General features: G+C 47.4%; 45 protein-coding genes and 3 pseudogenes (2 of these 48 running past the window's edge). 12 read left to right on the plus strand and 36 right to left on the minus strand.

The window, feature by feature from the left end:
• The 3 genes and pseudogenes from QUB04_RS04645 to QUB04_RS04655 all read right to left on the minus strand — a co-directional run.
• On the minus strand, positions 1-760 hold the start of the coding sequence (locus tag QUB04_RS04645) for a TIR domain-containing protein (RefSeq protein WP_333281634.1). The gene continues 3,968 nt to the left of window position 1, outside the view; only the first 760 of its 4,728 coding nucleotides appear in the window; its start codon is at positions 758-760; the stop codon falls past the left edge of the window.
• 285 nt (positions 761-1,045) lie between these two features.
• A complete protein-coding gene (locus QUB04_RS04650; RefSeq protein WP_333281637.1) occupies positions 1,046-5,719 on the minus strand; it encodes a TIR domain-containing protein in 4,674 nt (1,557 codons plus the stop codon).
• A gap of 1,029 nt (positions 5,720-6,748) precedes the next feature.
• Positions 6,749-7,365, minus strand: a pseudogene (locus QUB04_RS04655) (transposase); the annotation flags it as partial.
• 1,264 nt (positions 7,366-8,629) lie between these two features.
• Between QUB04_RS04655 and QUB04_RS04660 the strand changes: the two are divergent.
• The 3 genes and pseudogenes from QUB04_RS04660 to QUB04_RS04670 all read left to right on the plus strand — a co-directional run bounded on the left by QUB04_RS04660 (position 8,630) and on the right by QUB04_RS04670 (position 14,289).
• Positions 8,630-10,120, plus strand: coding sequence for a DUF4231 domain-containing protein (locus tag QUB04_RS04660; protein WP_333281640.1), 1,491 nt, complete (start codon positions 8,630-8,632; stop codon positions 10,118-10,120).
• A gap of 247 nt (positions 10,121-10,367) precedes the next feature.
• Positions 10,368-12,692, plus strand: coding sequence for a DUF4231 domain-containing protein (locus QUB04_RS04665; protein WP_333281643.1), 2,325 nt, complete (start codon positions 10,368-10,370; stop codon positions 12,690-12,692).
• Positions 12,693-12,830: 138 nt separating this feature from the next.
• Positions 12,831-14,289, plus strand: a pseudogene (locus tag QUB04_RS04670) (IS5 family transposase).
• A gap of 35 nt (positions 14,290-14,324) precedes the next feature.
• On the opposite strand, the gene QUB04_RS04675 reads toward QUB04_RS04670, so the two are convergent.
• The 17 genes and pseudogenes from QUB04_RS04675 to QUB04_RS04755 all read right to left on the minus strand — a co-directional run bounded on the left by QUB04_RS04675 (position 14,325) and on the right by QUB04_RS04755 (position 29,958).
• Complete coding sequence (locus QUB04_RS04675; protein WP_333281646.1) at positions 14,325-14,495, minus strand: hypothetical protein; 171 nt, start codon at positions 14,493-14,495, stop codon at positions 14,325-14,327.
• A gap of 797 nt (positions 14,496-15,292) precedes the next feature.
• Positions 15,293-15,958 (minus strand): Na(+)/H(+) antiporter subunit B, encoded by a 666-nt coding sequence (locus QUB04_RS04680; protein WP_333281649.1) that lies wholly within the window; start codon positions 15,956-15,958, stop codon positions 15,293-15,295.
• Entirely contained in the window at positions 15,958-16,545 is a 588-nt protein-coding gene (locus QUB04_RS04685; protein WP_333281651.1) for a DUF4040 domain-containing protein, read from the minus strand. The genes QUB04_RS04680 and QUB04_RS04685 overlap by 1 nt, the downstream gene beginning before the upstream one ends.
• Positions 16,535-16,822, minus strand: coding sequence for a monovalent cation/H(+) antiporter subunit G (locus QUB04_RS04690; protein ID WP_333281654.1), 288 nt, complete (start codon positions 16,820-16,822; stop codon positions 16,535-16,537). The genes QUB04_RS04685 and QUB04_RS04690 overlap by 11 nt, the downstream gene beginning before the upstream one ends.
• The gene (locus QUB04_RS04695) at positions 16,819-17,049 is read right to left on the minus strand and encodes a hypothetical protein (protein ID WP_333052300.1); all 231 of its coding nucleotides are present in this window, start codon (positions 17,047-17,049) and stop codon (positions 16,819-16,821) included. Before QUB04_RS04695 ends, QUB04_RS04690 begins: the two co-directional genes overlap by 4 nt.
• Positions 17,050-17,508: 459 nt before the next feature.
• A complete protein-coding gene (locus QUB04_RS04700; protein ID WP_333281657.1) occupies positions 17,509-17,892 on the minus strand; it encodes a Na+/H+ antiporter subunit E in 384 nt (127 codons plus the stop codon).
• Positions 17,889-19,319, minus strand: coding sequence for a cation:proton antiporter (locus tag QUB04_RS04705; protein WP_333281660.1), 1,431 nt, complete (start codon positions 19,317-19,319; stop codon positions 17,889-17,891). The genes QUB04_RS04700 and QUB04_RS04705 overlap by 4 nt, the downstream gene beginning before the upstream one ends.
• On the minus strand, positions 19,316-19,654 hold the full coding sequence (locus QUB04_RS04710) for an NADH-quinone oxidoreductase subunit K (RefSeq protein ID WP_333052085.1): 339 nt from the start codon (positions 19,652-19,654) through the stop codon (positions 19,316-19,318). Before QUB04_RS04710 ends, QUB04_RS04705 begins: the two co-directional genes overlap by 4 nt.
• Before the next feature lie 494 nt (positions 19,655-20,148).
• Positions 20,149-21,414 (minus strand): ABC transporter permease, encoded by a 1,266-nt coding sequence (locus QUB04_RS04715; RefSeq protein WP_333281664.1) that lies wholly within the window; start codon positions 21,412-21,414, stop codon positions 20,149-20,151.
• Positions 21,415-21,448: 34 nt separating this feature from the next.
• Positions 21,449-21,719: pseudogene (locus QUB04_RS04720) on the minus strand (transposase family protein); the annotation flags it as partial.
• 118 nt (positions 21,720-21,837) lie between these two features.
• Positions 21,838-22,383 (minus strand): transposase family protein, encoded by a 546-nt coding sequence (locus QUB04_RS04725; protein WP_333281667.1) that lies wholly within the window; start codon positions 22,381-22,383, stop codon positions 21,838-21,840.
• A 177-nt stretch (positions 22,384-22,560) separates the two neighbouring features.
• Positions 22,561-22,893, minus strand: a complete 333-nt coding sequence (locus QUB04_RS04730) for a P-II family nitrogen regulator (protein WP_333206844.1) — start codon at positions 22,891-22,893, stop codon at positions 22,561-22,563.
• 98 nt (positions 22,894-22,991) lie between these two features.
• Entirely contained in the window at positions 22,992-24,128 is a 1,137-nt protein-coding gene (locus QUB04_RS04735; protein ID WP_333281670.1) for a sodium-dependent bicarbonate transport family permease, read from the minus strand.
• 407 nt (positions 24,129-24,535) lie between these two features.
• Positions 24,536-26,353 (minus strand): efflux RND transporter periplasmic adaptor subunit, encoded by a 1,818-nt coding sequence (locus QUB04_RS04740; protein WP_333281673.1) that lies wholly within the window; start codon positions 26,351-26,353, stop codon positions 24,536-24,538.
• Between the two features lie 84 nt (positions 26,354-26,437).
• The gene (locus QUB04_RS04745; protein ID WP_333281676.1) at positions 26,438-27,064 is read right to left on the minus strand and encodes a Uma2 family endonuclease; all 627 of its coding nucleotides are present in this window, start codon (positions 27,062-27,064) and stop codon (positions 26,438-26,440) included.
• A gap of 96 nt (positions 27,065-27,160) precedes the next feature.
• A complete protein-coding gene (locus tag QUB04_RS04750; protein ID WP_333281794.1) occupies positions 27,161-28,429 on the minus strand; it encodes a pitrilysin family protein in 1,269 nt (422 codons plus the stop codon).
• Positions 28,430-28,692: 263 nt separating this feature from the next.
• Positions 28,693-29,958 (minus strand): pitrilysin family protein, encoded by a 1,266-nt coding sequence (locus QUB04_RS04755; RefSeq protein WP_333281679.1) that lies wholly within the window; start codon positions 29,956-29,958, stop codon positions 28,693-28,695.
• Between the two features lie 421 nt (positions 29,959-30,379).
• On the opposite strand from QUB04_RS04755, the gene QUB04_RS04760 reads away from it, so the two are divergent.
• Positions 30,380-31,408: a hemerythrin domain-containing protein gene (locus QUB04_RS04760; RefSeq protein ID WP_333281682.1), complete on the plus strand. Its 1,029-nt coding sequence runs from the start codon at positions 30,380-30,382 to the stop codon at positions 31,406-31,408.
• A gap of 404 nt (positions 31,409-31,812) precedes the next feature.
• Here the strand turns inward: QUB04_RS04760 and QUB04_RS04765 are convergent, their stop codons facing one another.
• From QUB04_RS04765 to QUB04_RS04780, 4 genes are all read right to left on the minus strand, one after another.
• On the minus strand, positions 31,813-32,673 hold the full coding sequence (locus QUB04_RS04765) for an SDR family oxidoreductase (protein WP_333281685.1): 861 nt from the start codon (positions 32,671-32,673) through the stop codon (positions 31,813-31,815).
• A gap of 198 nt (positions 32,674-32,871) precedes the next feature.
• The gene (locus tag QUB04_RS04770) at positions 32,872-35,499 is read right to left on the minus strand and encodes an SdrD B-like domain-containing protein (protein ID WP_333281689.1); all 2,628 of its coding nucleotides are present in this window, start codon (positions 35,497-35,499) and stop codon (positions 32,872-32,874) included.
• A gap of 178 nt (positions 35,500-35,677) precedes the next feature.
• A complete protein-coding gene (locus QUB04_RS04775; protein WP_333281691.1) occupies positions 35,678-35,968 on the minus strand; it encodes a hypothetical protein in 291 nt (96 codons plus the stop codon).
• Positions 35,969-36,314: 346 nt separating this feature from the next.
• Complete coding sequence (locus tag QUB04_RS04780) at positions 36,315-38,243, minus strand: SdrD B-like domain-containing protein (protein WP_333281695.1); 1,929 nt, start codon at positions 38,241-38,243, stop codon at positions 36,315-36,317.
• A 283-nt stretch (positions 38,244-38,526) separates the two neighbouring features.
• Between QUB04_RS04780 and QUB04_RS04785 the strand changes: the two genes are divergently transcribed.
• Positions 38,527-39,207 carry a peptidoglycan-binding protein gene (locus tag QUB04_RS04785; protein WP_333281697.1) on the plus strand — a complete coding sequence of 227 codons (681 nt, stop codon included), beginning with the start codon at positions 38,527-38,529 and terminating at the stop codon, positions 39,205-39,207.
• Between the two features lie 832 nt (positions 39,208-40,039).
• Here the strand turns inward: QUB04_RS04785 and QUB04_RS04790 are convergent.
• The gene (locus QUB04_RS04790) at positions 40,040-41,917 is read right to left on the minus strand and encodes a DUF1565 domain-containing protein (protein ID WP_333281699.1); all 1,878 of its coding nucleotides are present in this window, start codon (positions 41,915-41,917) and stop codon (positions 40,040-40,042) included.
• Between the two features lie 195 nt (positions 41,918-42,112).
• Here QUB04_RS04790 and QUB04_RS04795 point away from each other — a divergent pair, with 195 nt between their 5' ends.
• The 3 genes from QUB04_RS04795 to thiS all read left to right on the plus strand — a co-directional run bounded on the left by QUB04_RS04795 (position 42,113) and on the right by thiS (position 44,858).
• Positions 42,113-43,318 (plus strand): transposase, encoded by a 1,206-nt coding sequence (locus QUB04_RS04795; RefSeq protein ID WP_333281701.1) that lies wholly within the window; start codon positions 42,113-42,115, stop codon positions 43,316-43,318.
• Positions 43,319-43,465: 147 nt separating this feature from the next.
• Positions 43,466-44,548 carry a thiamine phosphate synthase gene (locus QUB04_RS04800; RefSeq protein WP_333281704.1) on the plus strand — a complete coding sequence of 361 codons (1,083 nt, stop codon included), beginning with the start codon at positions 43,466-43,468 and terminating at the stop codon, positions 44,546-44,548.
• 97 nt (positions 44,549-44,645) lie between these two features.
• On the plus strand, positions 44,646-44,858 hold the full coding sequence (gene thiS / locus QUB04_RS04805; protein WP_333281707.1) for a sulfur carrier protein ThiS: 213 nt from the start codon (positions 44,646-44,648) through the stop codon (positions 44,856-44,858).
• Between the two features lie 7 nt (positions 44,859-44,865).
• Here thiS and QUB04_RS04810 read toward each other — a convergent pair whose 3' ends face one another.
• The 7 genes from QUB04_RS04810 to QUB04_RS04840 all read right to left on the minus strand — a co-directional run bounded on the left by QUB04_RS04810 (position 44,866) and on the right by QUB04_RS04840 (position 49,736).
• A complete protein-coding gene (locus QUB04_RS04810; protein WP_333281710.1) occupies positions 44,866-45,381 on the minus strand; it encodes a hypothetical protein in 516 nt (171 codons plus the stop codon).
• Entirely contained in the window at positions 45,378-46,394 is a 1,017-nt protein-coding gene (locus tag QUB04_RS04815) for an AAA family ATPase (protein ID WP_333281712.1), read from the minus strand. The genes QUB04_RS04810 and QUB04_RS04815 overlap by 4 nt, the downstream gene beginning before the upstream one ends.
• A 143-nt stretch (positions 46,395-46,537) precedes the next feature.
• Complete coding sequence (rpmA, locus tag QUB04_RS04820; RefSeq protein ID WP_190738131.1) at positions 46,538-46,837, minus strand: 50S ribosomal protein L27; 300 nt, start codon at positions 46,835-46,837, stop codon at positions 46,538-46,540.
• Between the two features lie 27 nt (positions 46,838-46,864).
• Positions 46,865-47,257, minus strand: coding sequence for a 50S ribosomal protein L21 (gene rplU / locus QUB04_RS04825; protein WP_333036112.1), 393 nt, complete (start codon positions 47,255-47,257; stop codon positions 46,865-46,867).
• A 379-nt stretch (positions 47,258-47,636) separates the two neighbouring features.
• On the minus strand, positions 47,637-47,852 hold the full coding sequence (locus tag QUB04_RS04830; RefSeq protein WP_333105299.1) for a hypothetical protein: 216 nt from the start codon (positions 47,850-47,852) through the stop codon (positions 47,637-47,639).
• Between the two features lie 331 nt (positions 47,853-48,183).
• Positions 48,184-48,687, minus strand: coding sequence for a DUF3122 domain-containing protein (locus tag QUB04_RS04835; protein WP_333281714.1), 504 nt, complete (start codon positions 48,685-48,687; stop codon positions 48,184-48,186).
• A gap of 110 nt (positions 48,688-48,797) precedes the next feature.
• The gene (locus QUB04_RS04840; protein ID WP_333281716.1) at positions 48,798-49,736 is read right to left on the minus strand and encodes a hypothetical protein; all 939 of its coding nucleotides are present in this window, start codon (positions 49,734-49,736) and stop codon (positions 48,798-48,800) included.
• A gap of 523 nt (positions 49,737-50,259) precedes the next feature.
• Here QUB04_RS04840 and QUB04_RS04845 point away from each other — a divergent pair.
• On the plus strand, positions 50,260-51,786 hold the full coding sequence (locus QUB04_RS04845; RefSeq protein ID WP_333281719.1) for an NB-ARC domain-containing protein: 1,527 nt from the start codon (positions 50,260-50,262) through the stop codon (positions 51,784-51,786).
• 16 nt (positions 51,787-51,802) lie between these two features.
• On the opposite strand, the gene QUB04_RS04850 is transcribed toward QUB04_RS04845, so the two are convergent.
• Together QUB04_RS04850 and glpK are read right to left on the minus strand one after the other, a co-directional pair.
• On the minus strand, positions 51,803-52,174 hold the full coding sequence (locus tag QUB04_RS04850; protein ID WP_333281722.1) for a c-type cytochrome: 372 nt from the start codon (positions 52,172-52,174) through the stop codon (positions 51,803-51,805).
• Between the two features lie 75 nt (positions 52,175-52,249).
• The gene (glpK, locus tag QUB04_RS04855) at positions 52,250-53,737 is read right to left on the minus strand and encodes a glycerol kinase GlpK (protein WP_333281725.1); all 1,488 of its coding nucleotides are present in this window, start codon (positions 53,735-53,737) and stop codon (positions 52,250-52,252) included.
• Between the two features lie 100 nt (positions 53,738-53,837).
• On the opposite strand from glpK, the gene QUB04_RS04860 reads away from it, so the two are divergent.
• Positions 53,838-54,422 (plus strand): endonuclease dU, encoded by a 585-nt coding sequence (locus tag QUB04_RS04860; protein ID WP_333281728.1) that lies wholly within the window; start codon positions 53,838-53,840, stop codon positions 54,420-54,422.
• 197 nt (positions 54,423-54,619) lie between these two features.
• Here QUB04_RS04860 and QUB04_RS04865 read toward each other — a convergent pair whose 3' ends face one another.
• Complete coding sequence (locus tag QUB04_RS04865) at positions 54,620-55,852, minus strand: hypothetical protein (protein WP_333281731.1); 1,233 nt, start codon at positions 55,850-55,852, stop codon at positions 54,620-54,622.
• 283 nt (positions 55,853-56,135) lie between these two features.
• Positions 56,136-56,318 (minus strand): hypothetical protein, encoded by a 183-nt coding sequence (locus QUB04_RS04870; RefSeq protein ID WP_333281734.1) that lies wholly within the window; start codon positions 56,316-56,318, stop codon positions 56,136-56,138.
• A gap of 594 nt (positions 56,319-56,912) precedes the next feature.
• Here QUB04_RS04870 and apcA point away from each other — a divergent pair.
• Together apcA and apcB are read left to right on the plus strand one after the other, a co-directional pair.
• A complete protein-coding gene (gene apcA, locus QUB04_RS04875) occupies positions 56,913-57,398 on the plus strand; it encodes an allophycocyanin subunit alpha (RefSeq protein ID WP_333036136.1) in 486 nt (161 codons plus the stop codon).
• Positions 57,399-57,574: 176 nt separating this feature from the next.
• Positions 57,575-57,671 carry the beginning of an allophycocyanin subunit beta gene (apcB, locus tag QUB04_RS04880; RefSeq protein ID WP_006634930.1) on the plus strand. 389 nt of this gene lie beyond the right edge of the window, so only the first 97 of its 486 coding nucleotides appear in the window; it begins with the start codon at positions 57,575-57,577; the stop codon falls past the right edge of the window.

The raw sequence follows: 57,671 nt of genomic DNA on the forward strand, positions 1-57,671 counted from the left end.
GAATTTTCTCCATTGTTTCCCGATCCCGCTCGGAATAAGAGATAAACACCTGAGTCATCAAGTTATTGCCATTCTTGATGCTTTCAGTAATGTATTCGCAATGCAAGTCCGTCGGAACGCAAGGCGGCTGCTGCTCGTTAAAATGAATTTTTAACCAAGCTTCTGCTTGCTTTTTCTCGTCGCCTACTAACAGCCAGCGATGTTGTTTTTGCTGCCGTTCCCACTCTAAGGCTTTGGTTAACAATTGCGTATGCTTTTCTACATACTCGGCGTGGCGGTTTAATAATTCAAGTAATCCGGTTAAAGATTTATCGAAGTCATCAATTCCTTCGCGAAAATACACCCAGTTGATTTTGCCTATAGCCTGGTGCATATTGTTAAAACTCGAATGCAATCCTTTGGCTTTGTAGGCTTCCCACTCCTCGTCGGTTCCCAGGGGTTTTCGCTGCTGCCAAATCTCTCGATCGATCTGTTCGACGTGCAGTAAGGGAATTATCCGTTTGTTGCGCCGAATTGCCAGTTCGATTTCCTTGCCGCAATAAGGCGAGTTGATCGAATGCGGTGCGATGATAAATAAGAAGTTGTTTGCTTTTTCGATGCCGTCGTCAATTTGATTTTGGAAATCTACTCCCAGGGGAATATCGTTTTGGTCGAACCAAATATTCAACCCTTGTTCTTTCAATCGCTCGTATAACTTTCTGCCGAAACCTAGACTATCTGCTCGTCCGTAAGAGATAAAAGCGTCAAAATTTGTTTTCATGAGGAAGGGATAGGTAAATGGGGGCGTGGATGAATACAGTTATAAGTTCAAGATTTCGGCATGGCTCTGTGCCCCCTTGAGGGTGAGTTTTGTAAGGCATCTTTCAAGTGAATTAAAGCGTTTTGGTAGACTGGGCTAGACAACAGCTTCATCCAAGGAAATTCAGGTTGCTTCTTGACCTGGTTGGTGAGAACTTTTTTGACTTCATCCAACAGTCAACAGTTATCAGTTATCAGTCAACTCAATTCACTGTTGACTGATAACTGATAACTGTTCCCCATCTCCTCATCCCAACAAATTAGCGATCTCCTTCTCCGTAAACGGATTCTCACCCTTTTTCAGCTTATCAATCCAGCCTTGCCGCTGTTTTTTGCCCTCTGCCCAATCCGTGACCTTGATATACGCTTGAAAATCTGCGATCGCCCCTGCCGTATCCCCCGTCAGCGCCCGGGCCAGCCCACGACTATCTCGAACCTCGACATTGCCCGGTGCAAGTGCCACCGCCGTATCGCACGCCGAGATCACGGTCTTTGCCCCTTTGTGCAGCGCACCGTACCAACACAGCGTATTCCAAGACTCTTGAGATATCTTCCAGGTTGCGTCGAACTGCTTTGCTTTCAAGAAGGCATCCACTGCTTTCTGAACTTCACCCTCTTGGACTAGGTTTTCCCCTTTTTTGATCGAACCTTCAGCAGCCAACTGTTTAACCTTGTCCTCTGGTGGCACCTCAATGCTGGGCGATAATTTCTGGGCCTCTTGGAACGTCGCGATGGCTAGGCCCACATCGCCTTGCCACGCCATCGCTCGACCTCGATTGACTAAAAACTGGGCGTTTTCCGCATCGTTCCAGGCCAGCCTTTGACAGGTTTCCCCCGCCTCTTTCGCCACGGAGATCATTTCCGCATCCCCACCAAGCTGCGTTTCCGGCGCGACTAAAACGGGATGTAAAATTACTCGGTTGCACGCCATCTTCAGCCAATCTTGCCAAGTGCCAACGCGCCAGAGACGAAGCGTGCGATCGGTACTGCCGCTGATAATGGTTTTACCGTCCGGGCTAAACGCAACTGAAGTGACTGAACCCGCATGTCCCTTGAGAAAGTGACCGATGGGTTGACCGTTCGTGTCCCACAGGCGAATGGTCTTATCGTAACTACCACTGGCAATGGTTTTACCATCCGGGCTAAATTTCACCGAGTAGATTGAATTGGTGTGTCCTTTGAAGGGTTGACCGATGGGATTGCCTAAAGTATCCCACAGGCGAATTGTATTGTCGCGACTACCACTGGCAATGGTTTTGCCATCCGGGCTCCAGGCCGCCGAGTAGACCGCATCCTTATGCCCTTTGAAGGGTTGACCGATGGGATTGCCTGAAGTATCCCACAAGCGAAGTTTCCCGTTATAGCCACCGCTGACGATCGTTTTGCCGTCCGGGCTAAATGCCACTGACATGACCCAATTTGTATGTCCCTCAAAGGGTTGACCGATGGGATTGCCCAAGCGATCCCACAGGCGAATTGTCTTGTCATTGCTACCACTGACAATGGTTTTACCATCGGGGCTCCAGGCCACTGCCCCGACCGGGCCTTGATGTCCTTTAAAGGGTTGACCGATAGGATTGCCTGAAGTATCCCATAGGCGGAGCGTCTTGTCCGCGCTACCACTGACAATGGTTTTGCCGTCTGGACTCCATGCCACTGAATAGACCGTACCTTGATGTCCTTTAAAGGGCTGACCGATGGGATTGCCATCCGTATCCCACAGGCGAATTGTCTTGTCATAGCTACCACTGACAATGGTTTTGCCATCGGGGCTAAATGCGGCTGAGTAGACTCCATATTCGTGCCCGGTGAAGGGTTGACCGATGAGGTAGCCGTATCTATCCCACAGACGAATCATCCCCTTATCGTCGCTACTGAAAATGGTTTTGCCATCAGGGCTCAATGCCACGGACGAGACTGCACCCACGTGCCCGATGAGGGGATGACCCAGGAGAGGATTCCCCCGGAGATCCCAAACAGAAATGGTTCCATCCGAGCCCCCACTGACGATGCTTCTACCCGTGGGACTAAATACGACTGACCCAATCGGCGCACCCTCCTGCCCTTTGAAGGGTTGAGTGATGAGTTTCCCCGATGTGTCCCACAAACGAATCCGCCCGTCATTGCTGCCACTGCCAATGGTTTTACCATCGGGGCTCCAGGCCACTGACGCGACCTCATCCTCATGCCCCGTCCAAGGTTGACCAATGAGTTGACCCTGACGAGTCCACAAACGAACCGTTTTGTCCTTGCCGCCACTGACGATGGTTTTTCCATCGGGACTTAATGCGATCGATCGAATCCCACCCTTATGCCCTTTGAAGGGTTTACCGACGGGCTTGACATTCGTGTCCCACAGACGAATCGTCCCGTCCTCGCCGCTACTGACGATCGTTTTACCATCGGGGCTAAATCGGATTGACCAGACATCGCCTTGATGCCCTTTTAAGCGTTGGCCCATGAGCTTACCAGAGATGTCCCATAAGCGAATCGTCCCGTCTACATCGCCACTGACGATCGTTTTGCCGTCTCGGCTCCAGGCCACGGAATTGAGGGGGGCTATAAGCCCATTGGGCAACGGGTCGAGCTGTTGATGGGTGGGATAGCCAGAAGAGGTATTCCACAGGCGAATCCTCCCGTCTTTACCCGCACTCGCGAGGGTTTTGCCGTCTGGACTCAACGCTAATGAGTTGACTGCCTGTGTGCTTGCTGTCAGGAGATTGCGCTCTCTGGCATCTCCGGCGGCATCGCGCAAGCTAGACTGCACCAGGGCAAACGTCTCCGGGCCAACCTCTGACGATGCAGATTCGCTTTCACCTGTGGCTTTAATCGCCAGAATGAGTGCCTCTAGGGGATCGGCATGAAGCAAAGTCTGCACGCGGCCAGCATTTTCCTCTAACTTGGCAATTGCAGTTTGCTTTTTCGCCTCTATTGTCCCACCTATTGCGGCAATAGTGGCAAGTGTCATGATCGAGAGCGCACCCACGACGGCTCCCCTTAATAGCATCTTATTTTGGCGCTTGTACTTGCTACTTTCGGCTATATATGCCTTTTGTAACTCGGTCGCGACCGGCTGTTTCTTTTGTGCTTGAATGTCTTTCAACCAAACTTCGGCGATCGCCAATTCACTCCCGCGCAATAGTAGATCTTTCGTCTGATTTTTTTGCTGCCACTCCAAAGCCCGCTGAGACCATTTCGTATGATTCTGTAAGTGTTCTCTGTCTGTATCCAGGGTTCTGACCAATTGATTAAAATTGGCATTGAAATCCCCCTCGTTTTGATTGAAATCTATCCACTGGACTTTGGCTAACTCCGGATGCAATTCTGCTGAATTGACCGAGCGATGCAGCAGCGTCACAAACCGCTTGTTCAACTTCGCTGCATACTCCACTTCCATCGCGCAATAGGGTGAATTTATCGCTTGCGGGGAAAGAATAAATAAGAAATTATCTGACGATTGGATGCCCTGCTCTATTTCTCGCGCAAAATCCGAGCCCGAGGCAATACTTTCTTGGTCGAACCAGGTCGTTTTTCCCTGTAGTTGCAGTTCGTTATTGAGCTTTCTGGCTAAATCCGAATCGGCGCGAGAATAAGAAATAAAAACATCGAGGGACTCCAAGGGCGGTTGCCGCAAACTTTCCGCAATGAATTCTTCAATTAATGGTGTCGGGCGATGCTGCGTCCGTTTCTGCCCTACCTTCAACCACGCCTCTGCACTTCGCAAGTTATAACCTCGCAGCAGAATACTCGGATTCTTATGTTGTCGCTCCCACTTCAAGGCTTGAGTTAGGAACACTTTATGCTCGTTATAATAAACTTCATCCTGATGTATAATCTTCAGCAATTGACTTTCATCGAGTACGTAATCGTCTTCTTTTACGTTGTCGGTGAGGTCGATATACTGCACGCCCTGCAATGCCTTGGGTATCGACTCGGCTGCCGTTTCTCGAACTAAAACGGGGATAATTCGCTTGTGCAGCGATACGGCATAGTCTATTTCTTTCCGCACGTACTCGGATTCTACAGAGTCGGGCGAGAGCAGATAGACCAAATTATCGGTTTGTTCGATGCCGCGATCGATCGCACTCTGAAAATCTTCTCCGGTTTGAATATCGGTTGTATTCGTCCAAACGGTCAAGCTTTCTCGCCTCAGACTGTTGCGAATTTTCTCCATTGTTTCCCGATCGCGCTCGGAATAAGAGATAAACACCTGAGTCATCAAGTTATTGCCATTCTTGATGCTTTCAGTAATGTATTCGCAATGCAAGTCCGTCGGAAGGCAAGGCGGCTGTTCCGAGTTAAAATGAATTTTTAACCAAGCTTCTGCTTGCTTTTTCTCGTCGCCCACTAACAGCCATCTATTTTGTTTTTGCTGCCGTTCCCACTCTAAGGCTTTGGTTAAAAATTGCGTATGTTTTTCTACATACTCGGCGTGGCGGTTTAGTAATTCAAGTAAGCCGGTGAAAGATTTATCGAAGTCATCAATTCCCTCGCGAAAATACACCCAGTTGATTTTGCCTATAGCCTGGTGCATATTGTTAAAACTCGAATGCAATCCTTTGGCTTTGTAGGCTTCCCACTCCTCGTCGGTTCCCAGGGGTTTTCGCTGCTGCCAAATCTCTCGATCGATCTGTTCGACGTGCAGTAAGGGAATTATCCGTTTGTTGCGCCGAATCGCCAGTTCGATTTCTTTGCCGCAATAAGGCGAGTTGATCGAATGCGGTGCGATGATAAATAAGAAGTTGTTCGCTTTCTCGATGCCGTCGTCTATTTGATTTTGGAAATCGACTCCCAGGGGAATATCGTTTTGGTCGAACCAAATATTCAATCCTTGTTCTCGCAGGCTCTCGTATAATTTTCTACCGAAAGCTAGACTATCTGCTCGTCCGTAAGAGATAAAAGCGTCAAAAATTGTTTTCATGAGGAAGGGATAGGTAAATGCGGAATAGGAAATCGGGAAATTTCCATCATGGAATTAAAACATTTTAGAGAGCGCGAATGGTAGACAGCCACACCGCACAACCTCACGCGATCGGATTGGAGGGGACTAGAACAAAATCAGGCACTGCTGAATCAAAGTATGATTTTTCCTGTAAGGGTAATTCTAAGTGCTTACCCCGTCAGCGGTGAGGCAACCAGGGGGGATTGAGCCTACAAATTTCATACCCTATTCAGCAAGGCCTGTTTACGATATCTTGACAATCTAGATATCGTGGGTTGACTTTCCCTATCTCTATCATGGCTTGGGGCCACTGTCTCTGTCAGTCGGAAAAGTCGGATCTTAAAGTCGGAAAAGTCGGATCTTTCCCATAAGTACATAATTTATGGCGCTGCTGAATAAAGGTATGAATTCAAGATTTCGGCATTGCTATCAGCCCGCTTGAGGGTGAGTTTTGTAAGGATCTGGTGAGTTTTAGTTGATAGTAAAAATAAAACTTCCCGTGGGAAAGGGCCGAAAGCCTGTGTGAGCCAGAGGCTCGCACTACCGTTTCCACCAGCAATTGAGAACAGCCAATTTATTCGTCTACTAGAGAGTTGCTGACGACAATATTGATGCCCTATGGCTTTTTGATTAAGTGCGATCCACAAACACACCATACCATAGATAGATGACAAAGCAATCATTATTTAGAACCCGGGCAAGCGTCAATCAGTGGGAAAAGTAAACACTGTATGGCTTCACGGGGCGACAACCCCGTCAAATTCCGGATCTTCCCAAAAATCGGTGTAGCAGATGGCACACTGGCGGTAAACTGCCAGTAAAAATTGCTAAAGCCCCGGCTCTGGTGAGTTTTAGCGGATAATAAAAATAAAACTTCCCGTGGGAAAGGCCCGAAAGCCGGAGTGAGGCAGAGGGTGACACTACCGTTTTCACCAGAAATCCTGAAAAGCCTTTTGTAACATCAAGCGAAAATTTGATTCATACCCTGAATCCACAACGCCACATTTTCTATGTATTCTCGACTATAAAATCACGGCTAAGGCTCGCCCAAATCTGCTCACGGACAACTAAAGTGAATAGATTCCTTTCGGCTTCATACCAATTGCTAATTATCTTTTTATAGCCCATTAACTCTCATTTAATAAAGGGGGGAAGTGACCAAAATATGTGAGTCTCGATCGCGTGGGTGTCTCTCACCATGAAACGACAAATTCCACATACTTGTTTGAGCGCTCTATGAAAGGTTTCCAAGCCACAATGAACCTCGTGAATTGTCATAAATTCACTTCGGGTTGTCTCTTTGAGCTTTTCCCGATCTAGCAGATATAAAATATAATGTCTAGAGTCTGCTTTTTTAAAGTCTTTCCTCAACAGCTTTATAAATCCAAATTCTTTTAGATGAGACTAATCCTTCCTCGGTCATCTCTAAAAAAAATGCTTACTTGGAAATACTTGGGCTGCTCATTTGAGACAATGACAATTCTGTTTTTTTCAATGCCGAATATAAAACCCAGACCGAATATAAAACCCAGTTTCTGGTTGATTATAAACTTTAAATTTTCTCCTCCTGAATACCAACTATCTCCCGTTACTATTGTTGGTTTCACTCCCCCTTCTCTAATTTTACTCACTATCTAAAATATTTTTTTTCTGGCGGTGTCGAGGTTTTAGTTATTTTTCTGACTGTCCGATACCCATTAGTAGATGTTCCCTCGTTCCCTCGTTCCCTGTTCCCTCGTTCCCTGTTCCCTCGTTCCCTGTTCCCTCGTTCCCTCGTTCCCTCTTTGATCAATGCACTACTTGGTTATATTATCAATGCGTAAGTCCTAGATTCAACAAATTTGTGGGTCGAAATTAGAATTGAGTGATGCACCATGCGACAGTGTTCCCCTCTAGAGTTGGGCTGCCTTTAACCAGCAAAACTTCAGAACGCTCTTCTGTCACTCTCTTGCAGAGCAATCTCTAGAAGCTTTATCAGTCAATCAATACCAGCTATCCTATTACAAAAACTTGGTTGTTGTATTTGTTATTCTCAAAAAATATTGCGCTCGCTTCCTATACAAAAGCTCTAGAATTGAGAAATGACAAAAGTTTCCCGGCGTTGCGGATTCACGGTATGAATCAACTTTCCGCTTGATGTTACAAAAGGCTTTTCAGGATTTCTGGTGAAAACGGTAGTGGGAGCCTCTGCCTCACTCCGGCTTTCGGGCATTTCCCACGGGAAGTTTTATTTTTATTACCCGCTAAAACTCACCAGAGCCGGGGCTTTAGCAATCCTTACTGGCAGTTTACCGCCCGTGTGCCATGTGCTACACTGATTTTTGGGAAGATCCGGAATCTGACGGGGTTGTCACCCCGTGAACCCATACAGTGTTTACTTTTCCCACTGATTCACGCTTGCCCTGATGATAAATAATGATTGCTTTGTCATCTATCTATGGTAGGATGTGTTTGTCCCATAAAACTTACTCAAGAAGCTATAGGGCATCAATATTGTCGTCAGCAACTCTATACAACTCTATAGTAGACGAATAAATTGGCTGTTCTCAATTGGTGGTGGAAACGGTAGTGGGAGCCTCTGGCTCACACAGCCTTTCAGGCCTTTCCCACGGGAAGTTTTATTTTTACTATCACCTAAAACTCACCAGAGCCTTACAACACTCACCCTCAAGCGGGCTTATAGCAATGCCAAAATCTTGAATTCATGCCTGTATTCAGCAACGCCAGTTTTCCGAGAGTGACAGAAGAAGGATAGTTCATAGGATTCCAGTCGTTGGTCATCAGTCGAACTAACCAAGCGCTTGCGCTATCGAACTTCTGCCTCGTGAAATAAAGGGGGTGAACAACTAGGATTTCGCAGCCACGATGCGGATCTAAACAATATAGTGCATGCAAACAGAAGTCCACATGGCGAAAAAGACCTCGTATTACGACTACCTGCGCCAAGAAATGACCGATATGGTCGAGCAACTGGAGCTACCCGATCTTTGCAAACAGTCGCTCAAAAGTCGCTGGCTCGATCAAGTGGTTTGGGCGGATAAGAAAGCCGAAGAATGCCGTCGCTGGCACTATCGCTTGCGCCTGACGGCGATCGTCGGTGGTGTACTGTTGCCTGCGGTAGTTGGAATTAACTTTCAACTGGGCAATCAACTGGGCAAAGATAATGAATACTTTCGCTTTTGGTTTCCTTACGTCCCGTTTGTCTTGAGCCAAATTATCGCAGTCAGTGCGGCAGCGGAAGAATTTATGCGCTTTGGCGATCGCTGGCGCGAGTACCGACAACTAGCCGAAGAGCTCAAAGCAGAAGGCTGGGAATACCTGCAATTGACCGGCCCCTATCGCTACAAAACCCACCAAGAAGACGATAGTCCGCCTCCCCTGTCGCGCAGTCGGATGTCCGAAGTCAGCGTCGAAGACTGGAAAGCCCTCAAACCCCAGACTGAGAACAAGGAATCTACAACCCACCAAGATGTCTATACCCTGTTTGCAGGTCGGGTCGAAAGCTTGATTAAGAATGACGTACAAAACTATATCACGGCGTTGCAGCAAAAACAGGCTAAGGAGCAAGAGCAAATCAAGCACATCCTGAAAACCGTCGAGAAGGTTTCCACCGATAAAACCTTGTTTGCAAAGCCCACTCCTCCCCCTCAACAGCCGCCTTACGGGGCTGCCAACCCGCCTCACAATGGCTTTGGAGCAATGGGAATGCCAGCGCAACATCCGGCGTTCAATGCTCCAGGGCAACCCTCGATCCCACCAGTCCCCCCTCAGAATACCCCGATGGCGCAAACCGCGTTCGCCCAACCACCCGCCGCCTTTGCACCCCCACCCGCACCGAGTGCCCCAATGCCTCAGCCGACTGTGGCCCAGCCTCCTGCCGCGTTTGCGCCTCCATCGGCACCTATGCAAATGGCTTTTGCCCAGCCTCCTGCCGCCTTTGCAGCAGCCCCCTCTGCTAGCGCTCCAGTGCAGCAAACCGCGCTCGCCGACCTGAATGCTCGCATCCTCGCCTCCACCCTCAAACTGCGGGGAATCTCTACGGCCGACGGCCCTGATGGTGGCAACAACGCCTGCGCCTGGACGGTCAACAAAGTCATTCAGGATGCAAGCCTCACCCCACTTGGCGCCAATCCCAATTACGTTCCCGCAGTCCTGGATGCGCTCAAACAAGGGCGAGGAGAACTGGTGCCGAGAGAATCGGCGAAAGCGGGCGATTTGGTGGTTGCGGATGGAGAAGCACACATTGGGATTGGACTGACCGATGGTTGCAGTCGAGTCCTCTCCAACTCATCCTCTAGAGCTTGCTTTGTGTGGGAAAGCGATACGGATTTTGACGGCTCCTACGGTGGAAAGAGTACCATTTACCGCCTGAAAAGTTAAAAGTTGAAAGTTGAAAGTTGGGGCGCACGGCCGTGCGCCCCTACGTTGAGAGTTAATCATGCTGACTGGATTGAGTATCCCAAATCCGGGACCGAATGCCTCCTCCAAGAATTAAGCTCTTGCCAGTCGGTCTCTAGCTATTATTTTCTGAGGAGCCTGTCGATCAACCTAAAAGATGGGTCGCATATGGGGATTTGACCTAACCTCAGATGTACCCCAGCCCTCTACCCTCTAACAGGACATCCCGATGGCTAAGAAAAAGACCTACGAACAATACCTGCGCGAAGAGTTGGCAAGCTTAGTCGAACAGTTGAACCTCCCCAACCTCTACAAACAGTCGCTCAAACAGCGCTGGATCGATCAGGTAGTGTGGGCGGACAAAAAAGCGGATCAGTGTCGCCGGATGCACTACCGATTGCGTCTGACGACGATTATTAGCGGGGTGGTGCTGCCTGCTCTGGTGGGGATTAATATGCAACTGTCTAAAGATAATGAATACTTTCGCGATTGGTTTCCTTACGTCCCCTTTTTCGTAAGTCAGGTGATTGCCGTCAGTGCGGCGCTAGATGAGTTTCATCGCTATGGCGATCGCTGGCGAGATTATCGCAAAATGGCAGAAGACCTCAAGGCTGAAGGCTGGCAGTACGTGCAATTGAGTGGTTCCTACGACAACCTGGTCGACCATATCGACGGCTATGCGACCTTTGCCAGCCGGGTCGAAAGTATCATCAAGAACGACGTACAAAACTACATCGCGACGTTGCAGCAGCAGCAAGCCAAAGAAAACGAGCAAATCAAGCAAATTCTTAAGACAGCCAACACTGTCGCCACCGATAAAACCCTGTTCGATCGACCCGAACCCGTCCGGCCCCCCCAACAGCAACAGCAACAGCAACAGCTTTGGGGGAATCCGGCTCCCGCCTTTCCTGCCCCTGGGGCTGCGGGCATTCTCCAAGTTCGCCAGAATACCGAATTCAAGCTCAGTCCCCAACATTCATCATTGTTGCCCGATAACTATAAGATTTTTGTCGGTGGCGGCAACAGCTTTGGCTTGATGTCGTATGCTCAAGCTGAGAACAATCACCTGCAAGTGGCGATCGATCGCGGACTCGGCCCTGAAAACCGCAACGTCTGGTTTGTCAGCGCACCGGATGTCGCGATCGTCGGCAATACCGGGTCTAGTGCCGCCAATCTCATGGGGACCCCTGCTGCGCCAGCACCGATGATGGCAGCAACGGCCGCCGCTCCAAGCCAGATGATGGCGACCTCTGCTGCTCCAGCACCGATGATGGGTGCAACGGCCCCCGCCCCAAGTCCGATGATGAGCGCTCCTCCCCCCGCGCCCACTGCTCCCCTGGCTCCCCCCGCCCCAGCGGCAAGCAACGGGGCAAGCAACGGGGCAATTCAACTGCCCGTTCCCTTTTTCTCCCAACGAGACAATCTGCAGGAAGCCGACCGAACTTGCAATACCTCCAGTTGTGCGATGGTGGCTAAGTTCCTGGGTGCAAACATTTCCGGGGATGACGACTACTTCCAGTACGTGATTAAGTATGGCGATACCACCGACCATACCGCCCAAACTCAGGCCCTGGCAGAACTGAAAATTCAATCGACCTGGAATACCGCTCTCGATTTTGACGATCTGGATAAATCGCTAGCCAGTGGACTGCCTGCTGTCATTGGTATTCTGCATCGCGGGCCGCAGTCCGGGCCTACAGGTGGCGGGCATATGATTGTGGCGATCGGTCGCAACGCAGACGGCGATTACATTATCAACGATCCGTACGGCAACTTGTTGGACCAATACACAACTAAAGAGGGCGGCGGATTGATCTATTCTCGCCAGGAATTGAGCCGTCGCTGGACAGTAGAGGGTCCGAAAACCGGCTGGGGACGGCTGTTTTACGGCAATAACCCACCGGGTACATCCGCCCAAAACGCGCCCGCTCAAACTGCAAATGCTCAAACTGCACCTGCCCAAACGGCTCAAACTCTCTTCGCCTCTGGTACGGCTACGGCGGCGAGTCCGACGGCAAGCGCCCAATATATGACGGGCGAGCAACTGATTCAGATTGCCGGATCGAATGCACCGAGCGATCGCCTGCGCCAACTGGCTTCCAGCGTCAACGACGTTCTCAATCACTATCAGATTAATACGCCCCTGCGGATCTGCCATTTCATCGCTCAGGTGGCTCACGAGTCGGACTGTTTCAATGCGATGGAAGAATATGCTTCTGGTGAAGACTACGAGGGACGGGACGATTTGGGCAACACCCAACCGGGCGACGGCGTACGCTTTAAGGGACGGGGGTTAATGCAACTGACCGGAAGAGCGAACTATGCGGATTTTTCTAAGGCAATGAATCAGGATTTTATCGCTCAACCCCAACTCGTCGGACAGATTCCGTTTGCCATTTGGGTCGCAGGCTGGTACTGGGATACCCGACACCTCAACGAGTATGCCGATCGAGACGACCTCGAAGGAGTCACCCTCCGCGTGAATGGGGGTTACAACGGCCTCGAAGATCGCCGGGACTATTTGCAAAAAGCGAAGTCGGTGCTGCGTGCCTAACTGGCATCAGTAAGTAGGGCTTGCTGAATAAGCCTAAAACCCTTACCTCAAAAGACTTTGACTCGCGTTCGGCGTTGACAACGTGTAAGACTATGAGCTAAAATTAGTCAAAAGCCATGCACAGCAGCACTTTCGTTCATGTACCGAAAAGTTGACTAGGGCCCCAACCCCACCTTCCAACTTTGACCTTCACGGACAGGGGCAATTATCAGAGAATAATCGTTGGGTAATCATGGCAAAAATAATTCCGTGGTCAGAATTTGAAGATGAATATGCCGAAAATTTTACAGTATCTACAGGAGCGCCTGCCAAATCATTTAGGATGGCATTGGGGGCATTAATAATTAAAGAAAGGCCTTGATCCAGCGACAAAGAAACGCTAGAACAAATAAGAGAAAACCCATACCTACAATACTTTATAGGGATGACAACCTATAGTGATGCTGCACCATTTGATTCATCCATGTTTGTTCATTTTAGGGAGAGAATAGGAGTCAACCTAGTCAATAAAATTAACGAAAAAATGGTCAAAGAGCAGACCGAAGTGCCAGGAGTTATCGTCGAAAAAGAGTCATCAGAAATAAGTGAACCCAAAAATCAAGGAAAATTAATATTAGATGCAACCTGTACGCCAGCCGACCTTAAATATCCGACCGACTTAGGACTATTAAATCAAGCAAGAGAACATACTGAAAAAATCATAGATGCTCTACACAATCAAATTAAGTCACCCGTAAAAAAAACCGAGAACTTATCGAAACCGAGCCAGAAAAGAATACCTAACCATAGCCGGCACAGCGAAAACCACGACAAAAAGAAAGAAGAAAAGCAATTAAAAAACAACTGCAATACATCCCAATAAATTTGGCGAATATAGAGGGAATGGGTGAGCTACAGTTACTGACTAAATCTCATTATAAAATGCTGTTAGTAGTGGCAGAAGTCTACCGTCAACAGTTGTCAATGTATGAAAAGAAAGAACATAGTATTCCCGACAGTTGGGGTAAGTTTAAAGCAACCACATATCCGCCCCATCGTCAGAGGGAAAGCCGGGAAATCCGTTGAAATTGGGGCAAAACTGTCAGCCAGTTGTCGAAATGGGTACGTATTTTTAGACCGAATTAGTTGGGATAACTTCAACGAATCAGGAGACCTTAAAAGACAAGTAGAAGCATTTAAACAATTCACCGGATTTTACCCTGAATCAATTCATGTAGATCGGATATATCGAACACAAGAAAATAGAGCTTGGTGCAAAGAACTCGGCATAAGAATGAGCGGTGTCCGTCTAGGAAGACCTCCCAAAAATCTGAGCAAATCACTGAAAAAACAAGCTCAATCAGACGAGAGAATTCGTAACTTAATTGAAGGGAAATTTGGAGAAGCTAAAAGAAGATTTAGCCTCGGTAGAGTGATGGCTAAACTTGATAATACTTCTGAAACAAGCATCGCAATAACTTTTCTGGTGATGAATCTTTCTGCCCTGCTACGGCAGGCTTTTTGGCTTTTTTTCGGTCTATTTCATAACAAAAACCTTTTTTCAGGTTTTTTAGCTTCAATCATTGGTAAAAGCTATGTTTCGCCCGAACACAATTGACAAAACTTATATTGCCGAGGAGAACTCGAATTCACTCATCTTTCTAAATGCTGTTTTCTCACTTTTTCAGCAAGCCCTAAATATACAACCTTATTCTGTTTGACAGTACCTTTAATCCAACCAATTACCAGTGACAGCCAAATATCATCTATAACCCATTTATCCTCTGATAAAAATCTCGCTCTCTTTTTTTCTTCTACTTTCAAATTTAATGGGTATCGCTAGTTTTGTCGCTATGCTTTCCAATGTGACTTCTTTAATCGATTGCACTACTTGAATCAATAAAATTGTCAATAAGTAATTAGAACGTGTCAGCTTTTCTGACAAATGGGCATGATATAATTCTGGTATCATTTAATTGTTTTTGGGTAATACCAATTCACTATGAAGATACACTAAATGAGGCTGATGTCTTTCTGGTTGGAACTATATCCTTAGCGTTATATTAAATGCAGCTTCATAGTGAATTGGTATAAGAAGCTTTCTTACCCTATCTTTTTTGAGGCGATTTGTCTAGGATTGCCTCAGAGTCTGTTTTTCAGGCAACCTGTCACCCCGTCAGGATTTTCGATGATACTGTTTACTTTCTCAGCTTTGACAGCGAGAGAGTTGCACGTCAAACTTTTGAGCTTTTGAATTCATCGCCAGCAATTAACTTTTATTCATCGATGGTATTTGGGGATGAAAAGCGTCCGATCAAATCCAGCATTTTAAATTGTCTGAATCTGGCATTGCTGGCAGATTTGGATTTTTTAACCGCTGATGCACGCAGATAAACGCAGATGAGTACACAGGAATTACTTATCAAAAGCAAAGAAACCGGGTTTTTGACCTCGCAAAAAAACCCGGTTTCTGACTACTCGTGGGTCAGCCTTATAAACGTAAAATATCGTTTACGGTTGTTGCGGAATGATTAAACCGCAGAGAACACAGAGGACACAGAGTCAGAGAAGGAGAGTGATGAATGATTTCGATGTCAATGGATTTGAGATCGGAACATTTGTCATAGCAATCCGCGATAGCGAATAAACACCAACAGCACCGCCCACGATCCTAATGCGACTTTGACTGCAACCAGGATATTGAGCAAGGGGAGAATGCCACCGCTCAAAAGTGTGCCTAACTCTCCGTGCGGTAACTCATATCCTGACAGAGTGATAACGGACAATACAATGAAAACAAGTACCGAAACTTTCTCCAAAGTCGCGGCGTGCCAGCGCTGGTAGATTTCTTGCATCCACTGCGGTGATGAGGTAATCGCCACCAAGCCGATCGCAGTTCCCCCCGCTACACCCGCCGCAAAACCACCGCCTGGACTTAAATGCCCGCGAATTGCTAGTTCGACACCCACCAAGGCGGCAATCGTCGCTCCCAATCGCGCCAAAATAATCGATGGTTGATCGGTAAACTGATATATGGCGCAGGACGGCTGTTCATTTGCTAGCATAAAACTTGCACCCAAGATGGCGATCGTAAATACCACAACTTCAAAGATCGTGTCGTACAGCCGATTTCGCAAAATGATACCGGAAACCGCATTGGATACTCCACTATCTTGAACAACCAATTCGACGATCGAACTTTGCTGCGATAACTCCATTGTTGGATTGGCGATTAGCAGCATTTTGATAAACAGCGCTATCCCTGATAAAAAGTAAACCCACTTCATCAATGTTTGTCCTCTGCGTCTGGTGTATTTACATAGGTTAGGGTTGTCCCCGGTGATGAAAGTTCGGTTTGCATGATGTCGTAGACACGCCGAACTCTGATTGCGGTGTTATAAAGTTGCGCTTCGCCCCTGTGTTCTAGTTGGTTTTCTGGGGAACAAGCTGCATGAACTTCTTTTTCCATCAGCGCCCGCTGCAATGCCTGTGCACTCGCATAGGGAACGAGTTCCAGGCGCATATGGCGTTTCTCAAAAACTGTGCGGATGTCATCTATCAGTTGCTTAAAATGACCTGCGGTTTTGTCGTTTGGTATAGCATCGCCCTCTGTCCCATCTTCAATTACACCCAGACGCAGCACGAAGGAGGAACGCACCGTCACTGCATAAAGTGTAATCGCGAGTAGAGTACCCATCAAGGCTTCGGTCAAGCCCACATCCCCCGCGCCTAAAATTGTATACACCAAGGCGGCGATCGCTCCCAATACCCCCCGCAGCAGCAATGCGTGGTATGGATTGACCTGAAATACCACCATACCAGCAGCTAAGGGCAGCAGAGCGACGAGGACATAAATGTAGCTATTATCGTTCATAGTTAGTCCCTGTTTTGGAACAATAGGCCAACACATATCCCAGCATTGTGTTCCAGGTTGCTAAGCAAATGATCGCCAGAATCAGCAGGGGCCATTTACTGGGTATTTTCAGCAGCAATCCGACGACGATCGCGATCGAACCCAGCGTATCTGCTACCGAAAGACTGTGCAGTTTATATAAAACCGATCGCTTCCCAAGTAGGTAAGAAGTACCCCAAAACCAGAAAAAAATCCCTATACCGATGCAGGTATAGCTCAATACATCTATTACGATCATGCTTCACTGATACGTTTGATTATTTGTGCCAACAACATCAATCCAGCATTACCCACACTGAGGATAATCGCCGCCACCACACCGATCATCCAATCATCGCGCCAGACGGATATGACGAGAGCGATGATTGCCGCCTTGGTCGAAATACTGGCAAAAGCCAACATTGTCTGCCAGATATCATGATCTTTCCATACCTCGTACATGGGTATGAGCAGAGCCAAAATCATGGCAATTAGAATCAAGTTGTTCAAGTTGTTCAATTGTGTGCACTCCTGCTTTTTTCTTACTTAATATCGGGGCGGGCTCGCGTGCCCAACCCCCTACACCCCACAAGAAACTCTTGAGAATAGTGCAACTTAATAGACCTCTGCCATCATTGTGGAACAGGCATCCTGCCTGTTCTTGACGGGCTGTTTCGCGGGTGGGGGCGGGTTTATTTAACCTGTCTGCAATCTTTAAAGCTATTGGTGAACCCGCCCCTAAAGATTCTTGAGAATGATCCAATATCGAGCGTGTAAATAAACTCGGGTATGTCACAAAATGTAAAGTATCGTAACCCCTGCGATAGAGCACTTTTACTAACTGCGGACATACTTACGTATTTTATCGCCTATCTACTTATTTATTTCTCCCTTCTCTGCGTTCTCTGCGTTCTCTGCGGTTAAATAATTCCGAAAAAACTTCAGCTAATTACTCGAAGTCCGCCGCACCCTGTGTACTTCGTAAAAACCCTCTTCGTGATATTTCACGACAATCGTCTTAGGAGTAAAAGTGATCAGGAAGACATCTAAGAATATCAGCAAGGGCGATCGATGGTTTGGCACTTTTTCCATGATCACATCTTCGTGTCTGTGGGGACGGAGGATGAGTTCAAAAGCTTCTATATAAGCTATCGGAATCGCCATCAAGATTTTACCGAACACCCCCAACCATTCTCTCAAAGGTTCCGGGGGTGAGTAGCTGCGCGGCAACAGGAAAGCAATGATGAAGCCGATCGCAATATTTGCCAAACTAAAATCGGCAGTGAGTAGAAACCAGATCGTCAGTCTTAATATTAGCTGTCCAATCATGTTGAGAATGCCATCCAGAATAGTAGGAGCGAAATCAAGCTCATAAAACCGACCAAATGATCGAATTGTTCAAGCATACGTGGCAGTTTGATTGCCGTGCGTTGAAAAATTAGAAAATAGGCTAACCAACCAACACCGATGACGGCGATCGCCTTAAGCATATTTTCCAGCGTATAAGCCTGAACATCAAAAGCATTGGCTGCAATCAGCCCACCTAGCAACAGCAACACCGCAGGCCAAAAACCGGGTTTTGATTTTGCTTCTCCACCACGGGGCAGAAAGATGAATTTAGCAAATAGGATAGCCGTTCCTACTGCTGCCACATTCATGGCGATCGCATAAGCGGGTGTCAAATTCTTCAAAGTCAACATCTTTGCCCCAAAGCCAACCAAAAAGGGAAAGCCTGAGATCGAAAGGCTAGCCACCACTAACGCAATCCAGAGCGTAGTATTAATCTGCTTTTGTCGCAATTCCTTAAAGTCGCGGCTGGGTAAAGAACCCGCAATCAGGAATAGCGCCGATTTGACCAAGCCGTGGGCGAGGGCATAAAAGCCTGCCACTTCCGGGGCTACGAGAATCCAACCTAACTGCGAAACCGTGCTGAACGCCAGCATCCGCTTGGTATCCTTTTCAAAGATGCCATAGAACACGCCCATCAACGCCGCCCCGACTCCGAAAATCTGGACGATGGGTGCCACCTCCTCCACCATCAGCGCACAGCGCACGAGGGGATATACCCCCGCTTTGACCACAATCCCTGACAGCAAAGCCGACACAGGCGTTTCGGCTTCCGAGTGAGTTAACGGTAGCCATAACCCCGATACAAACACACCTCCCTTAACCAAGAGTCCCATAAAGATCAGAGCTGTCGCCTCTGGGGGTGCTGCACCCAAGCCGGCAAAACTAAACGAATTACTTGCCTTATAAACCAGCACGGCACCGACTAGATAAAACAGCATGGCCGTGTTGCTAATAAATAGATAGCGCAAAGCCACCCAAATCGATCGATCGGTGCGAGGATAGGCAATCAACAGAAACGCCGCAATCCCGCTGACTTCTAACCCCACATATAAACTGATAAAGTCACTAGAGGCAAAGGCCGCATTCAGGCTGCCGTGTACCATCAGAATCTGTGCATAAAAAAATGCCGTCTTCTCTGTGGGCCAACAGTAGATAATCACCGCTGCCGTGACTAAGGCATTGGTTAAGATGAAATACCCGCTCAAGCGATCGACTAACAACGTGACACTGAAATTATCCAGTAACTCCAGCGTCACCGCTGACGGCATAACAAAAAGCTGGAACGCATAGGCAGCGGACGCGATCGCTCCGAATATTGCGAGATACTTGTCAAACTTCGGAATCAAATAAATAGTAAACCCGACAAAAAACGGGAGTCCAATCCAGGCTAGCGTCAGGGTATTCATGGGGTATTATTCATCTCGATTTCGTTACTTTCTAATGTCGGATTATCTCGTGCCAGCTTCATCACACTGACCAGCATTAAAGCCTGAATCGAAAAGCCGATCACGATCGCCGTTAAGATCACCGCCTGGGGAACCGGATCGGCGTAAGCGACAACATTTTTCCCCTTTGAAATAATTGGTGTCAGCAAGCCTTCTCGCGATGCCACCACCACGTAATAGGCGATAACCCCTGTACTCATGACATCCATACAGACGATTTTCATGAGCAGGTTCTTTTTAAAGATGATACCAAAAAATCCGCAAAATACTGTTGCCAATACCAATGCTTCTAACATGGAAATTGCTTGTTGGATAAGGGGTTTTTGTTATTATATTTGAATTAGCGTATATTATTTCTAATTGGACTTAGAAATTTTCTAGCCCGTAAACTACCTGAAACGCAGTCTAGGTAAGGGAAAGAGTTTGTTGACTGTTGACTGTTGGCTGTTGACTGTTGACTGTTGGCTGTTGGCTGTTGACTGTTGGCTGTTAACTGTCAGTCGAAAAACTGAATGATGGTTGAGTGTTGACTGTTGACTCGATTTTACGCCCGACGATCAAGCGCGGATTTGATATCAGAGCTGAAGCCCTTGTCAATTATCTACTGGGCTCAATTCAAGATCAAACCGTTTACCTGTCCCCGTTTGCAGCCATTTTTGACCTGATTTTTGTCGAAATCCCGTTAGCGAATCTGTGGCCGACAACGAAGTCCGATCGTCCATCAAACCCGGTTTCTGACTACTCGTGGGTTCACGACTGTTCAATTTAACGGGGGCGAACGTCATTAAGTTCAATCATTCCGCAAAGCTGCGATCGGATCTAAGCGAGCGGCATTCCGAGCCGGCAATACTCCCGCCAATAAGCCTACAGTAAAAGACAGCCCAAAACCCGCTGCGATCGACCATACAGAAACCACAAACGGAAATTTGAACGCTGTCGAGGCCCCAAAGGCGATCGCAACTCCCAACCCAATACCCGCCGTTCCCCCCACCGTGGAAACTAAAATAGATTCCGCCATAAATTGAATGAGAATTGCTGCATTAGTAGCGCCTACCGCTTTGCGAATCCCAATTTCCTTAGTGCGTTCCACCACAGACACCAACATAATATTAGCAATACCGATGCCGCCAACCACCAAAGAAATTCCGGCGATCGCACCCACCATAACCGTAAATAAACCTATCACATTGCTGAAAGTATTAACTATCTCAGCTTGATTTACAACTCGAAAATCATCCGGTTGTGGCGGATAAATATTGTGGCGCAAGCGCATGATATTTTCAACTTGAAATTGAGCATCCGCCAAATCCGATTCGTCGGCAGTTTCCAACCAAAAACCCGATATTGCAATCCCCGCTAAAGAATTTCTCCCCACAATTCGCGAAGACATATTTTTGAGAGGAATATACACTCGATCGTCCTGATCGGTTCCCCCTACAGACCCCTTGCTTTCCATCACCCCAATGACCTTGTAGCGGTTTCCCTGAATGCGAATATCAGAGGATAGCGCATTAACTCCGGCTCCAAAAAGTTCGTCCCGCACCTTAGAACCGAGGACAACTACAGGCTCAGCAGCATTCAATTCATCCTCGTTAAAAAACCGTCCTTCTTGGGGTTGAATGTTCTTCACATCGGGATAATTTAAATCCGTTCCCAAAATCGAAGTAAATGAATTTTGTCCGCCGTAAACCACTTGCACTTGGCGCTGCAAATAAGCCGAAATCGCCTTAACTGCGGGAGCTTGTTTGCCGATCGCCCTAGCGTCATCCCAAGTAAGAGTAGTAGCAGAACCGCTTCCCTGACTGACACCACCCGATCGCGAAGCGCCGGATAAAACCAACAGCACATTTGTACCCAAAGCCTTTAACTGTTCTTCAGTTGATTTTTGTACTCCCTGTCCCACCGAAGTAATAGCAATTACCGAAGATATCCCAATAATTACGCCCAGCATAGTTAAACTGGTACGCAACTTATTATTCCACAGCGCCTCTGTCGCCATCAACGCGATTTGAACATTAGAGATTTTGTTGGTACCGGGGCGAGTCTGTAATTTCATATTAGACCTATTGCAAAAAAAATCTATGTTATAATTAAAGCTTTTGAATTTTAGACCTGAGAGCTAACTCATAATTGTAAAGTGCTGACAACAAATTACAAGGGAAACCATAACGGCGGCGACGATTTCGATAACGACTTGACAAAATGCAAGAAAACTTTTAGACTCCTATTAACTTGTTCAATCACTATTCGCTCCTGGGCTAAAGCTCGATTGTAGTCTTTTTCTAAAAGAGAAAGATTCGCATTTTTAGGTTTCTTTTTAGGAGTCGAGCTATTAAAGTTATCATCTTTTATCCCTTGATATAGCAATCCTAAATCATTTGCATAATTATTGTAGGGGCAATCCGACCCCTACTCCCCGTGGTTGCCCGATAGATAGGGGGTAGGCACTCTTAGCACTACCCCTACAAATTTATCTGAATCATTTAGGATTGCTATAGCCACTATCTTGTAAACTATCGGTTGAGGGATGGAAATGAACATTGCTTTTTTTAAACAAGCTGAAATCGTGGCAAGGCCCCGGTCCAAAATTTAGGCAAATAATCTGTTTACTTTCTTGATTAATGACCACTTGCATTTTTAGGTTGTGTTTTTTTTTATTTAGTGAATAGTATTTTTTCTGTTTGTTTTTGGGCGCTCGATAGCTGTTTCTGTGACATCCATTACCACAACTTTGCTGACGCCCAAAACCTATGAACAATGCTTTTTCCCCAGGAATACCAAACTTTCCCGTTTTTATTAAAGTTGATTCAATGTTAGTTACAATTCGGCAAATCGTTGATCCGGATACTCCCCAATTTGTCTTCCTATGAAAATAGATTCGATATTCTCGCCAATATTCCAAGGTCACTAAAACTTGTTCTTCAAGAGTTAAGGCGCTTCGGCGTCCTCGTTTATATTGAGGATTTTCATTCCCGGAATTGTTCTGAAGTGTTAACCATTTCTTTAAACGTTTGAATCTGGACACCAAATCTCCGTTTAAATTGCTCCGGTTTCAAATTTTGATAAAGCGGCAATGACCATACCACCAATCAGAAAGCCGAGCGTTGGGGACTGCAACTGAGACCCAAGTCCCGCAGGCAAGAAATACGGCTACTAAAAACCGGGGTCATGCCCCGGCTTTTGAGGTCTGTGTCGTCTCGATTCAACAGCCGTCTGGTCCACAGAAACTGTGTCCGTACAGTACCTCGGCGTCACAGATATAGATCATGCCCGCAAAATCGAGGAAAAACTTGACTGCGACCTGATCCGCAATATTCTCGGCCATATCCCGATCCGGGGTGAGCACCTCGAATTTTATATTCGCCGTGATGTCAGAAACGCTAGGTTGTCCCGACGAGCGCACGTTGCGACTGCCTTTACCGCCGGTTTCCAGAACCGTATAACCCGTTGCCCCGGATTCTTCGATGATATTGACGATCTTTTTCAGCAGAATCTTTTCCGTGACGATGACAAGCTTTTTGGCTGGCTTGGGCATATTGGTTACCTTCTTACCTACGTATGTTGATCTTAATATATTGAGTTGCTTGGTCTGCCGGGTCAAGGGAGCGCCGACAGACAGCGACCCCTCTGGGATTAGCGGCCGCCTATCGCCTGGGCCAGCCCGAGGAAGAGCGGTATACACAAGCCGATCGCAATGGGTGTACCGATTGCTGTGGATGCGCCGATGTAGGCGGAGGGATTGGCCGACGGAATCCCGGCTCGCAACGTGGGCGGACCTGAGATGTCTGAACTGGAGGCGGCAATAACAGCCAGGATCACAACACCGCCCAGGCTGAATCCTGTGGTGTAGTGGGCAATCATGCCGAGACCGAAGGCGATGAACCCATGCACCACCGGTGCCACGACGCTATACACGACGTACCACTGGGCAACCTTACGTAGTTCGCCAAGTCTTGACCAAGCCTCCATACCCATGACCAGCATCAAGATCGAAAGCAAGCCGCGGAAGAGGGGGTCGTAGAAGCTTTTATAGACACTTTCCGGCTGGGTGAACAGGCCAAGAGCAATGCCGAGCAACATTGCCGATAGGGCAGGACCCTGGAGGCTTTCCTGCACGATCGGCCATATCTTGACCCGATTATCCGCCGGCTTCTGCTGCTTGCTGAGATACTCTTGCCGGCCGCGGGGATAATCTTGCTGATCGGGATAATCGCCTGCTGCAACGGGCTGCTTGCTGAAAGACTCCTGCACGGTAGAGTGGGCTGCTGCACTACCCTTACCCTTCTTCTGGTTGAGATAAATGTTGGCCACCACAATCGCCGTTACGAGCGCTGGGATATCCATGAAGGGATAGAGTGCGGCAGCCCATGCCTCGTATGGCATCTTTTGTTCTTCCAGTAGTGTCAGGGCTGCAGCCATGGTAGAGCCACTCACAGCACCAAACAATCCCCCGGTCGCAATCGCATCTATGGTGTTGACCTTCGGCAGCTTGGCCAACGTATAGCGCGCGATGAATACAACAAGAACCCCTACCGCTACAGCAGACGCTGCGGGTATCACCATCTCCGTCAGGTTGGAATTGCGGATCGCCTGACCACCGGTCAGACCGATTTTCATGAGCAGCATGAAGACGATGATCTGATTAATCGCCTCTGGAATTACCAATTCGCTACCAAGGGCGGCAATGACCATACCACCAATCAAAAACCCGAGTGTTGGGGACTGCAACTGCTTAACGAAGTCCATTAAAAACAAGGACAAAAAATCCACGAATACCTCCTTCCGCCTCCTCTAACGAAGAGCGATTATTGTGATCGGTGAGCTTTAAGAAGTAAGGGTGCAGCGCTTCAACCCTGCCGACAGGTGTTACCGTAACACCTGTCGGCAGGGGGTTCAGAGATGGCGGCTCTCCGAATGCGGCTAGAAGGTGTCGCTGTCCTGCAGTAACTTCTATAGATAAATATCTATTAAGTAGGTAGGCGGTGTAAAGCCCAACTATGTCAACGATGGTAAAGTATCCTTAGCCCTAAGCGTGGCTGACTGAGCAATGTTTACATACAGTTACATTGTTCAGTTTAATCCCGCCTACTTACTTAAGACCCCAAATTCTATGTACTTAAGTCTATCCTTAAATTCGCAGTAACGCGCCTTCGCGGTTCAATAAAAAAATCAAAACCCTAACGCAAGCGCCTTCCGCCACCCGGTTGCAAACCTGGAATTCCACCCGATGGATTTTGGGATCTAGGCCGCAATCCGGGGGGGAAACTCATCAGCACTTTTTCATTTCCTTTCAAACCCGATCGCACTTCCGTCTTATCATCCACCGTCATACCAGTCTTAATCGGCATAAAAGCAGGTTTACCATCTTCTCCACCCGCAACATAAACCCCCGTTTCCCTTTGTTGGCGGACAATTGCCGCAGTCGGAACTACCAAAACATTTTTGAGATCACCAGCCTTAAACTCAACATTCACATTCATGCCCGATCGCAGCATTTGTTTATCATCATTAATAATTGCCGCTTTTACCTCAAAACTTGTCACATTTTGCTGGACGATCGACTGAGGCGAAATTTGAGTGATTTTACCTGTAAAAGTCTTTCCCGCAAAAGCATCGGCTTGAATAGATGCAGCCTGGCCCATCTTAATCTGAGAAATATTAGTTTCTGCTACGTTTGCTACTAATTGATTTTTTGAAGCTAAAGACAAAATGGAAGAAGAAGTTGCCGAAGAAACCGCACTACCTGCCGTAGTGGGAGTCACAAAAGCGCCCGGATCGGCGTACTTGCGGGTAACAGTGCCGGTGAAAGGAGCCCGTAGCACCGTGTCGTCGATCAGCGCTTGAACGCTTTGCAGGCTGCCTCTAGCGGCGAGAACTTGGGCGCGGGCTTGGGCGATGTCTTCCGGGCGAGAACCGGCTTCTAGCAGCGCCAAAGCTTGCTGTTTTTGCTCCACTGCAGCCCGCCCCGCAGCGATGTCTTCCGGGCGTGCGCCCGATCGCGCCAGGGCCAAAGCTTGCCGTTTTTGCTCCACAGCAGCCCGCCCTGCAGCGATGTCTTCCGGGCGTGCGCCCGATCGCGCCAGGGTCAAAGCTTGCCGTTTTTGCTCCACAGCAGCCCGCGCCGCAGCGATTTCTTCGGGGCGAGTACCCGCTTGCAGCAAAGCTACAGCTTGTTCGGCTTGCCTGACTTGCGTTTGAGATCGATCGCGCTCGGTGCGGGAGTTGTTGACAACTTGCAAAGCAAGGGCTCCGGCATTATAGAGTTCCTGATTTCTCTGAAAGTCTTCCTCAGCTTGGTTTTTGGCGTATTCGGCATCTCTGAGTTTGGCGATCGCTTGGGCGATGTCTTCAGGGCGATTGCCCTTAAGCAATTTTTGTAAATTTGCCTGTTGTTCAGCTAGTTGTGCCTCGGCTACGGCAATATCTTGGGTTCGATTGCCGTTGAGCAATTTTTGTAAATTAGCCTGTTGTTCTGCTAGTTGTGCCTCAGCTACAGCAATGTCTTGGGTTCGATTACCGTTGAGCAATTTTTCCAGACTTGCCTGTTGTTCTGCTAACACCGCCTTAGCCACAGCTTTGTCCTGCGATCGAGTGCCGTTGAGCAATTTTTGCAGGTTTGCTTCCGCGGCTGCGAGTTGTCCGCGAGTTTGGGTAAGTTGCCCTTGGAGGTTGGAGTCGTCCATGTAGGCGAGAATCTGCCCTTTTTCAACCCTATCTCCTTCCTTGACAAGCAAACTTTTGAGCATTCCTGAAGTTTTGGGGCTGACGTTAACGGAACGTTCGGGCACAATTGTGCCGTTTGCCGAAATTGTAATCGGCAGGTTCACCCTTTCGACAGCAACGGTTTTTTCCTTGCGCCTGGTTTCGCGGCTGGATTTGACTGTGAGTTGGCTGTAAGCTGTGTAGCCTACTCCTGCAAGCAGGGAAGCGGCAAGCAGCCCGCTAAGCCACGGAGTCAGCTCTTTTTTAATCTGAAAGTGCTTTACGAAGTACATATAAATTAGACCTGATGGGTCTGTCTTGAATTTAGACCGATCGGGAACCGAAAACGTTCAAATTAAGTGCGATCGAGTTCTATTTTACTTGCCAGCCATCAACACCTGTTCAGCAGTCACTTTTAAGTTTGGGAAAGTTAGAGAGACGATGGTCTGATCGCCCCGAATCTGCTGAATTTGATATTCCCCATTCACTAAAGTGCAAATAGAGAGGGTTGGTTGTTTGGGCTTCCCAATGTGTTGAGTACCACCTAATCCTGCGTAGTCTGCAATCCAATATTCAGGAATACCTAAAACTGCGTAGTCTTCGACCTTACGGGAATAATCATTTTGCCAGTTGCTACTAACAACTTCCGCCACAAATTTAATCGAACTTCCCAGTGTCAGGATCGACTCGCCAGACCAAAACAGTTCTTTGGTAAGTTCATCTCGATCGACAACTGCAACATCAGGTCTAAATGCTGTCATACCAATATTTGAAGGGCGCAATAGTCCCCGCTGAAGAACAAACCAAGGTAAGCCTGTTCCGTCGATCTGGACACATATCTTTGTGGTAATGAAGGCTGCAACCTCCTCATGAGGGCCTGTTGGTTCCAAGTCGAATACCTCTCCATCGATCAGTTCATAGCGGTTATCGCCACCATAACGGGCGATAAACTCGTCAAAGCTGAGTGGTTTCTGTTGTATTGGTTGGTCGATCGCAATGGTCATAGCTCAACTTAGCCCAATCAATTCCTTTAGTCTATCAGATGGATCAACTGGTTAGATCGATCGAACTTGTGAAAAGTTCGATCGCCCATTTCGTACTCAACAAACAGCCGCTACACCCAACTCTGTAATCGCCGCCTCCGGGCCCACCAAAGAAATATACGGTTCTACAAAATATTTCTTAGCAGCATCCCGCGCTTCTGAAGCTGTCACCTGTGCAATTTCTTCTTGAAATTGCTGGTCAAATTTAATTCCCAATCCCAAAATTTCGTACCAGCCTAAAACTTGGGCAATTTGCGAATTAGTTTGTTTTCCTAAAGCATATTGACCGAGCATTTTATTCTTGCAAGCTTGCAATTCTTCCTCGCTTAGTTGGATGCTGGTGAGTCGATCGACTTCTGTACGCAATCCTTCAAAAGCAGTCGTTGTATTTTCCGGCGCAGTACCCATGTACACCACAAACTGTGCCGTGTCCAAGCGCGTCGCGTAGAGGGCGGAAACGTCGTAAGCCAAGCCCCGCTTTTCCCGCAATTCCACAAACAATCGGCTCGACAAACCGTTACCCAAATAAGTATTCAGCAACTTAATCGCTGCGTAGTCGGGATTTCTGACAGAGGGTGCGAGGTAGCCCAGCATAATCACTGATTGCTGCGTATCTTGCGCCGTAACGACCGATTGAGGGGAGGGTGATAGGGGGGGGACGGTTAAAGTTGGCAGGGGTGTTAAAGGCGCTTTCCAGTCCCCAAAAGTTCGATCGATCAGGGCGATCGCATCTTCAGTCGAGATTCTGCCGGCTACAGAAATAACTACATTATCGGGACGGAAATAGGTTTTGTGGAACTGTTCGAGCTCGTTTCTGGTGAGCTTTGACATAGTAGCTTCCGTGCCCAAGGGAGAGAAAGCATAGGGGTGTTCCTGGTACATCGCGTGCCGCAATTGCTCGAAGGCGATCGCAAATGGCTGTTCTTGTTGCGATCGAATTGCCGATATAGCAATGCGGCGTTCGAGTTCGACTTCAGCTTCCGGGAAATTCGGCTCTCGCGTCAATTGCGCCGCCAACTCCAAAATCTCCTCAAAATCCGCAGAAACCGTCTTCAAACTCACTAAAAAATAGTCTGTAGTAGAGTCGGCACTCAACCTCGCTCCCACCGATTCTACACGCTCGGCAATTTCCAGCGAAGACAGTCGATCGGTTCCCTTAGTCATTACCGCCGACAGCAAGTGACACAATCCTGCTTGTTCCGGCTGCACGTAGCGACTGCCGGCCCGCAGGAATATCCTAGCTGCAATAATATCTGCTGCTGGATTTTCTGCTGCTAAGACAACAATACCGTTGTCTAAAACCGTGCGCTGGATTTCATTTTTCATTGAATTCTTTGTTAACTGTTGACTGTTGACTGTTGACTGTTGACTGTTGACTGTTGACTGTTGGCTGTTAGTCATGATTATTCGTAGGATGGGTAGAGCGTGAGCGTTACCGATCATCCGATTTGAGATTGGCGATTTGAGATTTTAGATTGAGGGACAAATCTCAAATTTCCACTTAATAGACTTGGGTTTCATGTCTCAACCCAACCTAGTTGCTGTTAACAGTGAACAGTCAACAGTGAACAGTGAACAGTCAACTATTATTAGATTGGTTTGAGTACCACGGCCGTATAGCGCCGGGGAGAGAGATATTGTTGAGCTAGGCGCTGGAGGTCTAATGGCCCAAATGCTTTAATCCTAGTGGGATAGCTGAGCGCTAATTCGGCACTGGCGATCGTATTGTAATATCCATAAAGACCCGCTAGCTGTCCCGGCGTTTCGAGCGAGAAAGCAAAATCGTTGCACAGCAAACGCTTACAGCGCAGCAATTCTACCTCGGAAACAGGCTCAGACTGCAATTGCCACAGCCGATCGCAAATCCGAGATTCCACCTGTTCGACATCCTTCGCATCCAAGACTGCACTGATAGTAAATAAACTCGATTCCCGTTGGAGCGAGAAAGTGCTGTCGATCGCCTCTACCAATTGTAATTCTTCCCGCAGTTCCCTGACTAAACGCGAAGTCCGCCCATCTGCGAGCAACACCGACAGCAAATCCAAGCCGCAAGCACTTTGCAAATGTTCAACTCCCGGGCCCGTCCAGGCCATCATCAGGCGCGCTTGTTCCAATCGGGGGAGACAGAGTTCCTGACGGCGAATTTCTATCAGTGGCGGTTCCGCCTCTGCGGTGAATTGGGGACAATCCCACCGATCGGAAAACTGCTCGAATGCTTTCTCCGTAACATCTCTAGCCTGTTGTTCGTCAATTCCCCCGACTACCACCACAGTCATATTTTCCGGCTGATAGTGCGATCGGTGGAAACAGCGCATTTCGTAGGGAGTTCGCGACATCAGCAGTTCTTCTGTGCCGAGTACCGATCGCCTGTAGGGATGTCGCTGGTAAACTGTTTCCATCATTGCTTGGAAACCCAGCCAATCGGGATTGTCTTGAGCTTGGCGGATTTCTTCTAGCACCACATCTCGCTCGCGATCGAATTCCCGATCGGGAATCGAAGCCCGCAGCAGCAATTCTGCCAGTGGCTGCGCTGTTTCTGCTAAATAATCAGCCGCAGCGTTGACGAAAAAATGCGCGTAGTCGTGACTTGTAGCTGCATTCGCGACACCGCCACGATTTTCGATTACTTGGTCAAATTCTCCAGGGGCGATCGAATCCGTCCCTTTAAATATCATGTGTTCTAGAAAATGAGCCATTCCCGACCAAGAATCCGGCTCCAGCGTAGCGCCAGCCCTTACCCACACGTCTAGCGCGACCACCGGTGTGGCCGAAATCCGCTGGTGAATGACCGTTAACCCGTTGTTGAGCTTCCAGACATTTGCTGGGAACTCTAAAGCAGTGAGCAGTTGAGACAAGCTAGTTATTCTTAAACTTTAGTTAACTTCGGCTGCAACTATGGTAGCGCTTTACAGCTCTGCGATCGGGATTAATTGATACAAAAGTCTGTTGACTGTTGACTGTTGACTGTTGACTGTTGACTGTTGACTGTTGACTGTTGACTGTTGTCAGTGGGCAGTGGGCAGTGGGCAGTGGGCAGTGGGCAGTGGGCAGTGGGCAGTGGGCAGTGGGCAGTGGGCAGTGGGAAGTGGTCAGGAAGTAATTTTTGCTTTTTTTTAAACAACCTTGAGCCTTAATTTATTACCATTTTTTTGCTCAAAAGTCAATAGGTTGCACGGGATATTAATGAATCAGTCGGGAGAAAGAGGATGTTATCAGAATATATCAATAAATTAAGAGATGTAAGAACACTAAAGACCTTAAGAGGAGAAACGACTGATGGTAGCTACCTTAGAAGATACCAAGCGCCAAGCGATCGCGATGAAATTAGCAGACATGAAAGCGCTGCAAAACCTGTTGATCGCCAACGAGCAATTGTTCATCAATTCCTGCAACGACTCCGAACTAGCCCAGCGCTTCCGGGATATGCTCGAAGACGATCGCAAAAACTTGGGCGTATTAGAAACCGTAATCGTTCAATACGGAATTCAAACCGAGCCCAAAGAAACCAGCACAAAAATGATTGAAGAAGTTCAGAAACTCATGCAAGGTTCTGAACTCACATTGTTTGAAAAAGTCACCCAGCACGAACTGCTCAAACACAAACAAACAATGGCTGGTTTGTTAATTCACAAAGCTGCTCAAGTAGTCGGCGCCGACATCGAAGCTGCCATTACCCCGCTCAACACAGTTAACTTTGAGAACCGCGCTCACCAAGAACAACTCAAAGGAGTTCTCGAAATTTTAGGCGTGCGCGAACTGACCGGCAAAGACCCCGACCAAGGCGTTTGGGCTCGCGTGCAAGATGCAATGGCAGCAATGACCGGCATCATCGGCGGTGCAGTTACCCGCAGCAAAGATGAGATGAACATCACCGAAATCATCTCAATGGATCACCGCAAAACCGATACCCTCTTTATGGAAATCGCAAGCACCGACGATCCTCAAAAACTGCAAGAATTCTTCGGTCAACTTTACAAAGACCTCAGCGTTCACGCAGAAGCCGAAGAGCAAATTGTTTACCCAGCAATTCGCAGCTACTACGGCAATACTCAAGAACTCTACAGCGAGCAAGCAGAAATGAAGCAGATGCTCGCCCAAATTAAGGCTCTCAACCCCAGTTCTTCTGATTTCAAAGCGCAAATCAAACAGCTCCAAACAGCGGTTAAAGATCACGTTCGACAAGAAGAAAACGATATGTTCCCTCACATTCGCCGCAACCTGAGCGAAGCACAAATGGAACAAATGGCTACTCAATTCAAAGCAGCCAAAAGCACGATCCAGCAAGAAATGGCTAACATGAAATAATTCAGCAGCGAGCTAATTGTAGCTCTAGCTGAGCTCAAAACTAGCTAAACTGCAACCTATCAATCCCGCTAGTAACCTGGCGGGATTACTGTTTTGTGTAAACTCACCACTGTTCAAAAACTAATATCAAATCTGTTAGCCTCGGAATTATTCATCTATCTATTCTCTTTATCTGCGTGAATCAGCGTCAATCCTTTGTCATCTGGGGTTAACAAATTATTTTTTTTAACCGCAGATGAGGGCAGATAAACACAGATTCTCGCAGATTTTACGCCCGACGATGCTACCGGATTTGATATAACTAAAAAAATGAATAAACCCGCCCTAGGTAACGTGGTTGTGGGGGCGGGTTTATTTAGATTGTGAGTTATAGTCAGAGATTGTGGGTGAAAGTCGCGCCAAATCTATCCGTTAATCACAGAGCCGCCGTTGGGATGCAAAATTTGACCCGTCATGTAAGACGAATCTTTTGAAGCTAAAAACACGTAACTGGGGGCAACTTCATCGGGTTGACCGGCGCGTCCCAAGGCCGTGTCTGCACCAAATTTCTCCACTTTTTCTTCAGGGAAAGTTGCAGGAATTAGAGGCGTCCAAATCGGGCCGGGGGCGACTCCGTTGACGCGAATTCCTTTCTCAGCTAAACTTTGAGACAAAGAGCGAGTAAAGGCAACAATTGCTCCTTTTGTGGAGGAGTAATCTAGCAATTGTTGGTTGCCTTTGTAGGCGGTGACAGAGGTAGTGTTGATAATTGCACTTCCTTCTTGGAGGTGTTTGAGAGCGGCTTTTGTGAGGTAAAACATTGAGAAAATGTTGGTGCGGAATGTGCGCTCTAATTGTTCGGCGGTGATGTTTTCGATGCTTTCTTGGGGATGCTGTTCGGCGGCGTTGTTGACGAGGATGTCGAGGCGGCCAAATTCTTTAACTGTTTGTTCTACAAGGTTTTGACAGAGGCTTTCATCGCCGATGTCGCCGGCGATCGCAATACAGCGCCGGCCTTGTTGTTCGATCGCCTCTTTGGTCTTTTTGGCATCATCATCTTCGTTAAGATAGCTGATGACCACGTTAGCGCCTTCCTTGGCAAAGGCGATCGCCACTGCACGCCCGATACCGCTGTCTCCGCCAGTAATTAAGGCTACTTTGTCGCGCAATTTGTCGCTACCGCGATATCCCTCCGCGAAGGATTGAGGTTGCGGGGTCATCTCGGATTCAATACCGGGTTGCTGTTCTTGATGTTGAGGCGGATTAATCTTCTGTTCGGTTGGCATAAAAAATTCCTCTAAGTTCTACCTCTATAAATAAAGGTTTTCTGTAACTAGGGAATCGCTCTTTTTGCCGATCGTTCCCTACCACTAAAGACAGTAATTAAAGACATAAATAAACCCGCCCTCCTAACCGATGGTTGTGGAGGGCGGGTTTATCTAAAAACAACCTAACTGCTAATTGCTAAGTCTCGAACTAGAGACTTAACTTAACATTAACGATGGCTTTGTAGTATCAACTGCCGCCCACTGTAAGAGCTCATCGACCAAAGGATTTGTCGGCACAGTCAGCGAACTCGTCATTCTTGATTCCTCAAGAACAGGATCAAAGTTGTTAACAAGTGTACTCTGAGGTAGTAAAAAGTTGTTAAGTATGCTGATGTCTGAAGTGTCTGAGCTAACAGGCTCAGTCAGCTCATCGGCTCCTTGGATGCTAGAAGCGGTTTCCACAACCGGGCCGCCAATCAGCAGATCATTTCCCTGGATGCTACTTAGCCTTACTATTCCCGATGGGTCTGGGGTCGTCACAGATGTCGTAGGCACTGTGTTAGGGCCCGGCACGTCAAAGCTAACCGGGTTGGGCCCAGTTGGGATCGGGAAATTGTTGGTAACGCCCGGAGTATTGAAGACTTCCAAAACCGAGTAGCTGGCTGGAGACAAATTATTAAACCGAGCAATCCCAGCAGCATCAGTTCTCACCAGCGGTTCTGTTCCAGCATCGTAGCGGCCGTTGCCGTTGAAATCCAAAGTGAAGGGCACATCGGCAAGGGGCGGTTCGTTTCCATCTCGGATACCGTTGCGGTTGTCATCTCGGAATTTAGGAACCAAGAGGTCATAACGGCGAGAGTTACCCACCAAAGCGCAAGTAAAGGTTTGATTCGCACCGAGAACAATATCCAGCGGTTGAGTCGTTTTGAAGAAGCCCGAAGGTAATACTTCCCGAACGCTGTAATTGCCAGGGCGCAAATTGGTGAATGCAAAGGTACCAAACTGATCGGTAATAGAAGTGGGCTCTGTTGCTTGCAACACACCGTCACCATTGGTATCGATAGCAATGGTGACACCAGCAATAGCTGGTTCATTGCCATCTCGATAACCGTTCAGGTTGAAGTCCTCAAACTTGCACCCGGTGATATTGCTGTTGCGTGTGTTGGCAAAGGTAACGTTGGCGTCCTGAGTGTTCAGGGTAACATCAACGCGATCGGGAGTAGAAGGCGAGAAATTCGGCGGTACCACTTCTCGGACGACATAGTTGCCCGGTGACAAGTTGGTAAAGGCAGCTCTTCCCTGCTCATTTGTGCTCAGTTGCTGTTCTCCAGTGTCAGGAGTGCCGTTATTGTTGGTGTCCAGGAAGACACTGATACCCCTAATTGGCGCTTCACCCTGATTTGGTTCAAAGCGACCGTTGGCATTCAAGTCGTTGTATTTGAAGACATTGATGAGTGGTAGAGTGTTGCCCACACCTGCATTATTGCCAATACCCTCAGTAGCTCCAACCGGAGAAAAGGTAAGTGATGGCGAGGGGTTGGGGGCTGGTAAAGTTGTAACTGGCGCAGCAAAAATCGGCCGCTCACCAGTGGTGGCGATCGGTCTTTCACCTGGTTGTTGAACGCCGTCACGGTTGGAGTCTACGAATTTAGGGTCGTTTGGTTTCAGCGTGTAGGTTGAGTCTGCTACTAGCAGCGGTTGCTCTCTGCTGATGGTACCCTGGAATCGCGCCTGCGGCCCTGGTGCCGAAACCAGAGCGGGGTTTGGAGTGGTTGCTACTGGAGCATTGAGGTTTCCTGGGGCACCGCCACCTACTTCTGCAGGCAGTACACCTGGAAAAATTTCCAAGACTCTGTAATTGCCAGCTCGCAAATCCTTGAAGGTAACGACTCCGTTCGCATCTGTGATGGCTATCGGTTCGGAGCCTGCTCCATCCCAGCGACCGTTCCCGTTCACATCTAAAATAAACGGTACTCGGGCAATGGGGGGTTCCAAGAGTCCATTAACAAGATTTCGCAAGCCGTTGCGGTCTTGGTCTCGAAACTTGTTAACTTCAATTTGATAGAGCGGAGTATCGCCAACTTGAGCGCAGGCAAATGTTTGACCTGCTGCTACTGTCACGTCCAGTACGGGAACGTTGCCGGGGGGAGTGCTTTGGGGAAAATCGTTTGTTTCTAAGGGTTCGGCGTTTGGAGGGTTATCGTTAACTTCTAGTCCGGTAACAGAACTAATCTGTCGTCTGATCCGTTCTTCCCGAATCTTGTAGGTTCCGGGTGCTACGTTGAACGACCATGCACCATTTTTGTCTGTTAAGGTGTTCTGTTCCCCTGCATCGCGTTGACCGTTGCCATTTGAATCAATATATATCCTGACATTTTTAATCCCCGGTTCATTCCCATCTCGGAAGCCGTCGGCATCTATGTCTAAATATTTGCATCCAACGATTCGGCTGCCTACATCGACTGGGCCGTTGCCAAAGAAAACGTTGACATTTCTGTTGCCAAGGGTGACAGCTAGGGGGTTGGGAGTAGTAGGGGTTAAACCAGGAGGTATTGCCGTTTCCGTGAGTACGTAATTGCCGGGGACAAGATTTATGAATGAGAACGTGCCGTTAGCGTCCGTCGTGGTTCGTAGCCCGGGATTTTCTCCGGGTGATACTGTTGTGCTACCTGTTGCTATTGCTGTTTGGATGAGAATGGGGACATTCGCCAGACCTGGTTCATTTGCCTGTCTGATGCCATCCCGGTTCTGGTCAAAGAACTTGATGCCTAAAATTGCCGGGCCAGCATTCCCAACCACAACTGGCTGTAATTGCTGGGAAAAGCGTTCTTCGTTATCTGTCATGATTTCTCTCCTTCACACCTAAATCCACGTAAATTACAGACTACTGTATGGGTTGTAAGTTGCTGAGTAGTTTTTACTAATAACTGACAACCGCTACTCGATTTTACATACGTCTGTACTTGAGGTAATGTTCCCATCTCACACAACAATGCCTCAAGCTTTGTCGCTGGCAAGTATATCAGGTTTTGAAGAACCCTGGCAATTTGAGGGCAACATCTTCAGGATTTGCACACCTTCTCTGTCCGTACATACTTGCTGTTTCGAGCTTTAAAAAGCCTAAGACTGACTTCTCCCCCCTGATATCTAGTCCGGTGGCCTCGTTCTTGTTTGTCATGGTTCGCTGTGGATGGCGATCGCCTCCTCTGGGATTGCCAATGACAGATTTCCCAGCATCGATCGAGCTACCGGACTTGATATGACTTGCTTTGTCTGCAAATACGCCGATCGGGTTTGGGCAGGGCTGTTTCATTCTCACCAAAAACATGAATTTTGTAGGGGTAGTGCCCCCGTGCCTACCCCCGACCTAGACGATTTGAGCGGCAGGTCAGACCCAGAGGGCCGGCACGGGGGCACGGCCCCTAGGTCGAATGAAACAGCCCTGCGGGTTTGGGGGAATTACCTGATAGTTTCTCACTCACAGAGATGCTACTGCCTCTGAATCTTGCACCCAATATACAAGCCAGCTTCGGAGTTGCCGGAACTTAGGCTTGAGTGTTGGAGGTTGCCAAGAATAGGGTATCACGCGATCGCCCTTTCACCTCATCCTGATTTTTATCTGCGGTTTGGGATTCCGGGCGATCGAGCTTTGTGTCACCCTACATATCCCCGAAATCTCTCGCGCCCATCGGCACAAACGAGTGAGCGATCGCCCCTTTAATTAATTCATTTTTCTTGACAAATTCACCTATTTGTGCATTAGTATCCAGACCGACATTCTGTGGCCCAATGTTAGGAATATTGCCTAAATTCGCAAAAGATCCATCACTCAAAAATTTACTAATTTGATAACTATCACGACCCTCGCTCAAAAGCAAGCTATCGGCCCCCATATTACCCGCAAGTTCCAGTCCCGCATAGCTGCTGGGATTTGCCAGCGGGTCCTCACCCAAGGATTTAGGCGACCTACCCTCATCTCCCGTCACCAAATCGAGATCGATGCTGCTGGCCCGAATCTCTGGCGAGACAACAACCAGCGCAGGCGGAGTCGTTGGAATGAAACCGGGCGGCGGAACTTCGCGGACAACATAACTACCTACAGGAACGTTACGGAAACTGTAATTGCCCTGAACGTCGCTTAAGGTACTCGCTTCGCCCGGATCTAAACTGCTGTTGTTGTTGAGGTCGATGTAAATTTGAGTATTGGCGATCGGCGGTTCCCCCGGATCTAGGCGGCCGTTGGCGTTAAAATCGTTAAATTTCACACCGCTGATGGTGCCAGTCACCAACACGTTACCAAAGCTGAGATTAGTGGCATTTGTGCCGTTGCCCACGGCGATCGGAGTCGGATTAGGCGTGGTTTGTCGAAAACCGGGCTGCGGGACTTCCCTCACCACATAGATCCCTTGAGGCAAATTGATAAAAGAGAAATTACCTTGGGGGTTTGTTAAAGTCGAAGGTTCGTTGGGATCTCGGCCGCCGTTGTTGTTGAAATCAAGGTAAATCGGCCAGTTGGCAACTCTCGGTTCCGTCGGTTCGTTGATACCGTTACCGTTGAGGTCGTTGAACTTGAAGCCGCTGATGCTGCCGGTAGGAAAATTGTTGCCGAAATTGACGCCGACAATATTGGTATTGCCGATGATGTCGATCGGGCCTGGATTTGGCGTAGTCTGTACCCATCCCGGTTGCGGGACTTCCCTAACCAAATATCGGCCGGGAGAAACATTGGCAAAAGTGTAGTTGCCTTGCGGGTTTGTGATGGTGTTGGGTTCGCCCGGGTCAAGGCTGCCGTTGCCGTTGAGGTCGAGGTAAATTTGCCAGTTGGTCAGAGGCGGGTCTGTCGCATCTCTGACGCTGTTGGCATTGAGGTCATTGTATTTGAGACCGCTGATGCTGCCGACAAAAAAGACATTGCCAAAATTGATGTTGTTGACAGTGGCGTTGGAAGTAACGTTAACCGGGCCTGGGTCAGGCGTGGTTTGGCGAAAACCCGGTTGCTGGACTTCTCTGACCAAATATGTATTTGCGGGAATATTGACAAAAGCGTAATTGCCTTGAACGTTTGTAAAAGTAAAAGGTTCGCCGCCGTCGAGCCTGTTGTTGCCGTTGAGGTCGAGGTAAATTTGCCAGTTAGCTAGCCCTTGTTCCCCAGGATCTCGGCTGCTGTTGTTGTTGATGTCGTTGAATTTTGTGCCTGCGATCGTCCCTGCGTTAAAGTTGTTGCCAAAATTGATATTGCCAGCGTTTGTGCCGCTGGTAATCGTGATGGGTGCGGGATTGGGGGTAGTTTGGCGAAAGTTCGGCTGCTGGACTTCCCTAACTTGGTAAGTTCCCGGCGGCAGGTTGGCGAAGATGTAGTTGCCTTGCGGGTTTGTCAGGGTGGAAGGTTCGTTAAACTCAGGCTGGCCGTTGTTGTTGAGGTCGAGGTAGATTTGCCAGTTGGGAATTGGGAATTCTCCAGGATCAGGGCGGCCGTTGGCGTTGAGGTCGTTGTATTTGGTGCCGCTGATGCTGCCGACTTGGAAGTTCCCGATGTTGACGTTGCCGATGTCTATTTGGCTGGCGTTTCTGGTGCTGAATTCGGACATGGTGTTGCTGGGGCCCAATGAACGCGGTTCAATGTTTTCTGTAGGGCAATCTAGCAGTTTTTTTGCCAATTGCAGCTATTTCAGGGGATAAATTATTTTTAGGAAAGGGAAGGGAGGGGAATCAGAAATGCCCAATGCCCTGTTTGGCCAATGCCCTGTTTGGCCAATGCCCAATGCCCCATGCCCCATGCCCTGTTTGGCCAATGCCCTGTTTGGCCGATGCGTAAATTTTTTCCAGATTTGATGTACGATCGCTACCAGTTTTGCAGAGGTCGAATTCCCAATGTCCCAAAACTTGACAGCAAGCTGGAGTGACGCCTGCGAGGTTCCCAGTTTGCTCTTCGGCTGGAGTTTGTGCGGTTTATTGGTAATGGGATCGATCGCCCCTACTCATGCTGTCGCACAGCTACCTACCTCCGAACAGAGTAACAGCAATAGCCCGATCGCTCAAACAGGTGCGATCGTCCGCCCCACGCTCAAATTGGGCAGCCGCGGCTCGGAAGTGATCGAACTCCAAGCTGCTCTTCAATTGTTGGGCTTTTATACTGGCACTGTAGACGGGATTTTCTCACAAAGCACCGCTAGAGCTGTGTCTCAGTTCCAGGAAGCAGCAGGCCTGCCTCCCGACGCCATAGTCGGTCAATATACTTGGAACCGGCTGTTTCCTGCGACTCCGAGCGCGATGGTCGAAAACCCGATCGCCAACGATCCTGCAACTGCCGACAACTCAGAGATTAGCCCCGAAGCGCAGCCAACCAATTTTCCGGTTTTAAGAAGACGAATGCGGGGGCCGGCAGTCAGAGATTTGCAAGAGCGGCTGCGGGCCAAGGGATTTTTGCGCGTGAGTGCTGACGGCGTGTTTGGCCCGGAAACTCAAGCTGCTGTCAAGGCGGCTCAGCGACAATATCAACTGCCAGCAGACGGCATTGTCGGCCGCGCAACTTGGGAAGCTCTGCTGCGTTGACACCAAGCAAATAGTGCCGGCTATGCACGTTGCGGTATCGCGCGATCGTACAAATTGTTAATAATCGCTTTTGGAAGTATTTCTGCACGTCAAAAAGTGTCAAGTTTGGTAAAGAAAGTGTTTTTAGGCGCGCAGTTGGTGTTAACTTAAAAACATGAGGGGCAAAACCAAGAAGCACCAAAAACTTGGATAAAAAATTTGAAATTAGAGTATTTGTCCCGATCGGCTCTAGTTCGCAGGCAACGCCTGAACCCTGTAGCTTATTAGTAAATAAAGGTTGACATTGCGATTCGTATTGGTTAGATAGCTTGAGGCTATTGGATTAATCAAAATTTGCGATCGCAGAACAGTCAAACACAGAAGTCTGAATAGACTCCGCTGATAGCTAGCTCGTATGCAGAGTAGTTGCAAAAAAGTCCACCTTAGTTGTAGTTTGCTGAAACTCAGCAGAGCTAAAAACCCACTTGAATCAACTGAATTTACAAACTTTTTAGGGTCTGGCATCCGATATGCTAGGCCCTAAAAGTTTTGATCGTTGACAGTTGACAGTTGACAGTTGACAGTTGATAGTTGATAGTTGACAGTTGACAGTTGACAGTTGACAGTTGATAGTTGACAGTTGACAAACTAATAGACCTCTTGCAAAAGTCCTTTTAATAAAATTTTGGAACGGGCATCTTGCCCGTCCTAGTTATTTTTGAAAGAGGTCTAATGACTACTGACTAATGACTAATGACTACTGACTAATGACTACTGACTACTGACTACTGACTAATGACTACTGACTACTGACTACTGACTAATGACTACTGACTACTGACTACTGACCATTTCATTTAATTTCTTCAATTCGAGCATTCAAACCGTTAGCGCTGAGCATTTGTACCAATTCCTCAGCTTTTTCGCGTTCCCGAAAAGCACCGGCTTGCATCACCGATCGCCCGCTGGCAAAACTGCGAAAAGCACCGGGAACGAGGGATTGCATTTTTTGTCGATCGCCCCAACTGTTGGCATCGACCACAACTCGATAGCGCAAACCCAAAGCAGACGGTAGATCGAATGACGGCGAATTATCCCCGGCATCGGGCAAAGAATTCCCCCCCAAAGGTGCAGGTACATAACCGCCCCTTCCGATAGGAATGTTGCGGCCCGGAACCGGTAATCTACCCTCCGAAGCAACCGAACTCGAACTATCAAAATTGGGAGGAATCATTTGTTGCTGTACCGAAATTTCCGAAACCGATCGATAATTCGGATCGGGCACAGGAATTGCGATTGTCCCTGGGACTACCGATGAAGCAGTGGCATTCCTCCCAGAAAGCTCTTGCTGCAACTGAGCGCTTGGCGGTACGGGTCGATTTTGCACCGGTCGCCTGGAAACTGGCGCAGGTGGGGGAAGTGGCGCTCTTTCAACTCTGGGACTTAGCCGCCCGGGAGTGTAAGCCGGGAGAGAAGTGTCGGGCCCGCCGATGCTGGGAGGTCGATCGGTCGTTAGCTGCAAAGCACTTCCCCCCATTGGCCCAGGGGTATAAGTTCCCGCCACGTCAACCGAGCCCGTCGTCCGGCTGCTCGACAATTGATTCCCGTAAGCTGGGATTACTTGACCTTTTGCCGCATTGTTCACATCATACTGACCGTTGTTGCGAATGACATTCCCCCCCGGTTCGGCTGCTGTTCCCAAATCCGGCAGAGCTCTCGATATCGCCACAATTCCGTCCCGCCGATTACTCTCGATATAATTGTTACGCAGCACCGGCCTAGCATCAGCTTGCACTACCACGCCATCTTTATTGCGAGTAATTTTGTTACCGATCAGCAGAGGCGAAGCGTTCTGCGCTACATTCACCCCAAATCCCGTGTTTTCAAACACATTATCTCGAACTTCCGGCTGGGAATTGCCAAAAATAGTAATGCCGTTAGCTCCATTTTTCGAGAAAACATTCCCGCCAATCGTCGGCCTGGAAGTACCCACTACCGAAATTCCGTCGTGAGTGCTCCCAGAAAAAGTATTGTTGACAACCGTCGGAGAACTCGATTCGATCCACAAAGCGTAACCGCGATAGTTGGTATTCGTCACCGTCACCCCGCTGAGTCCCGCCCCATCTGCGCCTAAAATCGCAATATTTTGACCCGCCGAAGTCGGACTGATAAAGTATCCTCCGCCTTTGATGACAATATTCTGACCGCGAGTGTTGGGATTTCCCTGAACTGTCACGCTGGGTCTGAGCATTAATGGAAATTTTTCGCCGGTTTGCTCGCTGTAAGTACCGGGCGCTAGCAAAATCGCTGTTTTGGGCGGGGCCACGCTTAAGGCGTAGGTAAGGGTTTTAAACGGAGCTTGATCGCTGCCGTTGCCTCCTGTGTCGCTGCCGCCGGTCGAGCTGACGTACAGTATGTTGATCTCGCTCTGCCGCGTCTGAGAAAGTAGCTGCACTCCCGGTATCCCGGCAGCGATAACTGAGGGTGGAGGGGTGCAAAAAGCGGTGCTGGCAAAAACGAGCAGAAGGCAAGAACTCAAACAAGATTTTTGCGATCGCTTTTCTTTGCACTCGCTATATTGAGAATTTAGGAGCATAAATAAACCCCACTGATTTGCGATCCGAGTTCCGCTTCCCGAATTCGGTGTCGGGTTCTCGCGATCGAACTTGGATTTCACCCGCCTGCTGGGGTTTTCTTCTGTTAATCTTTTGTGTTGTTCTGCTAACCTCACGGCTCTCCTCCGAAGTGTGGTATGCAGTTTAACGATTCCACTCTCATCAAGTTTGATCTATTATGCTTTGTTTTCATCAAATTCCATAAAACTTAAAAAATTATTGTCTAATTTACCAAAATAATTGGGTTTAAAGCCCCGTCCTTGTAGGACGGCTTTCTGTGTTATACTTACGCTGACACGACAGGCGTAACTATGTTGGTATTTGAGGCAAAACTTGAGGGAACGCAGCAGCAGTACCAGAGGCTAGACGAAGCCATCCGCACCGCTCGCTTCGTTCGCAATAGCTGTCTCAGATACTGGCTCGACAACTTGGGAATCGGCAAGTACGAGTTAAGCGCCTACTGCGCTGTCCTAGCCAAAGAATTTCCCTGGGCCGCTAAACTCAACTCGCAAGCGCGTCAGGCTTCTGCTGAAAGAGCTTGGTCTGCAATTGCACGGTTCTACGACAACTGCAAAAAAAGCAAACCAGGGAAAAAAGGCTTTCCGCGCTTTAAGAAACATCAGACCCACGGCTCTGTTGAATATAAAACAACAGGTTATAAATTATCGTTCGATAGACGTACTATCACTTTCACTGATGGTTTTGAAGCCGGAAGCTTTAAGCTGTGGGGAACTCGCGACCTACACTTCTATCAATTAAAGCAGATTAAGCGAGTCCGCGTAGTTCGTAGGGCTGACGGTTACTATGTGCAGTTTTTGATAGACCAAGAGAGGTTAGAAAAGAGAACACCAACTGGTAAAACACTAGGTTTGGATGTTGGCTTGACGCACTTTTACACCGATTCAGATGGTCAAACAGTTGAGAACCCGCGTCATCTGAGAAAGTCCGAGAAAGCTCTCAAACGACTGAATCGGCGTCTTTCGAGAAGAAAAAAAGGCTCCAAAAATAAAGCCAAAGCAAGAAACCGATTAAGTAGAAAGCACCTCAAAGTAAGTAGACAACGTAAAGATTTTGCCGTGAAATTGGCAAGATGCGTAATCCAGTCTAGCGACTTGGTTGCCTACGAAGATTTGCAGGTGCGAAATATGATCAAAAATAGAAAGCTAGCTAAATCTATTTCTGATGCTGCATGGTCTGCTTTCCGTCAATGGTTGGAATATTTCGGCAAAGTGTTTGGAGTGGTAACAGTTGCTGTACTACCGCACTACACTTCGCAAAATTGTTCTAGCTGTGGGGAAATCGTCAAAAAGTCTTTGAGTCAAAGAACGCACCGCTGCCAACATTGCGGTGTTGTACTCTTACGTGACTGGAATGCCGCAATCAACATACTTGAGTTAGGACTTCGTACCGTGGGGCACACGGAAACGTTAAACGCCTCTGGAGACATCGACCGCTGCATTGGTGAGGCAACTCCTCAATGTAAGTCGAGTCGTGGAAAGAGGAAGCCTAAACAGTGATGTTTAGAATCCCCGACCGTTTACGGCGGGGAGGATGTCAAATTGGTTTATGCCAAAATTAAGCCGCCTGTTTTGCCACAATCTTGACGACCTGTGACAATGTAGCGGTTTGACTGGTAGGATTAATTATAATTAGGGTGGTTGTGAATGACCGACAAACAAAACAGAACTTTACCGGCACAGCCAGCCCTCTGCCGGATTTTAGATGCAAATTTAGATCGATCGCGCGAAGGGTTGAGAATTATTGAAGAATGGTGCAGGTTTGGTCTCAACAACGCCGATTTAGCTGGCGAGTGCAAGCAACTGCGTCAAGAATTGGCTGCTTGGCACGTCGCAGAACTTCGCAGTGCTAGGGATACGCCGGCTGATCCGGGTACGGAGTTGACTCACCCGCAGGAAGAGCAGCGTTCGAGCATTCAGCAGCTACTGGAGGCGAATTTCTGTCGGGTGGAAGAAGCTCTGCGGGTACTCGAAGAGTATGGCAAAATTTACGATCGCAATATGGGCGCGGCTTTTAAGCAGATGCGCTATCGGGTTTATACTCTCGAAAGCGATTTGCTGGCTTACCGGCGCTACCAGCAGTTACTTCGATCGCAGTTATACCTTGTAACTTCGCCGAGAGACAACTTGTTGGGAGTCGTGGAAGCTGCTTTGCAAGGCGGACTGACTTTGGTGCAGTACCGCGACAAAACCTCAGACGACGGGGTAAAGCTGGCTAATGCGCGTAAGCTTTGCGAACTTTGTCACCGCTATGATGCTTTGCTGATTGTGAACGATCGCGTGGATTTTGCGATCGCAGCGGATGCCGACGGCGTACACTTAGGACAGGGAGATTTGCCTGTGGCGGAAGCGCGCAAGTTGCTCGGCCCGGGACGGATCATCGGTTGTTCGACTACGAATGGCGAGGAAATGCAGCGAGCGGTTGATGCGGGAGCAGATTATATTGGAGTTGGGCCTGTTTACTCCACTCCTACTAAACCTGATAAACAGGCGGCGGGTTTGGACTATGTGCGGTATGCTGCTGATAAGTCGCCGATTCCGTGGTTTGCGATCGGCGGAATTGATATCAACAACCTCGATGAAATATTGAATGCCGGAGCTCAAAGGGTTGCCATAGTACGCGCAATTATGGAAGCAGAACAGCCTACTTTAGTCACGCAGTTTTTCATCTCGCAGTTGATTCGGATGCAGAATCTCAAAGCTCAGAAAGCTTTGCACGGGAAAAGCTAGGTTTATTTGCGATTTGTAGGGCGGGTTTAGCACAGGAAATCTGTGCATAAAATATAATTTTGTTACCAAACCCGCCCTGAAAACTGATATTTTACTTATGATAAATCAAATTGCGCTGCAAGTTAACGGAGAAACCCGCAATTGTGCGATCGACACACCGTTACCAAAATTACTAGAACAATTGGGATTAAACCCGCGCTTGGTGGCTGTGGAGTACAACGGCGAAATTCTGCACAAACAATTTTGGGAAGCTACACAGATGCAAGAAGGTGACATCTTAGAAGTTGTCACAATTGTGGGAGGAGGCTAGCCACAAATTAGCTAATCAATCCTTGTAATCTAGCCATTGTGTCATTCAGCACCACCACAGAAGTCGCAGATAAATTCCAAGTTTTGATTGTAGGGTTGAGTGCTTTTTTGAGCGCATCCTGTAGCGGTGGTAGCCATGCCTCTTGATGTCCCTTGATCACCAGTATTAAGCGAAAACTGGCTTTTTTCAGATCAAGGGTTTGAAAGGAGTTAGGCAATTCTTCATAGGTAGAATGGCGCTTTAGGCAAGTTGCCACACTTAAAGTGAGCGCGTTGGTCAACTTCTCTTGAATTTCGAGGAGAAATTCATCGAAATTCGGCTGAGTTTCAGGACGTGGGGAACTCTGCTTTGCCTCCACAATCCATACTATAGAGTCATCTTGGGAATGGAGCAGTAAGAACTCCGCTATCTTCACGCCTTCCTTGATTTTTTGATAAGTTTCGCTTTTCTCAATGTAGAAGCAATCTCCTTCTGGGTAAGGGCCGAATGTCATCCCAGACTCAATAATTGGCTCAGTCGTCATTGCAATGCCAGCTCCACCTCTTCTTTGTAGAGCTGGATTGATTCGTCGATAATTGGGTTGTCTGGCAACCCTTCCCTGAGATTTGCGAGTTCCCAACGATTATCTTTCACAGAAATTATTGGAATTGAGAGTCTATCCTTTTTCTGTGCAATGAGAAACAGTTTTTTGATGACAAAATAGGAGTGACTCGCCATGAAAAACTGGATTCCACACTCAGCTAACATGGCAATAATATCGAGAAACTTTGAAATTGCGGCTGGATGTAGTGCTGATTCTGGCTCATCGATGAAGATTACCGATTTTTGGTCAAGATAACGGTTCCCTAGTAAGGTGTCAAGAATGGAAATCTTCTTAATACCTTCTGCCGTTACGCCAATAGGGAACTTTTGATTCCCCTTCTTGAACTGCCAACGCCCCAAATTTTCATCATACTCAACCTTTCCCTCTAGAATCTCGCTTAGGTTCTTTCTGGACATAGCAAACTGCTGGTAATTTCGGCCACCTGTAGGAGGTTGGCGCAGTGCTCGTGCTAAATCGAGATAGGTATCATCGAAACCGAAGGTCTTGCTCTGTTCGCGGGATTGTAGAATGATATGATGCAGGGAGAGAACTTCTTTTGTAGGTAAAAAAATAGAATTACTACTTCGAGGTGGAACATGATTTTCTATAGTTTGGATATTTTTCGTGGTGTCTTTACCAAATCTATAATAAAAATCTTGACCATCACAATTGAGCTTGAAAGATAGTGGTTCATCTGCTCCTTTGCTCACAAGGTCGCCGATTTTCTCTATCTCAAAAGTCCAATACAGTTTGTCTGCGAGTATTTCGGAAGCATTGCGTGGTTCGTTGCCCCGTTTATACTCTTCTAGGGTTCGCATAGCACTGTAAAGCGCTTTGAGCAGAATGGTTTTACCTGTTCCATTGCCGCCGATAATCAAATTAATGTGACCTAAGTTCTCGCACTTGAACTGATGGATAGGTCCAAAGTTCTTGAGTTCAAGGCTGTTTATCATCGGTTATTTCTCACAAAACTTGTCTACCAAACCTTAGATACCCGACTTCTTAAAGAAGTCGGGTATCTGGGTATATTGAGATAGAGAATCAGGAGGCATAGCCTCTAGATATGCGTTCCCAGGCATAGCCTAGGAACGAAGAATTAAACTGCGACAGCTTCAGCCACTGGTTCAGCCACAGGTGCTGCTACAACAGGATAAATGCTAACTTTCTTGCGAGTTTTGCCTTTTCTTTCAAAAGTCACCACACCGTCAATCATGGCAAACAGAGTATCATCTCTGCCGATACCAACATTATTACCAGGGTGAACTTTAGTGCCGCGTTGACGGATCAAAATGTTGCCAGCTTTGACAACTTGACCGCCGTACTTTTTGACACCCAGACGCTGAGAATTAGAATCGCGTCCGTTACGTGTACTGCCTGTACCTTTCTTGTGGGCCATAATATCCTCAACTGTATTTACTATTTTTTATTCTGAATCAGTTTCGGCGGTTTGGGGAGTTTCAACAACTGCTTGAGTTAAGTCTCTGGCGGCCAAGACTGTACCGTTGACGCTGATGGAGTCAATCATAAAGCGAGTTGTTTCTTGACGGTGCCCTTTTTTCTTCCGAGTTTTCTTTTTCGGCTTCATCTTGTAGACGAGGACTTTGCGGCCCCGGAAATGCCGTAGAACCGTTCCTTCTACAGTGGCATTTTCTAGTAAAGGCTGGCCGATATGAACCTCGCCTTCGTGCTGGATCAGAAATACTTTGTCTATGGTGACTTTGGATTCAGCTTCAACGTGAAGCAGTTCGATGTCGTAGAAGCGGCCTGGTTCTACCCGAAATTGTTTGCCGCCGGTTTCAATGATTGCGTAAGTCATGGGATGGTTGTTGAGATTGCCGTACAGGTAGCTGATGAGTCTTTGGTCATTGGTCGTTGTGGACTTTTGACTGCTGACTGCTCTCCAGCTTTTGGAATGTCTTAACCTGATCCGAGCCGGATTTAGACAGACAATCTACCATTATTCGCGATTTTGGTATTTTTGTCAAGTTCGATCGCGCCGGAAAATTCTAATTAGGTAAAACTTAGGCACGGGTGGTCAGAAACCGGGTTTTTTACGAAAATTCTTCGTTTTCAGCCAGAGATTAGGTAAAAAACCCGGTTTCTTCGGTCTTAATGGGTAAGCCCTGTTAGGGATAAAAATAGAAGATGCTGTAAATTTTTTATCCCATTGATCCAAAAGGTCGATCGAACTGGGTTCAAGCAGTCGCAGAACATTTGCTCGATCGTAACAATTCCAAAGCTTGCTGTTTCACCCTACCTTCCATCACCTCTTTCTGCAAATTAATAAAAGCGTCAAAATCTTCTAAACCATACTTAGTCATCTGCAACTGCTGTCGCAACTGTTCTTCTGCCTCAACCGTTAAGTAACCTGTTGCCAAAGCTTTGCGGACAATTTTACTGATTAAAGTCATAGTAGCTTCACCCTGAATACACCTACGTTAAAACACTGAAGTTTTGTCACCCGACTAACTCAGCTTTGAGTTTGTTTCATAATTACCCTTAAAATAGGTTAAATCTACCTTAAGGTCTAAGTAAATAAAGTTATTTTTAATACATCCATCAAACTTTAGCGATTTGAAATGTAGAGTACGATTAAATTTATCTATTTAGTTTTTGCCCGACCACATTATTATTCAACTACGTTAAATCTACCTTAAGGCATAATTTAAACACAACGATTTGTGACCTTGGAAATTGTATCGATTTTCAATGTAGAGTGCGCTTAAATCGGTATATTTAGTTTCACTCTAACAACAGCCGCCATTCTCTGACAGCAAAAGGAGGAACCAGCAATTCTGTTTCTTTTAGATTTTTCACAGGCAAACTCAACAGCAAAGGTCGATTACTTTCCAATTGTGTAATTATTGATTTGAAATCGTATTCTCCGACATTAATTGGCAAACCCGACTCGTTCCAAATATCATTAGCATTACCCATTTCCCGCTTGCCCGCAGCAACTTTCAGGGGGACAGGATGCTGCAATTCTGTTCCGGGAAATCCTACTAATCTCAGATTGAAAGACTTTACTACTCCCGACTTGACTCGCTTGTACAAAACAACTTGCCATGCTTTATCGTCTGTATCACGCAGGCTTTGTACGGATCGGAACATTACTGTCTCGGCAGTTTCTGGATATTTGTGAATCGAAGCCAAAGCGGGCGGGCTGATAGCTAAGATTAGATACAAACACAAGCTAATGACAGTTAAAGCCTTGAAGAGGGAAGGTTTTCTACTGAGATTGTTCATAGGATGACCAAAATATCGCTTGTTACCCAAAAGTTTAATAGATAAAAAAGTAGGGTGCGTCGCACGCACCCTACTACTCATTTTAAACCTAGATGAATCCAACTGCCTGCTTAGGCGGGAAGAGCATAAAAAGCAACCCCCTCATCCCGGAAATCTGACCTCCCCTGTACCACCCGCCGCTGCTCTTCGCTTCTTGTGAAAAAGTGTGTAATATTTAGCGGATTTTCCCGTTCCCTCGACAGGTTGGTAAAACGATAGACGGGTATTGCACCCGGAACAGCCGTGCTATATGAATTGAAAACCTCCCCCTGATCGCGGAACTGGGGTAAGGTGCGAACAAACTGTATCTCACCAGGTTTATTCGTAAAGAAATAGGTTCCTGATGCCGTATTTAAGAAGCGTTGAACCTTTGCGTTACCGTCGCCTGGAGCAACAAATTCATCGCCTTCACTCTGGAAACGAGAAGGGTTGGTTAGTCGGTCACTTTTCTCTATTGGGTCTGTAGTATAAAAATGCCCTCCTGCTGTCTTGTCAAAGAAACGCGCGACGGGAATGCCAGTACTGCCTGCTGGATTCATATTCGCACCTGTTATAGGGTCTTTCAAGGCGACACTGCCACTGGGAGTTGAAACCTGTAATGTGAAAGGCTGAGGAAGTTGTGTTAACGTATCAAGGCTAGTCACGCGGACTACATAGTCCACACCAGGCACACTTGTAAGCGTGGGACCAGCACCATTGAAGTATTCTGTTAAAAAACCATCTATTTTTGGGTTTAGGTTGCCGCCGCTATCATCATCCTGAGCAACAAGAAGAGCCCCATCAGCGACATTCGCACCCGTGCTGCCTTTGGGTACCTGAAAGACTTGCACGTAAGGGTCGAAGCTAGTGCTCAGATCTTTAAAGAGATCAATTGATATAGGCTGATTAACTAACTCTACCACTAAGAGGTAATCTTTAGCGCGAGTTCTTGCAGAACCATCGTTAGGATTAGGAGTCGGGATATCCTTGTCAGTTGTAGTTAACCGATTTGTCACTTGAACTGATGCCATTTAAACTGTCCTCTTAACTTTTCTGATAGCAGGTGTTATAAAATCCTGTCTTCTACATTTATAAAACACTCAATACCGATAAGTTACCTAAGAGCTCTTAGTATTTTTATTAGGTATTTTTGTGAGTACACTAGGTTAAAAATTATCTTTTTAATATAGGACTTACGCCTGGGGGCTCGGAAACGGGGTTTTTTAAGAAAATACTTCAAGCGGGCCCATAGATTCAGTAAAAAACGCGGCTTCCAGGAGTCTGAGCGCTTCATTATTCAGTTGACAGTTGACAGTTGACCTGGGACAGCGACCTCTACCTGGAAGGAAGAGGATTGGAGTAATGAAGAGTCTTCTTTTAATTTCTCCCGATCGGGCTTGGGGCTTTAAACTAATTCTTTCTGGTAAGTCTTGTAATATTTAAAAGGTTGTACCTAAATTTTCCTCACACACCCGTAAAAATAGGCAGAAAGTTAGACCCTTAAGCTGGTAAAATTATCAATAATTATGACGGTGCTTCTGCTTGTGAGTATAAATGACCTACCAAAATAAACCTTTACAAATACCAGCACAAAAGTTTATAGAGGCTGCGGCTTGCTGGAATCTCGAACAGTTATATGCAGACTTGACAGCGGCCAAGCAAGATTACACTTGCAGTAGAAAGCAGCGACTCACTCCTTTAGAAAAAACTTACCTGCGAGGATTGCTTTGCAATTATAGTCCGGTGGAAATCGCCGCCGCACTCCACCGCGAATGTGCCGGTATTAGAGTAGACTTATCGAGAGGGCTGTATCGCTACATTCAAGTTTTGACGCTGCAACAACCGAAAGACTGGAAAGAAATCCCAAGTCTGCTAGAAATACGTGGTTATCAACAAAAGGGTAGTGGCGAAACATTGCTTCCTACATTGAGAAATTATACTCAAACTCCCCAAACTCCCATCGAAAATCGAACTGAATGGGGGCTGGCGGTGGATACGTCTATCTTCTACGGGCGCACAACAGAACTTGCTAACTTAGAACAATGGATTTTACAAGAAGACTGTCGCTTAGTTGCTGTATTGGGTATGGGTGGCATTGGCAAAACTGCTTTAACATCTAAGCTAACAAATCTGATTAAACACCAGTTTGAGTGCTTAATTTGGGTTAACCTCCGTCATGCACCTGTGTTGGCAGATACTCTGGTAAATTTAATCGAATTTTTATCTGATAAACCGCAAAGCGATTTAGATAAATTGCAGTTAATTACTCAGGATAAAAAATTTTTTCAATCTGCGAGATCGCAGATTGAGTTTTCCCTGGAGAACCTAATCGCTTCCACAAATGCAATAGAACCGACAATCATCGCTGATGGTATCCAGCGCCTGATTCAGTGTTTACAAAAGCGTCGATGTTTGATAATCTTAGATGAGTGGGAAGCTGTTTTCTGCACTGAGGAGTTAACAGGAAATTATCGAGAAGGATATCAAGTGTATGGGGAATTTCTGAAACAAGTAGGAAAATCGCAGCATCAAAGTTGCTTGCTGTTGACTAGCTGCGAAAAACCTAAAGAAATTGCGGCGTTAGAAGGTCAAAATCAATCTGTACGGTCATTGAAATTGGGTAGTTTGGGAGAAGCTGCTGTGGAAATCCTTAAAAACAAGGGTTTGTCTGAAGAAGGTCAATACTCAGAATTGATAGAGGCATACAGCGGCAATCCTTTAGCGTTAAAAATAGTAACGACAACTATTCATGATATGTTTGGGGACAGCATTGCTAAGTTTTTAAGAAATGGGCTGTTTCTGGGAGATTATAGCGATACGTTATCTCGGCAGTTTAATCGCTTATCAGGATTAGAAATCCAGCTATTACACTGCATGGCGAAAGAAGTCAAGCCTGTTGGTTGTGAAAAATTGTACTCCGATATTCAGCAAGATCGGGATTCAGAATTGCTGAAGGCGCTGGAATCGCTTTTAAGGCGATCGCTAATTGAAACAGTCCAAGCCGAAAGTGAAACTCTGTTCGCGCTTCAACCTGCGGTAAAGAAATATCTGATGTCTGTGGCAAGATTGCCTAAGCTATAAATAATCTACCGAGGTTCTATTTCCAATCGGTTTCAGCTTGAGATAGCACGTAAGCTGAAACATCGATAATTTGTTGTTCCGACAAACGATCTTTGTAAGCGGGCATAATACCTTTGCCGTTGGTTACTAAGTTGGAAATGTTGGCGATGGAATCCATGCCGTATTTTTTTAATGCTTTTTGTTTCAAGTTTTTGCCGCGCCTGATAATGTTGCCGCCGTTGATGTGACAGCCTGCACAGTTGGCGCTGAAGACTTCGGCTGCGGTTGTGGGATTTGTAGCTGTATCTGCGAGGGCGATTTGGGAATGAGTGGCAATTCCTACAAAAGCCAGTGTCAGTATCAATATAAAGGCGGTGAGAATTTTTTTAAAGTTTTTTAGCGATATCATTTATTTGCCATTTGAAAAATAGTGCTGAATTTAATGATATCACTAAGTACGCATTTTTGGGGTTAACTCAGCAATTCATTCTTCCCAATCGAATGTGCGGGAAACTGCTTTTTTCCAAAAGCGATATTTTTGCTCGCGAAGTGCGATCGGCATTTTCGGTTCCCAAGTACAATCCACCGCCCAATTGTCCCGCAATTCGGCTAGCTGGCTCCAAAAACCCACCGCCAAACCGGCCGCATAAGCAGCACCGAGTGCAGTAGTTTCTGCTACCACTGGCCGCACCACAGGCACTCCCAAAACATCGCTCTGAAACTGCATCAGCGTGTGATTTCCCACCATACCTCCGTCTACTTTTAAAGACAAAAGCTGCACACCAGAATCCTGATTCATCGCCTCCAATACTTCTCGCGTTTGCCACGCTGTAGCTTCCAATACTGCGCGGGCAATGTGTGCCTTAGTCACGTAGCGAGTTAAACCTGCAATTACTCCCCGCGCGCTGTCTTTCCAATAGGGTGCGTAGAGTCCAGAAAATGCCGGGACAACGTAAACTCCGCCGCTATCTTCGACTGTATTTGCTAATGTTTCTACTTCTGCAGATGTGTTGATGATACCCAAATTGTCCCGCAGCCACTGCACTAAAGCTCCGGCGAGCGCAATACTGCCTTCTAAAGCATACACAGCGGGCGATTCTCCCATCTTGTAGGCGACTGTTGTTAGTAACCCGTTTTTTGAAGGGACGATCGCCTCACCAGTATTCAGCAGCATAAAACAGCCCGTACCGTAAGTATTTTTCGCCTCCCCCGGACTGAAACAAGTTTGCCCGACGAGGGCGGCTTGCTGATCGCCCAAAGCAGCAGCAATCGGAACACCTGCAAGCAATCCTTTTGCAGTTCCAAAAACTTGACTCGAAGGGCGAATTTCTGGTAGCATCTGCCGGGGAATTGCCATTATTTCCAAAGTTTCGGCATCCCAATCGAGGGTTTGCAAATCCATCAGCATCGTGCGGCTGGCGTTGGTAACATCGGTAATGTGCGCGCCGCCAGTCAGGTGCCAAATCAGAAAAGTATCGACATTGCCAAAAATCGCATCCCCTTGATTTGCCGCTTCCCGCAATCCTGGAATATTGTCCAGCATCCACTTAATTTTCGGCCCGCTGAAATAAGTTGTCAGCGGCAAACCGCATCGTTTTTGAAATCTATCTTTGCCCTCAACTTCAGCTAATTGATCGCAAATAAAGCGAGTGCGGGTATCTTGCCAAACAATGGCATTACCGTAAGGTTTGCCAGTTTTTTTGTCCCAAATAATTGTAGTTTCGCGCTGGTTGGTAATACCGAGAGCAGCAATATCTTTCGGGTCGATATTGCCAATTTCGAGGGCATTTTTAATCACGCTTTGGGTGCGCTGCCAAATTTCATCGGGATTGTGTTCAACCCATCCTGCTTGGGGATAGATTTGCTGGTGTTCTTGTTGGTTGCTACAAATTCTCTGTCCCTGGCGATCGAATACGATAAATCGGGTGCTGGTGGTTCCTTGGTCGATCGCTGCTATGTATTTTTTGGTCAATTGTCTAAAATATTTTTAGTAATGAGGTCTTTAAGGTATATGATACTATATCTAGAAGTCAAATTAATGTCAAAAACTTTAGCTGACGGAATTCCCCAAGTTGAAACTGGCAGATTTGCTGAGGCTCGATCGCACAATTAAGGTTATTGGCTTTGACGATGCTCCGTTTTCTCGTACAAGCGGCAGCCTGGTGTCGATCGCGGGCATAGTCTGCGGGGGAACGCGATTTGAAGGAATGGTGTGGGGACAAGTTTTGCCAGACGGATTAGATGCCACGGATGCTATTTCGGGGCTACTCCTCGGAGGCAAATTTCTGCCGCAATTGCATCTGGTTTTGCTAGACGGAATTGCTTTCGGCGGCTTCAATATTATTGACCTTCCTGAGTTAGCATCGCGGCTACAAATTCCTTGCGTTGCTGTCATGCGCCGCCAACCAGATTTAGATGCTGTTGAAAAAGCCCTCCGCCATTTACCCGACTCGGAATACCGTTTAGAATTGTTGCGCCGCGCTGGTAAAATTCACGCTTTTGAACCTTTCTTTTTTCAAGTGTGCGGCGAACAACCCGAAGTAATAGCGAGGGTGCTCCAGCGTTTGACAGACACTGGTAAAGTTCCTGAAGCTTTGCGTTTGGCTCATTTGATTGGTGCGGCGGTAATTAATGGAGTTAGCGGAAGTTCTGCTTGAATTGTTGTTAAGAACGGGCAAGATGCCCGTTCCACACAGAGTAAATTTTCTTGGGGGCAGGACTTACGTTAAGAACGGGCAAGATGCCCGTTCCACAAAGAGGAAATTTTATGGTGGGGAGTAGGGGTTGGGCAGGAGAGCCCGCCCATGAAAGGTTTATTGACAATGGTGCAATATCTCAGTTTCTACTCGCTTACTTACACAATTTCGCCGTCAATTTCACCGAATTCGATTTTAGTTCCCAACGCCAAAGTCAGGGTACTTTCAGGTTCTACCATTTTTATATCACCTTGAATGTCTGTAGCCCACCAAGCGCGATCGGACAAATTGGTCAATCCTAACGAAAGCTCGTTTCTCGATCGAGAAGTGACTATAGCTACAAGACCGTTAGATGCTGCGGCTGTTAAACTCGGTATGTCAGAGGTGAATAGTTGAGTTCCCGCACTCAGAGGAATAACTCGACTTCCTAATTTCAGGGAAAATTGACCGCTGGTAAAAGAATTTACTGCGGGCTGATCTGATATAAAGGTAGGCGGAAGATTGGTCGGTGTTGGGGCTGGCAAGTCAGAGTTTCCTACTGTAATTGTACAGTTGCCGATTTTCTTTTGGTCGCCCGATCGCAAATAACTCACCGCCCCGCTATCAACATTCTCGCAAACAATTTGACCTGCTTCCAATTCAAACCGCATAGCCAAGGGCGAAACATTAGGAATGCAGATAATAGACAAATTTTCATCACTGCCAAAAGTCACCGGTTCCGAACCCAGAGTGAGAGTGCGATTTGCTCCGGTATCGTAACTAATTACCAGCCAAGCTTTGTTGAACAAAGTTTCAGCTACAACCAACATGATGCCAATCCAAAAACCGATCGCAGCACACCCAGCTAAACGGCCTGCTGTACCGGATAAATTGTAAGCAAACAGAATAAACAAACAGCCGCCCAACACGCCCCCAACACCGCCGCCTCCCATGCCGCGAAGCGCCCCCAAATTAGGAATCCGCTGTGCAAGTCCAAGTCCTAACAAACTGCCAGCTATTCCCCAGCAAATGACTCGCAATAATTCGTTGTTTCCGTCGCCAATTCCGCTGTAAATACCTTCGGCGATCGCCCCAGAAATGGCTCCTGCTATTAAACCAAACAATCCGCCATTTTTTAAAGCCTGTTTAATTTGAGGCTTGCCTTTGATATAGTAATAATAGCCGAACATGATAGCCGTAGCAATACCACCGCCTACCAATCCAAACCAGCGACCTGTAGACAATACACTGTCAAAAAAAGCACTGTCAAAAAAAGCACTGTCAAAAAAAGATTCCGAACCAGGGAGTCGCTGCATGAAAGGTTCGGTGATTAGATTGCCGACGAAACCGCCGACTGCACCGCTAATGCCAAACTGTAAAGCTTTTTTAAGGGCTGATAGATTTCTTTTCACGGCGCACCAGATTAAAAGTGAGAGTCAAATCTAGCTACAAGCTCGAAAGTCATGATTTCCGATGCTCTTATATCTTGCATCGCGATCGAGAACAGGCAAGATGCCTGTTCCACAAACACAAAGAGTGAGTGAGTGTTCTTGCCGGGAGTAAAAGTTGGGCAGCAGCCATTGGTGTCAACTTAAGCTTTTAGTCCGCCAGTCCTCCCGCTCACCCGGCAGTCCGCCAGGGAATGAATTCCCTGTCTAATAGCGAAAGTCCTCTAAAAGAGGACTGAATCATTCATTAGTCCTCTTTTAGAGGACTTTCGCTTTGAGGCAGGGGTTTCAACCCCTGACGGACTATCGGTTTTACCTTAAGTTGACACGCCTTGGGCAAGAGATCCCGCCCGTCCAAGACTGATTGAGAATGGTGCAAGATGTGAGACGATCGCACATCTCCCCCTGTCTCCCCGCTGTCTCCCCCCATCTCCCGCTTCCCTCCCTCTCAGGCCCAAGCCTTTGAACCTCGCGCCCTCGCCCGTCACAGCTCCCTCGCGAGGTATAAATCGCCTGCAACCCTTGCTGCGAGGTAATTTTAGATATTTTTTCTCTGTGAAATTTTAACTTCTCAGACCCAAGCGAGGGCCCAAATATGAAAAGGAATGTTACAAACTATTACAGTAACACTCAGAATGTGAACATAATGCCTCAAAATACTTGCGAGAGGTAGTTGCGTCCGAGGAGCAATATCCTTACTAACTGTCCGACAGTCACTCGATCGCCACTAAGTGGCCTGCTGCAATCTTTATCATAAATTAAAGATCGCATCAGTCATTTATGGTATTGTAAGCGACAGGCTTAGTGCGGGCACTCACAAGCGCACCGGTGTGAAGAACAAGCGCCGTCAAACACTGAAGGCAGCCGCCCCCCAACAACTTCAACAGTTGCTGGCTGTGGAAAGTCCGACCTTCGGAGTCAAAGCTCCTGCCTGAGCATGAAAGGTAAGGGATGCAAGCGCCCGCCGTCGCTAGCTCAGCGCGGAGCAGTTCATATAGCAAAATATCCAGCGGGTACACACAAGATGAGTATCGTCACCAAATCAATCGTCAACGCAGACGCCGAAGCTCGCTACTTGAGCCCAGGTGAATTAGATCGGATCAAAAGCTTCGTCACCTCTGGTGAACGCCGCGTCCGCATCGCCCAAATTTTGAGCGAATCCCGCGAACGCATCGTCAAACAAGCAGGCGACCAACTTTTCCAAAAGCGCCCTGATATTGTTTCTCCCGGCGGCAACGCTTACGGCGAAGAAATGACCGCAACTTGCTTGCGCGACATGGACTACTACCTGCGTTTGATTACCTACGGAATCGTAGCTGGCGACATTACTCCGATCGAAGAAATCGGTATTGTCGGCGTCCGCGAAATGTACAAATCTCTCGGCACCCCGATTGAAGCCGTCGCCGAAGGCGTTCGCGCTATGAAAAATGCAGCAAGTTCGCTGCTGTCTGGAGAAGATGCTTCCGAAGCTTCCTCTTACTTCGACTACGTTATCGGTGCGATGCAGTAAGGAATTTCGATTTTAGGTTTTCGATTTTAGATTGAAAAATTGGGGGTTGCCGGCAACAAGTTAAAAGCTATTGCAAATAACCAGCCAGTTAAAAATCTCAAATCCCAAATCCCAAATTCCAAATTCTAGCTCCAAAATTGGACTGACTCAGCCACTTTCTAGGAAACAAGACAACCATGCAAGACGCAATTACCGCCGTTATCAATTCCTCTGACGTTCAAGGTAAGTACCTCGACATCAGCGCTCTAGACAAGCTCAAGAACTACTTTGCTT

Source organism: Microcoleus sp. D2_18a_B4, assembly GCF_036702475.1.
Classification (GTDB): domain Bacteria; phylum Cyanobacteriota; class Cyanobacteriia; order Cyanobacteriales; family Microcoleaceae; genus Microcoleus.

Excerpts from the sequence above, each read along its gene's own strand:
- thiS (WP_333281707.1), top strand. The coding sequence starts at position 44,646 with ATGATAAATCAAATTGCGCTGCAAGTTAACGGAGAAACCCGCAATTGT.
- QUB04_RS04705 (WP_333281660.1), bottom strand. The coding sequence starts at position 19,319 with ATGAATACCCTGACGCTAGCCTGGATTGGACTCCCGTTTTTTGTCGGG.
- QUB04_RS04765 (WP_333281685.1), bottom strand. The coding sequence starts at position 32,673 with ATGCCAACCGAACAGAAGATTAATCCGCCTCAACATCAAGAACAGCAA.
- QUB04_RS04830 (WP_333105299.1), bottom strand. The coding sequence starts at position 47,852 with ATGACTTTAATCAGTAAAATTGTCCGCAAAGCTTTGGCAACAGGTTAC.
- apcA (WP_333036136.1), top strand. The coding sequence starts at position 56,913 with ATGAGTATCGTCACCAAATCAATCGTCAACGCAGACGCCGAAGCTCGC.
- QUB04_RS04710 (WP_333052085.1), bottom strand. The coding sequence starts at position 19,654 with ATGTTAGAAGCATTGGTATTGGCAACAGTATTTTGCGGATTTTTTGGT.
- QUB04_RS04715 (WP_333281664.1), bottom strand. The coding sequence starts at position 21,414 with ATGAAATTACAGACTCGCCCCGGTACCAACAAAATCTCTAATGTTCAA.
- QUB04_RS04810 (WP_333281710.1), bottom strand. The coding sequence starts at position 45,381 with ATGACGACTGAGCCAATTATTGAGTCTGGGATGACATTCGGCCCTTAC.
- QUB04_RS04680 (WP_333281649.1), bottom strand. The coding sequence starts at position 15,958 with ATGAAGTGGGTTTACTTTTTATCAGGGATAGCGCTGTTTATCAAAATG.
- QUB04_RS04690 (WP_333281654.1), bottom strand. The coding sequence starts at position 16,822 with ATGATCGTAATAGATGTATTGAGCTATACCTGCATCGGTATAGGGATT.
- QUB04_RS04750 (WP_333281794.1), bottom strand. The coding sequence starts at position 28,429 with ATGAAAAATGAAATCCAGCGCACGGTTTTAGACAACGGTATTGTTGTC.
- QUB04_RS04770 (WP_333281689.1), bottom strand. The coding sequence starts at position 35,499 with ATGACAGATAACGAAGAACGCTTTTCCCAGCAATTACAGCCAGTTGTG.
- QUB04_RS04800 (WP_333281704.1), top strand. The coding sequence starts at position 43,466 with ATGACCGACAAACAAAACAGAACTTTACCGGCACAGCCAGCCCTCTGC.
- QUB04_RS04835 (WP_333281714.1), bottom strand. The coding sequence starts at position 48,687 with ATGAACAATCTCAGTAGAAAACCTTCCCTCTTCAAGGCTTTAACTGTC.
- QUB04_RS04795 (WP_333281701.1), top strand. The coding sequence starts at position 42,113 with ATGTTGGTATTTGAGGCAAAACTTGAGGGAACGCAGCAGCAGTACCAG.
- rpmA (WP_190738131.1), bottom strand. The coding sequence starts at position 46,837 with ATGGCCCACAAGAAAGGTACAGGCAGTACACGTAACGGACGCGATTCT.
- QUB04_RS04650 (WP_333281637.1), bottom strand. The coding sequence starts at position 5,719 with ATGAAAACAATTTTTGACGCTTTTATCTCTTACGGACGAGCAGATAGT.
- QUB04_RS04785 (WP_333281697.1), top strand. The coding sequence starts at position 38,527 with ATGTCCCAAAACTTGACAGCAAGCTGGAGTGACGCCTGCGAGGTTCCC.
- QUB04_RS04760 (WP_333281682.1), top strand. The coding sequence starts at position 30,380 with ATGGTAGCTACCTTAGAAGATACCAAGCGCCAAGCGATCGCGATGAAA.
- QUB04_RS04695 (WP_333052300.1), bottom strand. The coding sequence starts at position 17,049 with ATGATTTTGGCTCTGCTCATACCCATGTACGAGGTATGGAAAGATCAT.
- QUB04_RS04840 (WP_333281716.1), bottom strand. The coding sequence starts at position 49,736 with ATGGCATCAGTTCAAGTGACAAATCGGTTAACTACAACTGACAAGGAT.
- QUB04_RS04660 (WP_333281640.1), top strand. The coding sequence starts at position 8,630 with ATGCAAACAGAAGTCCACATGGCGAAAAAGACCTCGTATTACGACTAC.
- QUB04_RS04815 (WP_333281712.1), bottom strand. The coding sequence starts at position 46,394 with ATGATAAACAGCCTTGAACTCAAGAACTTTGGACCTATCCATCAGTTC.
- QUB04_RS04700 (WP_333281657.1), bottom strand. The coding sequence starts at position 17,892 with ATGATTGGACAGCTAATATTAAGACTGACGATCTGGTTTCTACTCACT.
- QUB04_RS04730 (WP_333206844.1), bottom strand. The coding sequence starts at position 22,893 with ATGCCCAAGCCAGCCAAAAAGCTTGTCATCGTCACGGAAAAGATTCTG.
- QUB04_RS04685 (WP_333281651.1), bottom strand. The coding sequence starts at position 16,545 with ATGAACGATAATAGCTACATTTATGTCCTCGTCGCTCTGCTGCCCTTA.
- QUB04_RS04775 (WP_333281691.1), bottom strand. The coding sequence starts at position 35,968 with ATGAAACAGCCCTGCCCAAACCCGATCGGCGTATTTGCAGACAAAGCA.
- QUB04_RS04850 (WP_333281722.1), bottom strand. The coding sequence starts at position 52,174 with ATGATATCGCTAAAAAACTTTAAAAAAATTCTCACCGCCTTTATATTG.
- rplU (WP_333036112.1), bottom strand. The coding sequence starts at position 47,257 with ATGACTTACGCAATCATTGAAACCGGCGGCAAACAATTTCGGGTAGAA.
- QUB04_RS04870 (WP_333281734.1), bottom strand. The coding sequence starts at position 56,318 with ATGGGGGGAGACAGCGGGGAGACAGGGGGAGATGTGCGATCGTCTCAC.
- QUB04_RS04740 (WP_333281673.1), bottom strand. The coding sequence starts at position 26,353 with ATGTACTTCGTAAAGCACTTTCAGATTAAAAAAGAGCTGACTCCGTGG.
- QUB04_RS04845 (WP_333281719.1), top strand. The coding sequence starts at position 50,260 with ATGACCTACCAAAATAAACCTTTACAAATACCAGCACAAAAGTTTATA.
- QUB04_RS04665 (WP_333281643.1), top strand. The coding sequence starts at position 10,368 with ATGGCTAAGAAAAAGACCTACGAACAATACCTGCGCGAAGAGTTGGCA.
- QUB04_RS04780 (WP_333281695.1), bottom strand. The coding sequence starts at position 38,243 with ATGTCCGAATTCAGCACCAGAAACGCCAGCCAAATAGACATCGGCAAC.
- QUB04_RS04745 (WP_333281676.1), bottom strand. The coding sequence starts at position 27,064 with ATGACCATTGCGATCGACCAACCAATACAACAGAAACCACTCAGCTTT.